Origin of the sequence: Rhodoferax saidenbachensis (genome assembly GCF_031457975.1) — a bacterium.
GTDB classification, from domain to species: domain Bacteria; phylum Pseudomonadota; class Gammaproteobacteria; order Burkholderiales; family Burkholderiaceae_C; genus Allorhodoferax; species Allorhodoferax saidenbachensis_A.
Genome location: NZ_JAVDXO010000005.1, coordinates 171884 through 225385, shown reverse-complemented (window position 1 = coordinate 225385; position 53502 = coordinate 171884). Strand labels below are relative to the sequence as shown.

Genomic DNA, 53502 nt, shown 5'->3' with positions numbered 1-53502 from the left:
GGAAACATGGTCTTGCTGAAGGTGCCCAGGTACAGCACCGGCGCATCGCCCGCCAGGCCCTGCATGCAGGACAGCGGCGGCCCGTCGTGTCGGAATTCGCTGTCGTAGTCGTCCTCAATGATCAGGGCCGCCGCGTTGCGCGCCTGGGCAATCAGCGCCATACGCCGCTCCAGGCTCAGCACACTGCCCACCGGGTACTGGTGCGAGGGGGTGACGTAGATCAGCTTGGGCCGGTGGCGTAGCCAGTCGCTGGCCAGCGGCGCCAGGCCTTCCTCGTCCACCGCAATGCCAATGGGCTTGAGCTGCGCCCCGCGGAACGCGGCCAGCGCGCCCTGGTAGCCGGGGTTCTCCATCCAGACCTTGTCGCCAGGGTCGGCAAATGCGCGGGCCACCAGGTCCAGGCTGCTCTGCGTGCCATCGGTGATGAACACTTGCCCACTGTCCACTAGCGCACCGCGCGCCACGCGCAGGTGGTCGGCAATGGCGGTGCGCAGCGCCAGCTCGCCGGCCGGGTCGGCATAGTTCAGCTGCGCGGGCTGCAGGGCGCGCCAGGCCCTATCCAGCAGGCGGCGCCACAGCGTGATGGGAAAGCTGCCCAGCGCCGGCACGCCCGGTGCAAACGCCACCGACATCTCCGACCCCGGCAACGTCGGCATTCCCTGCGAACGCCGTGACAAACCGGACCGCAGCGCCGGTGCTGCGGCCTTTGGTATCTGTACCGCCGCCAGCGACGCCACCACGGTGCCCCGCCGTGCAGGCAGCACAAACCCCTCGGTGGCCAGCTGGTCGTAGGCGTACAGCACGGTGTTGCGCGACACACCCAGCTCTAGCGCCAGCGCGCGGCTGGCCAGCAGGCGCGTGCCACTGGCCAGCGTGCCCTGGCGGATGGCGCTGCGCAGGCATTCGTGCAGCTGGCGCTGTTGCGGCCAGCGCGTGTGGGCGGCATCGGCCTGGAAACGGGTGAAGAGCAACTGGTAGTCCATCTGGGTGACTATCTGTGTGGTTCTAAAAAATAGTGCATCTATGGATCTTAATTTGGAACCACATTTGCCCTACATTCTGCGCTCGCTTCACCCTCCATCCCTTGAAAGGAACCCCGTGCCAGACACCGCCGCCCAGGCCCCCACCGACCGCACCCGTGTGCGCCGCATAGCCGAGAACGCGCACTATGACCGCGCCACCCTGCATGCCATCATCGACGCCGCCTACCTGTGCCACCTGGCCTTTGCGGACGAGAAGGGCACCCATTGCATCCCCATGGCCTGCTGGCGCGAGGGCGAGTACCTCTACATCCACGGCTCCAACGGCGGGCGCCTGCTCAAGCTGTTGCAAAAGGGCACGCAGGCCTGCGTCACCATCACCCACCTGGACGGTCTGGTGCTGGCGCGCTCGGCGTTCAACCATTCCATGAACTACCGCTCGGCCATGGTCTACGGCGTGTTTGAGCGCGTGGAAGACAAGCGCGCCGCGCTGGATGCCTTCATGCAGCACCTGGCCCCTGGCCGCCAGCACGAAGCCCGTCCCGGCAGCGACAAAGAATTTGCGGCCACCACCGTCATGCGCATCTCGCTGGACGAGGCCGCCTGCAAAGTGCGCAGTGGCGGCCCGGTGGACGACGAGGAAGACATGGCGCACCCGGCCTGGGCCGGCGTGCTGCCTTTCGTCGTCATGCATACGCCACCAGTTGTGGACCCGGTGTGCGGCATCGCCCCCCCGGCCTATGTGCAGGGGTGGACCCGCGGCGGATGACACAGGGCCCGGGGAATCCTCCATAATTTCCCATGCCCTTTTCTTCCACGCCCGAGCATCCGGTGTCTTTGACCCGGCTGCTGGGTCGCCATCCCACACTGGTGGGTGCCCTGTGCGGTTTTGCCCTGGCGCTGGCGCTGGCGGCGGCCGTGCTGTTGTTGGTGCTGCAGCTGCGGGTGCAGGAAATCGAGGCCGGTCACGCGCAGATCGTGCACACCATGCAGGTGGTGCAAACCGACATCCGCGAGGTACTGGACGAACTCAACCAGTCCTACAAGCCCGAGTGCTCGCCCGAGAACCTGAACCAGTTGCGCAGCCTGCTGTTCAGCCACCGCTACGCGCGCGACATCGGGCTGCTGGACCCCCAGCGCCAGCTGTTTTGCAACACCAGCATCGGCTTGCTGGCCGCCCCCCGGCCTGCAGGCACCGGTGGCATTGACGGTTCCATTGGCCGCTACTACCGCGGCAGCCTGCTGCAGCTCTCGCAGGGTGCCGTCGCCAGCACCGTGGTGGAGCGTGGCTTGTTTCAGGTGGCCATTCAACCCAACGCCACGCGCGATGTCTGGACCCAGCATGCCGACAGCGTGTGGGCTGGCGCGGGCAACCAGCGCACCCAGGTGTTCAAGGGCAAGCCAGAGGCGCTGACCCAAGCCATGGTGGCCGCCGATACGCCGCATTTGCAGCTGGACTGGGGCCGGGGCCTGGTGTTGGTCACCACCACCGAGCCCGGTGTCAGCCCCATCTCGGCCCAGTCGGCCATTGGCGTGTGGGCCTTGTTGCAGGCGAATCTGGCGCTGCTGGTGGTGGCGGGCTGTGTGAGCCTGTTGCTGGGCTTTTTGACCAGCGATGCGGTGCGGCGGCGCTGCCGGCACTACCAGTCCATGGAGTACCGCATCCACGACCTGTGCAACGCCGCCAATCTGGAGTGCCACTACCAGCCGATTCTGGAGCTCGCCACGGGCCGCATCGTGGGCTGCGAGGTGTTGGCCCGCCTGCGCGATAGGGCCACCCTGGTCTACCCCGACCAGTTCATCCCCGCACTGATGCGCCAGAAGCTGGCCTGGACGTTTGACGCCGCGGTCAGCGCCCATGCGCTGCGCGAGTTGGGCGCGCATCTGCCGGTGCAGCCGGGTAGCTTCAAGGTGGCATTGAACTTCTTTCCGCACAACCTGCAGCGCGACGTCATCCACAACCACCTGCAGACCCAACTGGAGGCCCTGCGGCGCAGCGACCTGCAGATCGAGCTGGAGGTGACCGAGTACAACTTTTCACCCGAGATCGTGCCGCACCTGCAACGCCTGAAGGCCGACGGCTACCTGATCGCGCTGGACGACTTTGGCACCGGTTATTCCAACCTGGGCATGGTGAAAAAAGTGGCGCCCGACTTCATCAAGATCGATAAGTCGTTTGTATTCGAGATGGAAGACGTCACGCTGCGCTCCAGCCTGATCCCCGAAATCATTGGCATTGCCAAAGCGGTGCACAGCCAGGTGATTGCCGAGGGCATTGAAACCGCCGCCCAAGCCGCGCAGCTGCGCGCACTGGGGGTGGAGTACGGCCAGGGGTATTTCTTTGCGCGGCCCATGCCGCTGACGCAGTTTCTGGCCTACCTGCAGTCTCACCGCAACGTACTGTAGGTGCCCTCAGCGTACGTCGCTGGCCCAGCAATTGTTCTCGGGGCGCAGGTCGTGGTGGACCCAGTATTCATTGCCTCCGGTCAGCTTGAACACACCGCCCAGGCTGGCCGCATTCACCACCCGGTAGCCCACGCCCAGTGCCTGCGCGCAGGCCGCATCGGCCGCGCTGCGCGTGGCAAATTGGTTGCCGCGAAAGTCTTCCGGGGTGGGGCTCACGTCCAGATGCCGGCTGTTGCCCTCGTCCACCGTGCGGCCACAGGCCAGGGGGCGCGGCGTGACACAGCTTTGCGGTTGCACACACTGATAACCACAGTGGTTCATGTCCGCCGGATTGGTTGGCACCACGACCACGCTGCCCATCGCCGTACCGGCGGGCAAGTCCACCCCCGAGGCACTCAACACGGGGGGAAGGTTTTGCAGCGCCTGCGTGTTGGCCTTCAGTTGTGCCGGGATGTCGGCCTCGGTCTTCAATACCTCGCCCCGGCAGAACCGGCCCACATGCAAGGGGGACGTGGCGCTCACGCAGTCGTAAAAAATACCGGTGGCCGAGCGCACCAGCGGCACAAAACGCAGCTGCACGGCGCGCCCGTCAACTTTGGCATCCAGCTCCACCAGCAGCGTGGTGTCGGGCTGCAGGGCCCAGCTTTTTATGCCACTGTTTTTGGGCACGGCTGGCAGCACCACGTCGCCGGGTATGGCCAATTTCTTGTGTTGCAAAAAATACTCGGCCAGGGGCCGCATCAGCACACCGCCGTTGTTGGCCGACCAGTCGGCATAGCGGTCCAGGTTGATGCGTGCCTTCTCCCCGCCCAGGCGCGACCAACTGAAGAAAATCAGCAGTGGCACGGCCACCGCCAACAGCAAGCCCCATCCGCGCATCCGGTTCATGGTGTGGCGCCTGGTCAGGCTTTGTTGAGCAAAGGGTGCAGCGTGCGGCACAGGGCAGACATGTCGGTCTCGCGGTCCAGGTTGGCGGTGTACAGAATGACCAGATGGGGCATGGATGGTTCTCGATGGTTTGTGGCCACCGATACTAAAGGCTGCTTGCTACCCTGTGCGATACCTAGTGTGCACTTGTTGCGGTGGCCGCCTCAATCGTCTTGGGCCGCAGCCCAACCCCCAGCACTGCCGCCGCCAACCCGCACCCCGCCCCCAGCAAAAACGCCAGTTGGTAGCCGCCGTTCAACGCCTCGGCCGCACTGGCGCCGGTACTGCGCAAAGTGTCGGTGCGGGCGTCGGCCAGGCTGGCCAGCACGGCCAAACCCAGAGCGCCGCCCATCATGAACGCGGTGTTCACCACGCCGGATGCCAGGCCCGATTGTTCGGGGCCCACATCGTCCATCGCCACCAATAGCAAGGGGTTGAGCGCCATGCCCGCGCCCAGGCCCAACAGCAACATGCCTGGAATGACATCGCGCCACATCTCGCCGTTCACCGGTGCCCGCGCAAACAGCGCCAACCCCACCGCCGCCAGCAGCAGGCCCAGGCACAGCGGCACACGGATGCCCCAGCGCATCACCATCTTGGCCGACAGCCCCAGCGAGAACATCGCCATGAGCAGGTTGGACGGTAGAAAGGCAAGCCCCACCTGCATGGCGCTGTAGTTCAGCACCAGCTGCATGTACAGCGCCGACACAAAGAACGAGGCAAACATGGCCGCTGCCCACAGTACGCCAATGCCGTTGGCGATTGACAGGTTGCGCAACTTGAACAGGCCCAGTGGCACCAGCGGCGCCTGCACGCGCGACTCGATGGTGCCGAAGGCCAGGAACAGCAGCACCGCGCCGCCCAGCATGCCCAGGGTTTGCAGTGTGGTCCAACCCACGGCGTTGCCATTCACGATGGCGTAGACGGCCAGCATCAGGGACAGCGTGACCGTCAGCGCGCCCGCCACATCCAGCCGCGGGCGCTGGGCCGGTGGGGTGTCTGGGGGCAGCAGCGCCAGGCTGGCCACGCAAATGGCCACCCCCACGGGCAGGTTCACCAGAAACACCCAGTGCCAGCTCAGGCTGCTGGTGAGCACACCGCCCAGCAGCACCCCCAGGCTGCCACCACCGGCGCACACAAAGCCATACACGCCCATGGCCTTGGCACGGTCTGCGGGCTCGGTAAACAGATTCATGATGAGAGACAGCGCCACCGCCGAGACCACCGCGCCGCCCACGCCCTGCACCGCGCGCGCGGCTACCAGCACCCCCTGGCCATGCGCCAGGCCACAGGCCAGCGACGCCAGCGTGAACAGCACAATGCCTGCGACAAACAGTTTGCGCTGCCCGTACAAATCCCCCAGCCGCCCGCCCAGCAGCATGAGGCCGCCAAAGGTCAGCATGTAGGCGTTCACCACCCACACCAGTGCCGTCTCGCTGAAGCGCAGGTCGGCCTGGATGGAGGGCAGGGCCACGTTCACGATGGTCGTGTCCAGCACGATCATCAGTTCGCCCAGGCACAGCAGCACCAAAGCCGACCAGCGCTTGTGAGCCAGCGGGTGCGCCGCGCTCACAGCGCGCGTCCGTCGTGGTGGTGTACAGGAATGTCGTACACGTCCACGCCCTCCAGGCACCGGATGTTGACTGCCGCCATCGCAGATCCGTCCGGCCCCACGCCTTCGCCAAACGGGTGCATGCCGCAAGTGGGGCAGAAGTAGTGCTGGATCACGTGCTTGTGGAAGGTGTAGCTGCGCATGGCCTCCGGGGCGGTGCGCAGGTGCAACTGGGTGCGTGGCACAAACCACATTAGCGTGCCCTTGCGCTGGCAGATGGAACAGTTGCAATCGGTGGCGCCCGTCAGTTCGCCCTCCACCTCAAATGCGATCTGCCCGCAGTGGCAGCTCCCTTGGTACATCTGGTTCATGCGTCTACCCTTGTCGTCCAGGCATCCCAGCGGTGCAGGTCGTTGATGAGGGGAAAGATCGCGTCGGGCGGCGCGCTGATGCGGACCGAGCGCTCCACATGGAAACGGTCCGGCTTGGTCGACGCATACACCAGCACGCCCAGGACGAGGACGGCAATGGCGAAAACAATGAGCATGGGTTCCCTCCTGTATTTCTGTCAGGGCGCAATCACCATCCAGCCCACGCCAAACTTGTCTTCCAGCATGCCAAAGGCGGGTGACCAAAAGGTCTTGCCCAATGGCATCTTGACGGTGCCACCCTGGGCCAGCGCATGGAATGTGCGTTCGGCCTCGGCGGCGTCGGCCACACCCAGCGACAGCGTAAACCCCTTGAAGCTGGTTTGCATATCGCTGTTACCGTCTGACACCATCAGGCTGGTATCGCCGATGCGCAGGTTGGCGTGCATGATTTTGTTCTCAAACCCGGGCGGAATGCTGCCAGGCGGTGGCGGATCAGGGGCCTCGTTCATGCGCATCTGGAAGGTCACCTCGGCGCCCAGCGCCTGCTGGTAGAAGGCAATGGCTTCCTCACAACGGCCATTGAAAAACACATAAGGTTCAACTTTCATGGGGATCTCCTGGGTGGTCAAACAGGGAGGCGGCATCAATTGTGTACGCTGTCCACAAAGAATAGCAAAGATAATGGACGCTGTCCACATGTGATTGCCATGCCTCCATCTGCCTCCCCCCCCGTCCGAGAAACCTACCGCCATGGCGACCTGCGCCGCGCCCTGCTGGACGCCGGCATCGCGCTGGCGCGTGAGGGTGGGCCCGCCGCCGTGGCCCTGCGCGAAGCCACACGCCGCGCGGGTGTGGCGCCCAATGCCGCCTACCGCCACTTCGCCAGCCAGCAGGTGCTGTTGCAGGCGGTGCGCGCGGCGGCCCTGCAGGCCGTGGCCAAGTCCATGGAAGACGAACTGGCCACACTGCCTGCCGACCTGTCTGCCGCCGACTACGCGCGTGCCAGCCTGCGCGCCGTGGGCACCGGCTACCTGCGCTTTGCGCAGACCGAGCCGGGCCTGTTCCGCACTGCGTTTGCGCCGTCCGACAAGCTCATCCAGGCCACGCCCGAGCTGCCCACGGCCGGCCCCAGTGGGCGCAACCCGTACGAGCTGCTGTGCGATGCGGTGGACTTGCTGGTGCGCGCCGGTGTCATGCCGCTGGCACGCCGCCCGGGGGCCGAGATTCTGGCCTGGTCTGCGGTGCATGGCCTGGCCATGCTGGTGGTGGACGGCCCGCTGGCCGCGCCCGTGGGCCCGTACTTTCCGCAGTTTGGTCAGCGCCTGCTGGATATGGTAGAAAAAGGCCTCTAGCCCCCGTCAACATTGCGCAAGCAGCTCCTGAATTTATAGCAATTCAGGCGTTGGCGGGCCACGCCATCATGGCAAGTTTCACCACCCGGTGCAGCGCTTTGCGCGGTGCGCCACTGGCCGCTTGCACCGCCAGGCCCTGGAACAGCGTCCCGATATAGCGGGCAAAGTCCGCCACATCCACCGCGGCTGCGAACTCGCCTTCTGCCTGGGCAAGCTTCAGCCGTTCGCGGATTCGGGTCTCCGTTGCTTTGCGGCGCAGCTGAAGCTCTTCGCGAACGGCCGTGCTGTCGGCGCTGCCCACCAAGCAGCCGTGCACCATCAAACAGCCGTGTGGCATGCCCGGCTGGGTCAGGCTGTCCACCAGCGCCAGCAATACCTTTTCAATCCCCACGCGCGCGCTCGGATCGGCCAACAGGTTGCCGGTGAACTCCGCTTGGCGCTCCCGGTAGCGGGCAAAGGCCGTGCGAAACATCTCCTCCTTGCTGCCAAAGGCGGCGTACAGGCTGGGCTTGTTCAGGCCGGTGGCCGCGGTCAGGGTGGCCATGGTCGTGCCCTCAAAACCGTGTTGCCAGAACGTCGCCATCACCTTGTCCAGCGTTGCGTCTGCATCAAACCCGCGCGGGCGTCCCATGGCCATAGTTCTGCTTTCAGTGTGCGATGGCCGTATTTTCATACCTTTCGGTAGCTAATCCCATTGGGTTGTGCCATATGCCACAATCTCTAATATAAATACCGATTGGTACAAAACTAGGAATCAGCATGCATCCATCTTCGCGCGTTGTCATTACCGGCATGGGCTTGGTCACTCCGTTGGGCTGCGGTGTCGAGGTGGTCTGGCAACGCCTCTTGGGCGGCTCCAGCGGGTTGCAGCGCCTGCCCGACGAGTTTTGCGCCGGGCTAGAGGCCCAGGTAGGGGCCCGCGTGCCCTCGTTGGCGGACGATGCCGAAGCGGGGCTGGACATCGACCGCGTGGTGCCCGCCAAAGACCGCAAGAAGATGGACCGCTTTATCGTGCTGGCGCTGGCCGCGGCCGAGCAGGCGCTGGCGCAGGCCGGTTGGCACCCCAACGACGCGCACGCGCAGGAGCGCACGGCCACGGTGATCGCGTCCGGCATTGGTGGCTTTCCCGCCATTGCGGACGCCGTGCGCACCACCGACCAGCGTGGCCCCCGGCGCCTGTCGCCCTTCACCGTGCCGTCTTTCTTGGCCAATATGGCGGCGGGCCATGTCTCCATCCGGCACGGATTCAAGGGCCCGATTGGCGCCCCTGTCACTGCGTGCGCTGCCAGTGTGCAGGCCCTGGGCGACGGTGCGCGCCTGATCCGCAGTGGCGAGGCCGATGTGGCTGTGTGCGGTGGCACCGAGGCCACCATCCACCTGGTCACCCAGGCCGGCTTCGCCGCGGCGCGCGCGTTGTCGACCGGTTATAGCGACCACCCGAGCCAGGCCTCCCGTCCGTTCGACGGCGCGCGAGATGGCTTCATCGTGGGCGAGGGTGCGGGCGTGTTGGTGTTGGAATCTTTAGAGCACGCTCTGCAGCGCGGTGCCACACCGCTGGCAGAGCTGGTGGGCTATGGCACCAGTGCCGACGCACACCATGTGACCTCCGGCCCGGAGGATGGCAGCGGCGCAGCGCGCGCCATGCAACTGGCCTTGCGCCAGGCGGGCCTGCAAGCCAGCCAGGTGCAACACGTCAACGCGCACGCCACCTCCACGCAGGTGGGCGATGCGGCCGAGCTGGCCGCGTTTCGCACCGTGTTTGCGGGCGCCAGCCCGGCCATTAGCGCCACCAAATCCGCTACGGGGCATCTGCTGGGTGCTGCGGGCGCGGTGGAAGCCATCTTCACCATCCTGGCCCTGCGCGACCAGATCGCGCCACCCACGCTCAACCTGCACACGCCAGACCCGTTGGCGGAGGGGCTGGATCTGGTGCGGCTGACGGCGCGCCCCATGGCGATGGACTACGCCTTGTCCAATGGCTTTGGTTTTGGGGGTGTGAACGCCAGCGTGGTGCTCAAGCGCTGGGCGGAAGGCGCGTAGGCCGCTATGGTGTAGCAGTAGCCATGCGCAGGCGGCGTGCGGCGTCTTCGGCGCGCGCATCGTCAATCTCGCGCAGCACGGCCTCCATGTCCACATCGGCGTTGGCGCGCTCGTAGTGGCCGGTCAGCGGGGTGTCATTGCTCAGCAGGCCGCCCTGGTACAGGCTCCAAATTTCGGGACCGTAGTCGGTCTTCAAGAGAGTCGGTTCAAACTGGCCAAAGAAGTCACGCAGGTTGGCTACATCGCGCAGCAACATGCGCTGGGCGTGGTTGTTGCCCGCGGCGTCCACCGCTTGCGGCAGGTCGATGATCACCGGGAAGTCCACGTCATCGGAGCTTGCCAGCAGGATGTTGAACTCCGACAAGTCCCCGTGCACCACGCCCGCACACAGCATGCGTACCACCTCCGCCACCAGCGTGGCGTGGTGTTGCAGCGCCTGCTCCGGCGTGAAGGCCACATCGTTCAGGCGCGGGGCGGCGTCACCGTTGGCATCGGTTACCAGCTCCATCAGCAGCACGCCATCGTGAAAATTGTAGGGCTGCGGCACGCGCACGCCCGCGGCGGCCAGGCGGTACAGCGCATCCACCTCGGCGCTTTGCCACGCCGCCTCCTGCTCCTGGCGGCCAAACTTGCTGCCCTTGGCCATGGCGCGGGCCGAGCGCGAGTTCTTTACCTTGCGGTTCTCGGTGTAGTCCACCGCCTGGCGGAAACTGCGGTTGTTGGCTTCTTTGTAGATCTTGGCGCACAGCGTTTGTTCGCCCGAGCGCACCACAAACACCATGGCCTCTTTGCCGCTCATGAGCTGGCGCACCACGGTGTCGATCAGGCCCTCTTCCAGGAGGGACTGCAGTCTGGGGGGAGCTTTCATGGCCTGCCGCGTTTAACGGCGGGGCAGCGACCAGCCCGCTCGCTGGTTGGCTTTGTTGTTCTCGTAGTCCCAGATGGAACCACAGCGGTCGCAGCGGTAGCGCGTCACGGTGACGTCGCGGCCATTGCGCTCTTCTTTGCGGTTCTCGCCCTGCACCAGTTCGGCGTGGCCGGGGGCGCGGCGCCAGTTGCGCTGAATGCCACGGCAGGGTTCGCACAGGGCAGCTTCGCGGGCCAGTTCTGCGGCTTTGTAGTTATCGGTCATGGGGGGATTGTCGCCGCTTCGGTCCCGCAAGGTGCCCGTGCTATGCTTATTCCATGTTGTGCAGCCCCCGCTTGACCCCCCTAAACGCCATGCCTGTGGCGCGGACCAGGGCTGCCAGCATGATTACCACCATTACAACCACGGCCGCCTGAGCGTCGTGCAGGTGGCCGTTCCGGCTGCCTCCTGGTGTATCTCCCCGAACAACCCAGCATAGGCAGCTGGGTTCGCAACTGTTCGGAGAGTTTTATGTACCAAGATCATCTCGCTAGTTTTGCTGTCAGCAGCCACACCCACGCGGCGCCCCCGCACGCCATTGCCCCTCTGCGCATTGGCATGCTGGGCTTGGGCACGGTGGGTGCCGGCACCTACACCGTCTTGCAGCGCAATGCCGAGGTGATTGCCGCCCGCAGTGGCCGGCGCATGGAACTGGTGATGGTTGCCGTGCGCAAGCTGGCGCGCGCCGCCAGCATCGTGGGCAGCACCGTGGCCCTGACCGATGACCCCTATGCCGTGGTGAACCACCCGGACATTGATGTGGTGGTGGAAGTGATGGGCGGCACCACACTGGCGCGTGAGCTGGTGCTGCGGGCCATTGCCAACGGCAAGCACGTGGTCACCGCCAACAAGGCCCTGCTGGCCGTGCATGGCAGCGAGATCTTTGCCGCGGCCCAGGCGCAGGGCGTGGTGGTGGCCTACGAGGGTGCGGTGGCCGTCAGCATCCCCATCATCAAGGCGCTGCGCGAGGGGCTGAGCGCCAACCGCATCGCATGGGTCGCCGGCATCATCAACGGCACCACCAACTACATCCTGTCCGAGATGAAGACCAAGGGCGCCAGCTTTGCCGATGCGTTGGCCGATGCCCAGGCCAAGGGCTATGCCGAGGCCGACCCTACCTTCGATGTGGAGGGCGTGGACGCCGCGCACAAGCTCACCCTGCTGGCGGCCAACGCCTTTGGCGTACCGCCCCAGTTCGACCAGGTGCATGTGGAAGGCATCACCCAGTTGGACGCGGTCGACATCGCCTTTGCCGAGCGCCTGGGCTACCGCGTCAAGCTGCTGGGCATTGCCAAGCGCCACTTGCACGGGTTGGAGCTGCGCGTGCACCCCACGCTGGTGGCTGCGGACCATTTGCTGGCGGACGTGAACGGCTCGATGAACGCGGTGATGGTGAAAAGCGATGCCGCCGGCCTCACGATGTACTACGGCGCCGGTGCGGGCTCGGAGCAAACGGCGTCTGCCGTGATTGCCGATTTGGTGGACCTGGCCCGCGTGATGGATGTGGCGCACCAGCACCGCGTGCCTGCGCTGGCGTTTCAGCACAGCGCCATTGCCGCGCTGCCTGTGGCCCCAATTGCCGACGTGGAAACCGCCTGGTACCTACGGCTGGACGTGGCCCGTGCCGCGCGCACCGTGCCGCAGGTCATGGCCGTGCTGGCGGACGCCGGTGTGCGCGTGCGCCTGCTGGAGCAGTTCGACCACGCGGATGACGCGGAGCTGAACGCCCTGGTGTTGCTGACGGACCCTGTGCAAGAGCGCGTGTTGCGCGCCGCCGTGGCGCAGCTGGAGGCGCTGCCCCATGTCATGGGCTTTGCCAGTACGCTGCGCATGGAGCGGCTAGCCTGAGTGCAGGGGTTTAAATCACCGCCAGTAACCGCTGCACCGCCATCTCCACAAACGCCGTCACCGCGCGCGGCACATGGCGGCGGCTGGGGTAGACCACAAACAGGCCGGCTGGCGCACTGGCCACACCGGGCAACACTTCCACCAGCGTGCCGCCGCGCAGGCTGTCCTGCAGCGCGTTGATGGGCAGCAGGCAAATGCCCAGGCCCGCCTGGGCCGCCTTGCGCTGGGCCTGGCCGGTGCTGGCGCCCAGGCGCCCGTGCACGGCCACCTGCACCGGGCCGTCGGGTCCGTTCAGGCGCCAGCTGCCGTGGCCGCCCGTGTGCGCGGGGCAGATGCAGTCGTGCGCCGCCAGGTCTTCCACCGTCTGTGGTGTGCCGCGCGCGGCCAGGTAGGCAGGGCTGGCCGCCAGCGCCAGGTAGCTGCTGGCCACCTTGCGCGCCACCAGGCTCGAGTCGGGCAACTCGCCGCTGCCGCGAAACGCCACGTCAATGCCCTCGCCCACCACATCGGCCATGCCGTCGCTCAGCACAAACTCCAGCTGTACGCCCGGGTGTGCAGCCAAAAATTCGGCCACCCAGTCCATCGCAAAGTAGTCGAAAAACCCCGAGGGTGCGGCCACCCGCACATGGCCCTTGGGTGTCTGGTCGTGGCCGGCCAGCGCGCTGGCGGCGTCCTGCAGGGTGGCAATCTGCGCCGCGCTCTGGTCAAACAGCGTGCGCCCTGCGTCGGTCAGCGTCAGCTTGCGGGTGGTGCGCTGCAGCAGCCGGGCCTGCAGGCTGTCTTCCAGCTGCGCCACCTGGCGGCTCAGCGTGGTGGGCGGCATGCCCAGGCGGCGCGCCGCCTCGGCAAAGCTACCGGCTTGCACCACCTGCACAAATAGCGCCATTTGGTTCAGGTCGAGCATGTTATTCCTAACGAAAACGGCATAGTGAATGCCAATTGTGGCATCTACACAAGTAATGCCGTAAACCCTAATCTACAGGTCTCGAATCAATCACCCGTATCAGGAGTTCACGATGGCACTGTCCACCACCACTAAAAACCGCGCCGTCTGGGGCGTTCGCATCTTGCTGGCTCTGGCGTTTGGCGCCGCTGCTGCGGCCAAGCTGGCTGGCGTGCCACTCATGGTCGCCAAATTTGAAGCCATGGGCTTTGGCCAGTGGTTTCGTTACTTCACCGGTGCGGTAGAGCTGATAGGGGTGGTGCTGATTTTGGTGCCGCGTACGGGCTTCTTTGGCGGCCTGTGGTTGGGCGGCACCATGGTGGGCGCAGTGGCCACACATGTGTTCCTGACGGGCGGATCGCCCGTGCCCGCCATGGTACTGGGCGCCTTGAGCGCGCTGGTGGTCTACCACCTGCGGCCTGCCAGTTTTCGCACGGCTTAAGTAAAAGGAGTTCCGTCATGTCTGAAGTTGCCACTTTCCAAATCCCCGTTGCCCAACGCCGCATCGTGCACCGTACCCGCGGTATCAGCCACGGCCCTATCACCCGGCTGGTCAGCCCGTCCGATCTGGGGCAGTTGCTCAAGCCATTTATTTTTCTGGACCACTTCGAACTGCCTGCCGGCGGCCAGCCGCCGCAATTTGGCATGCACCCGCACTCGGGCATTGCCACGCTCACGTACATGATGAGCGGCCAGACGGGTTATGAGGACACGACCGGCGAACAGGGTGCGCGCGGCGTGTTGCCCTCTGGTGGCGTGGAATGGATGATGGCCGGTGGCGGCGTGTGGCACACCGGCGCGCCTGAGAACACCGAGCGCGTGCTGGGTTTCCAGCTCTGGGTGGCTATGCCGCCCGAACTCGAACTGGCTGAGGCGCACAGCATCTACCTGGGCCCCGAGGGCGTGCCGCATGCAGGTCCGGCCCGCGTGCTGCTGGGCAGCTATGGCGGCCAGACCAGCCCCATCCCTGCGCCGTCCAACATGACCTACCTGGGTGTGCACCTCAAGGCCGGTGAGACCTGGCGCTTTGAGCCGCCCGTCGGCCACACCGTGGCCTGGGCTGCCGTGGGCGAAGGTGCATTGGCCGAACCCGCCGCGCTGCGCACCGGTGATCTGGCGGTGTTTGATGACGCCGGTGGTGCGATTGAGTTTGAAGCGCAGACGGATACCGCCTTTGTGCTCGGCTCGGGCATGCAACACCCGCACGAGCTGTTCATGGGGCCGTACTCGGTGCACACCAGCGAAGCTGCGCTGCACCGCGGTCAGGCCGGTATCCGCGAGCGCGCCCAACTGTTGCGCCAGCAGGGCCGTTTGTAAGGCTGGTGGGGTCTGGCGGGCGTTGAGATGCTGTGTAAAAATACAGTATTTCAACGCCAGCCCCAACCCGCCCGTGGACCTGTTTGACGACCTGCCCCTTGCTTCTGAGGACCTGCGCGCCGCCATCGCGCCAGGTGCCGTGCTGTTGCGTGGCTTGGGCCGGGCGGACGATGTGCAGATCCTTGCCGCGGTGGAATCCGTCATTGCCCAGTTGCCGCTGCGCCACCTGCAAACGCCGGGCGGGCACACCATGTCCATCCAGACCACCCGCTGCGGCAGCATGGGCTGGACCTCCGAGCCCAGCGGCTACCGCTATGCCGCTGCCAACCCCCACACCCGCCAGCCCTGGCCCGCCATGCCGCAGTGCCTGATGGACTTTGCGGTGCGCGCCGCCTTGGATGCCGGCTACCCCGACTTTGTGCCCGACTCCTGCCTGATCAACCAGTACCTGCCCGGCAACAAACTCGGCCTGCACCAAGACCGCGACGAGCGCGACCTACGCGCACCCGTGGTGTCCCTCTCCCTGGGCCTGCCCGCCACCTTCCTGTTTGGTGGCCTGCAGCGCACTGGCAAAACCCAACGCTTTCGCCTGGCCCACGGCGACGTGGTGGTCTGGGGTGGCCCGTCGCGCCTGGCTTTCCATGGCGTGCTGCCCGTGGCCGACGGCGACCACCCGCTGGTGGGGCGCCGGCGGGTGAATGTGACGTTTCGCAAGGTGGGTTAGGGCGTGCGGTGAATAGAGGGTTTATTCGACGCATATGGCCGAACTGGGGCTGGACATTGGCGCCTTGGCACCCAGTGACCGGCATGTGGAGGGCGTGGTGGAAGTGGTGCTAGACGCCACGGGCCATTTTGACCAAACCCTGAGCGCCGCCCGCCAGCACACTGCCCACGCACACCCAGGCCTTTTTGGAATGGTTCAACGCGGCCTACGAGTTATGTACCAAATAGGCCCCTAGCCCCCGTCAAATATGCGCAAGCAGCTCCTAAAAAGATAGTGTGTCGACTGTGCATACACTGCTGGCTGTCAACACAATATCCAAAGGGAGGAAGCATGAAACGGTATGCAGCTTGGGCATTGGCCTGCTTGGTCATGGCGTCGGCAAATGCGGGTGACACCAAGAAGTTTGACTTTGTGCCTGAGCCGGGTAGCAACGGAACTGCCAGCCCGGCGGGGTGTTCGTTCAGCGAGTTGCAGCTGCCAGAGAAACTGGCCGTGTTCGCCACGGGTGCTTACGGCGGCAAACCTGCAGGCTTCCAGATCGACCAGAGCGGACACGAAGCCACACGCTTCGACATCGCCGTGAACAGCCCGGACAAACCGGTGGTACTCATGCTGGGCGCCTACGAGCCTTCAGTGTGGAACATTGGTTGGTCGCAAGGCACTCAGATTCTGGCGGTGCTGGTGAGCGGCTACCACCGTCAGGCGGTCGCTGGTCTTCCCAAGTCCACGCCGATCATCAACAGCTCCTACGACAACAAAGGGGCTTGCGGCTATTTCTACGTGTCTGACAGCACCATGGGCGCTCTCAACCCTATGTCGAAGCGCGTCTTTGGTCGCCCGGTGAGCATGGTGTTCCCGGTTGTTAACGGCAAGGTCGTGGTGGGGGAGCCGCTGGCCGCAGGCACCGCGTTGCGCACGTCGTCTGACACCACCATCGCCTCCCTGCGTGACCCCTCTGCGCCCATGGCCGGGCCGGCGGGGCTTGAAGACGCGGTGCGCAAAGGCCTGCTGCGCCCGGCCAGTGCCGCCGATGCCCAGGCCTGGGCCAACGCTGTGGCCAAGAATACGCCCGACAGCGACCTGCCCCCGGTGGCTGGCCAGGGCAAGACCGCTCCTCGTGCGCCCACCTTCTATGGGGGCTATGTGGTGCTCAAAGCCTTCACCTTCCCCGCTGGCTTGTACGGAGCCAATTCGTCCACCTTCTTTGTGCCCAAAGGCATACCCGCGCCACAGGGCAACCCAGGCCACTCCACCGTGTTCGACTTCAACACCCTTGCCTGCGGTGGGGTGGGATGCAATCACTAGATGAGCGACCGAAGCGCCTGTAGCCGCGCATGCGCCTCTCCGTCCCACAGCGGCGGCAGCTGGTTCTTGGCGCGCAGGTAGTGCAGGCTGAACACATCCAGCCAGGCCTCCAGTGCCTGCGCAGCGCGTGGCTCTCCCGCCAGCTCCAGGCACAGGGCGCCTACCTCGCTGGTGCAAAAGTGGTCGTCGCGGCGGCTGCGGCGCAGGCGGTAGCGCGAGATCTGGTCGGGCTGCAGGCTCAGCACCGGAAAGCGGTCCAGATAGGGGCTCTTGCGAAACATCTTGCGCGCCTCGGGCCAGGTGGCGTCCAGCAAGATGAACAAAGGCCGTTTGCCCGGCGCATGCGCTGCCGCTGGGGGCAACGTGTTCACCACCCGCCCCTCGGTCACAAACTCGCCGGGGAACACCACATACGGCTGCCACTGCGGATCGGCCAGCAGCGTGAGCAGCGCAGGGTCTACCTCGGTGCGTGCCCAGCCAAAGGCCCAGGTGTCGGCCACCACATCGGCAATCAGCCAGCCCGTGTTGCTGGGCTTGATGGGTTCAATGTCTGCCATCAGCAGGCACACGCCCACGTGCGTGGGCACCTGCGGGCGCAGCGCGCAGATGCAGTGGGCGGGCGCCACGCGGCAGTCCGGGCAGCGCTCGGCCTTCATGCCGCCGCGTGCCAGAAACGGCTTCACACTGCGCGCCAGGCGGGCGGCGCGCAAGCGGGAGACGGCGTGGGGAGTGCGGGTCATGTTGAACAAAACGCCTTCCGTTGCAGTCGCAATGCGTCGCGATCGATGCTGGCCCGCAGGAGCTCCATGTCTGCCGCACACACGCCCTGGTGCAGAAAGTGGGTGTGCCATTGGTCTACGGTGCGCGCAACGTCAGCCACGAGAGCGTGGGCACGGTTGGCGCTGATGCCGAACTCGTTGTGCTCCGATAGCGCGTTGTCCAGTGTGGATTCGGTACCCTGCGCGCCCACCGCCATGGCCTGGTAGCCCAGGTTCTGCAAGCTGGGCACCACATCAAACGCCGGGGCCAGTTCGTAATAGCCGTCAAAACCCAGGCGCAGGCAATGGTTGCGCTCATGGTCGTCCGTGTTGTCCATCAGGATGTTGAACACCATGCGCTTGAACAGCTCCTCGCGCATGGCGGCCTGACGGTCCGGGTGGCCCAGCCGCAGCAGAACCATGGCCAGTGCGCTGTAGCTCTCGGGCAGGCGCGCTGCGCGCAGCACGGTGTGGGCAGATAGGCAATGCAGCCGCAGGCCGCCCTGCCGGTCAAAGCGCTGGATCGTCAATGCATGGCGTGCTTTGCCGTGGCGCGGCGCCAGCGGCAACAGCCCCGTAGACGCCACAGTAATACCTGCCATCACGGCCAATGTCATGGTGGCGTGCTCGATGCTGGGCGTGTCAACTGGATCATCCAGCTCACTGAACTTCACCACACAGGGTCCGTCGGGCATTTGCAGCAGGGCCTTGGGCCGCGCGCCGCCCAAGGTCACGCCGGGCTGCACCAGGCGCTGGATGTGTGGCGTGATGGGCGCCTGCTGCTGAACGTCTTCCACGGCCTGAGCCAGTGGGGCCAGATCGCTGAGTTGCGGGTAAGGGCCTATGCGGCGCGGAATGTACTGCTCTGCAGAGACCGAGATACCCAGCGCCCCAAAACGATCGTCCCCTGCGAACAGCAGCATCTCCAGCACCGAGAGCCGGGCAGGCCGCTCGATGTGCCGGATGATGCGTTCGCCCCAGCGGTCGGGCCTTGCATCGTCCAGCGCGCCCGGCACGCTGTTGCGCTCGCCCACGCTGAAGTCTTGCCCCGCAATCAGCGGCAGGTCTTCGCTCAGCGGGAAGTTCCACCACTCGGGTGCATAGGTAAACACCGCACAGTCGGGCACCAGCGGCGACAGCCGCAGCTCGCCCACCAGCGCGGGGCTGGCAGGGTTGACCAGTGCCCACACATAGAGCTGGTCTTGCGGCCGGTAGCTGCCGGGCTGGATATCGTGGGTGTTCATTTGGGCTTACCCAGTCCTTGTGCTGCGATCAACGCGGCCAGTCCGGATGCGGCTTGCGTAGCGCCTGCAGCGCCAATACCCGTGACCCTGGTTCGCGCCACCTCTGCAGTGGTGTTTGCGCTCCCTGCTTTAGGGGGGCGGATGCGCACAATCTCGCGCTCCAGCGCCGCGTGGTCCTGCTGCGGGGCGATCAGGTCGGCCAGCGGGGCAGATGGGTTGATCAGCCATATGCACATCACATACGAAGCCATGGCCACCGACGGGTCGCCGCGCTCGATGCGCGCCATGGTGGGTTGCGACACCCCCAGCCGCTTGGCCCACTGCGCCTGCGTTTCCTTGCGCCGCTTGCGCGCAATGACGATGTTTTGCGCCAGCAGTTCGATCTGCTGAACAACGGCCTGGGGGTAGTCAGACGGTTTGGTGTTTTGTACTGGCATTCATAGATGTTAGCAAAATCTTTAATTTACTCAAATCTATGAATTTATTATTCACAAAAATTCATAGAAATATGTAAAAGCAATAAAAAAGAATATCTATAAATGAAGTTCACGACAACGGCTTGGGCACAAACCCAATCGTCAGCCCCTCGTCCGTCACGGTGATGCTGCCGGGCTGCATGCCCAGGCCGTCGGGCAGGGCCAGGTCTTGCGGGCGCATGCGGTGCAGCACCACCTCCAGCAGCGTGCGCTCGGCCAGTGCGGGGCCGTAGACGTTGATGAGCGCCATCGCCGCGGGCGGCAGGGTGGGGAACTGCAGGCGATTCAGGCGCAGCTGGTGCGCGCGCACCGTGCGGTCGGTCGCCTCGTAGCGCAGCGCAAACTCCACGTCCAGTGTGCCCTGGTGGCTGCGGTTCAGCGCCGGGCCAGCGGCCTCTACCACCGCCTCGGCACCCAGCCGGTTTTGCGCGGGCAACAGGCGCAGCGTAGGCACTTGCACATCCAGATTCAGCAGCCCCGGTACCGGGTAACGCAGCGGAAAGCGCTGCCCCACCGCCGCCTGCAGTGCCGCAGCCGACACCTTGTAGCTGGGCTGCTTGGGGGGCTGGTCTTCGGCCTCGGGCTCAGGCTCCGCCCAGGCCAAACGGGGCAGCGGCAGGCACAGCAGGGTGGGCAGAAACCAGCGGCGTTGCATATCAGTTCTCAGGTTGTGTGGCGGCCAGCACCTTCAAAAACTCCGCGTCCTTCCAGTACTTCTCAAAGTCCGTGTCCGCCATGAACTGCGATGGTGGCTTGCCCAGGCGGCGGGCGGCGGTGATGCTTTCAAGCATGTGAGGTTTGTCGCCGGCCACGGCGTAGTGGCAGGCCAGGTTGTACATCAGCGTGCCGTTGGTCTGCTTGGCCGGGTCAAACTTGGGGCCTATCAGCGTGGCCATCACCGCGGGCACCAGGTCCTTGTCTTGCGGCAGCAGCTGGCTGTAGATGGCCAGCGTCTGGCTGGCGATGACGGTGATGTTGTAGGGCTGGCCGGGGTCTTTGCTGTAGTGGCCAATGTGCGGGTGCACCTCTTTCAGGTAGTGCCGCACCAGCATGCCTGCCGCCTGGAAGTCTTTCTGCCCGTTGTAGTCGTTGATCAGCTCGGCATAGGCCGCTGTCACGTTGGGCGCCAGCGCCTCGGCGTGTTCCTTGTCTTGGGCAAAGGTCTGCGCCTGCTTCAAGAAGGCGGGCAGCCCCGCAGCACCGGGCACCTTGGCTGCGGCCGTGGCGGTTTGCAGCACACCGCGCAGCGCGTGGTCCGATACCTTCTCCACCGGCGGCTTCATCACATAGGCAAAGCGCGCCTTGGTCAATGGCAGCGCGGTGCTGCCACTCTTCAGCACCACCTGCATGCCGTCCATGGGGCCGCTGATATCGGGCACCTTCACCACCAGCTCCAGCGGCGTGGTCTGTACCTTGTTGGTGCGCAGCGTGTTGAAGGCGATGGTGGTTTCTTCTGTGTCCAGCGTCACGCGCAGCACCGTGGTTTCTTCGTCGTATGACTTGTCCCACTGCACCACCAGCGCCGTGGGCACCTGGCGCAGGCTGGGCCACAGCGCCACCACGTCCACCGTGGGGCCCTGGTCGGCAAAGTGTTTGAACTTGGGCGTGCGCAGCCAGTAGTGCGCGGGTGGGGTGGCGGGTGTCTGCCCGGCAAACTCCACCATGCCGGTGACCGCCGCACCATTGGCCTTGGGCCCCTCAAACACCGGGCGCCATTCGGGCATCAGCCCCTGCGCGGCGGCCGGCTGGCCCGTGCCCTTGGGGCGCACCACATACAGGCCAATGTCTTTCTCGTAAAAGGGCAGCAGCGCCGATTCGCCCGAACGGCTCATGTACGTGCGCATGTGCTGCGTAAACCAGGGGCTGGCGCCCGGCACTGTGGGCGCGGGGTCCCACCAGCGCATATCGGCAAAGCGGTAACCGTTCTCGTTGGCCACAAAGGCCTTGAACTTGATCACCTCCTTGCCCACATGCAGCTGCGTGTACGCATCGCCAAACCAATAGCGCCCCGGCAGGCTGCCTGGCACGCCCCAGGCCTTCAGTGCCAAGCCTATGGTGGCGCCAAACAGCTGCCCGCCAATGCCTTCTTCCAGGTGGTACTTGCGCCGGTCAAAGTCCACCACGGTGGCGCGCGGGGGTGGGCTGTCGTCGTAGCCCTGGAACTGCTCGGGCTCCACCTCTTGCCAGGCCTGGGGCCGGGTCTTGTACTCATTCAGGCAGGTGGCCTTCCAGCGCAGCGCCTCGGCCGAGTGCGTGCGCTGGTTGCAGTAGTCGTCCACCTGCTCGCGGTGCGCGGTGATGTCCATGATCTGCGCCTTGCCCGCCTTCCAGATATAGGCCCAGGCGGTGGTGTCGGTGTTGCCAAACTCCACCACATCGGCCTTGTTCAGCGTGGCGCGCAGCGCGGCCGGGCTCAGCGCGTTGCCGTTCAGCGCCGGGCCATAGGCCTTGCGCTGGCGGTCGCCGGTGAATACCCAGTCGATGTAATACAGCGGCGTGAACGCCACGCCCGAGGTGAACAGGTCGGAAGGCTCGCGCAGCGAATCCTGCAACTCCCCCTGCGCGCTGAACTTCCACAGGTAGCCCCCGGCCGCCGCCACTACCTGCCGCGTGCGCGGAATGGCGAACAGCCCATCCACATGGCCGCGCAGCACCATGCGCGCCTCCTGCGTGGCCGATGCGGCCGTGTTCTCGTACAAGTGGGGGTAGTCGCCCGGGGGCTTGGCGCCGAGCATGGTGCTAAAGAAGGTGAACATCACAAAAGCGCCAAGGGCGCGGGCAGTAGGGGTGTGCATAGGGCGATCAAAAGTCAGTCCGGTTGGGTGGAAGCTGCCAGGTCTTGCCCCATTCAGCCTCCGTGCCCCAGGGTTTCAAGGTAGGGTCGCATCACGTTGGCCACCCGGCAAATCTTGGCAAACCGCCACAGGTCATTGGCGGTGGTCTTGTTGGCGCCCAGTGCTTCCTTCAGCGCTTCGATGGCCACATCCAGCCCAATCTTGTTGCGGTGCTTAAAGCAGTCTGCAATGGTTTTGGCTACGCCATACACCCGCAGCTCCACCTGGTCGGCACGAATCACCTCTATGCCCTGGGCATACGCCTCGCCCGAAAACTGCACCATCTTCATCGGTGGGTAGTCCATCTTGGGCGCGTGGCTGCCCTGTGGCATGGCGATCCACACCTGGCGCGGCAGCTGCGTGGTGAGTTCATGAATCTGCAGTGCCGTGAGCAAGCAAAACACCGCCTGCGGCACCTTGACCGCAATGGTGGCCAGGCTTTCGTGTTCGGCAGCTTGCGCATCTGGCAGCCGGTAGACGCCGCGCCCCACGCGCTCCAGCTGGCCGCTGGCCGTCAGCCGCGAGAGCACCACCCGTGCAATGCCCAGCTCCTGCAGATGGCTGGCGCGCAGCAGGCCCCGCTGGCTGGCTAGCGCCAGTACGCGCTGGGTTTGGGTGTCGTCGGCTTGCATGGAATCCGGAGTATGTTCCGTTTATGCGTTAATTTCAAGTAAACAGAGATTTTATGGAACATATAAGCCGCTAGCCCCCGTGGAATATGCGCAAGCAGCTATTAAATATGTAGCGTCAGGCCTTAGGCGGGCGGTGCAACGCGCAAATCTTGTTGCCGTCGGGGTCGCGCAGGTAGGCCAGGTACAGCTTGCCCACGCCGTTGTCGCGCCAGCCTGGGGGTTCTTCGCAGGTGGTGCCGCCGTTGGCCACGCCCGCGGCGTGAAAGGCATCGGCCTGCTCTGGCGATTCCATCTTGAAGCCTACGGTGCTGCCATTGCCATAGGTGGCTGGCTCGCCGTTCAGCGGCTCGGTGATGCCAAAGCTGCCCGCCGGGCTGCGGTAAAAGTAGCGGCCGCAAATACCGTTGTGGTTGGCAATGCCGGGGCCCAGGCCCAGCGTGCCCAAGAGCGCGTCGTAAAACTTCTTGGAAACCTCAAGATCGCTCACACCGAGCATCACGTGGCTGAACATGCCTGTCTCCTCTTTTGAATCGTGGGGATAGTATGCCAATCCCCACCGCGCCAGCCACCGCTCGCTCAACCCTTGAGCGCAGGCTGCTCCCAGCCCGGCACGTTCACCGCGTAGCGCGTGGCCTTGCCCACGCCTTCCACGCGCAGCAAGCCATTGGCCAACAGATCAGCCAGGTCGCGGGTGGCGGTGGCTTTGGATGTGCCAGTGATCTTGGCGTATTTGTCCGTGGTCATGCCGCCCAAGAAGCCCCCGCCAGAATCCACGTGGCCGGCCTCCAGCAGGCGCTCCAGCACCTTGCGCTGGCGTTCATTGGTTTGGCACTGCGCCGCCCGCAGCCGGAACTGCGCCTTGTCCGTAGCGTCCCGCACCACGGCTTGGCTGGCAATGCAGGCGCGGTTAAACGCCTGCACAAACCACAGCACCCAAGGCGTTGCATCAATCGCGCTGGCTTCGGGTGCTATGCCGCGCAGACGCTGTGCATGGTTCAGCGCGTCGTAATACGCGGCATGGGTTTTGAGCATCTGGTGCGCCATGCCATACACCCGCACCAGCGCCGGGCTGGCCTGTGCGTCTTGCGCTTGCATGTCTTGCGCCAGCGCCATGTCCGCCAAGGCGCGGCCCAGGCGACCGTTGCCGTCCTCAAATGGGTGGATGGACTCAAACCACAGGTGCACCAGCGCCGCCCGCGCAATGCCGTTCACCGCAGTGGCACCCGTAGCAGGGCGCGTGCTTTCAAACCACGCCAAAAAACGCTCCATCTCTGCAAGCACCTGCGCAGAGGGCGGCGCCTCGTAATGCACCACCTCGCGCTCCAGCGCTCCGCTGACAATCTGCATGGCACCGGCGTGGCTGCGCACGCGCCCCACGGCAATGCGCGCGATGCCCGACGTGCCCCCCGGAAACAGCGCCGACTGCCAGCGGCACAGCCGGTCCAAGTCCAGCGCCGCGCCATGGTTGGCCAGCGCGTCCCCCATCACCTGCACCAAGCCTTCCACCGACCGGTCAGAGCCCGGCGCATCCGCCAATTGAAGCCGGTGCGCCACCGATGAGCGCAGGGACTCCAGATTGAGCTGCTCGCCCTCAATGGCGGCAGTGGCCAGCGCCTCTTGCACCCACAGCTCGCGCTGCACCGCGTTGGCCTGCTCCAGCCCAATGGCACTCAGCAGCCCCAACAAGCGGCCTTGCTCCAGCCGCGCCTGGTCTAGCGCTGGGGCCACTGCCGCCGCATCAAAGGTGAGCTTCGGCCAAGCGGAGTGCTGCCAGATGTAGCGGGGATGGGCGGCGGCGGTGGGCATGAGGCGTATTTTGAACGATACGGCTCAAAAAGTGAGGTGTATTTGCGCAAATACGGCTCAACCAAGGAAAAATAGGCTTGCCTCAGCCCATTGGCGTACACAGCTCCACCAAAAAGCCGTTGCTGTCGGCCACATACGCAATCGTCTGGCCCCAGGGCATCACCTCCTGCGGGTTCTTTCCCAGCTGTTGCATGAGCCGGTGATACGCTGTGTGCCCGTGTGTGCCTGGACACACAATGAAGCACCGGCCCCCAATTTCTACCAAGAGAATCTGCAATGAAAACACTATTTGCCTCACTGCTGCTCAGCAGCCTTGCCCTGGCCGCCAGCGCCGAAACCGTGGGCGCTGTCAGCACCACCTTCAAACTGCTCAGCCCCAACGACAAGGTGGTGGTGGACGTGTTTGACGACCCGGCGGTGAACGGTGTGGCCTGCTATTTGTCGCACGCCAAAACCGGCGGCTACGCCGGTGCCTTGGGCTTGGCAGAAGACACGGCAGACGCCGCCGTGGCCTGCCGCCAGGTGGGCCCCATCAGCTTCAAAGAGAAGATCGACAAGCAAGACGAAGTCTTCAAGGCCAGCGCCTCCTTCCTCTTCAAGCACGTGCGCGTGGTGCGCATGGTGGACGTGAAGCGCAATACCCTGGTCTATCTGGTGTACTCCGACAAAATCATCGACGGCAGCCCCAAAAACAACGTGACCGCGGTGGCCGTGCCGGCGGAGCAGCCGATACCGGTGAAGTAAATGTGTGTGGCCATCAATATCTATTCAATGAATGGATTAAATGATTGATTTAAAAAGAGATTTAAGAAAATAAATCTATTCATATAATCATTCATGGCCACCACCCCAGACCTCTCCGCCAGCATCTTGCAAGCCCTACGCCGCCAGGGCGGGGCGCTGAGCAGCGCCGAGCTGCAAACGGCGCTGGGGGTGAGCCAGCCCACCGTGTCGCGCGCGCTGGCCCCGCTGATTCAGGCGGGCGAGGTGCAAAAGGTGGGCGCCGCCCGCAAGCAGCGCTACGTGCTGCCGCGCACCGTGCGCGACGTGGGCCGCAGCGTGCCGGTCATGCGCATTAACGCGCAGGGCCAGCCCAGCCCGTTTGGCCGCATGGTGCCGTTAGCCAGCGGCGCCGTGTGGGTGGATGAAGAAGACGGCCTCTCCAAGCGCTTTGACGGCCTGCCCTGGTTTCTGGACGACATGCGCCCGCAGGGCTTTATGGGCCGCACCTTTGCCAGCGCCCACCCCGAGCTGCAACTGGGCAACGACCCCCGCTTCTGGAGCGATGACGACGTGCTGCGCGCCCTGGCCCTGTGCGGCGACGACCTGCCCGGCAACCTGGTGGTGGGCGAGGCGGCGTTTGCGCGCTTTCACAGCCTGCCCCAGCGCGCCAGCCGCGTGGCGTCCATCGCCGACTACCCGGCCCTGGCTGATGCGGCCATGCAGGGCAGCATCGGCGGCTCGTCTGCAGGGGGCGAGCAGCCCAAGTTCTGCACCATCGTCGGCCGCAGCGCAGATGCATCGGGGGATGCGCCCCGCCATGTGCTGGTCAAGTTCTCGCCCGCAGGCGATGCCCCCACCGACCAGCGCACCCGCGACCTGCTGGTCTGCGAACACCTGGCCCTGCAAACGCTGGTCGGTGCCGGCATTGCCGCCGCCACCAGCCGCATCAGCACAGGCGCGGGCCGCGTGTTTTTGGAAGTGGAGCGCTTTGACCGCACGCCCATCAACGCCGCCAACCCACTGGGCCTGGGGCGCATCGGCATGGTGTCGCTCATGGTGTACGACGCCGAGTACGTAGGCGCCATGGACAACTGGGCCGCCACCGCCAACCGCATGCAAGAGCGCGGGCTGCTGCGCCCTGCCGATGCGCGCACCCTGCGGCTGCTGGAGGCCTTTGGGGAGCTGATTGCCAACACCGACCGGCACTACGGCAACATCTCCTTGCTGCTGGACGATGACGACTGGGCCCTGGCCCCCGCCTACGACATGCTGCCCATGCTCTACGCCCCCGTGGGCGGCGAGCTCGTGCCCCGCAACTTTGCAGCCCGCCCCCTGCAGCCCACCGCCGCCACCCTGCCCGAGTGGCCGCAGGCGCTGGCCCTGGCCCGCAGCTTCTGGGCGGCCGCCAGTGCCGATGCGCGCATATCCGCCGGCTTTAGGCAGATAGCTGCGGAAAATTTAAGCCATATCGGCCGCTAGCCTAGGTGGAATATGCCCTAGTAGCTATGAAAATAGTAGCAAGTCGCGAGCGGCGGGGATGCGTTGGTAGCGGATGGGGCTGGTTTTGAGTCGGCTCGCAAATGCTCAAGAGCTTGGCTGAACGCCTGATTGCCGAATTTGGCAGCGGCTTCTCAGTCACCAACCTCAAACTCATGCGCCAGTTCTATGCACTGCACGCCCAAAGAATTGGTCAGACAGCGTCTGGCTTATTCGAGACTGCGGACGCAGCCGCCAATTGTCCAGACAGCGTCTGAACAATCTGATTACCCAAAGACGCGAGCATGCTGATGTGCAGCACGTAGATTTTGGGGCGATCCCATATTGAAGCCAATGGTGCTGCTATTGCCAACGCAGTCGGGCTAATAATCACCAACCAAAAATCCAAGCAACTTCAGGGAGTACAAAAATGCAAGACACCAACCACCTCGACATCAATTTGGGCACCCAGCAACCCAGCGGATTGGGGGGCTGGTTGATACTGCCCAGCATGGGCCTGCTGGTGAGCCCGCTGCTCATGGCGAAATCAGTCTATGACGCCTACTCCCCCCTCATGAGTACGCAAACCCTGGCGCTGCTCGCCAATACACAACTGCCCAGCCATAACCCCAGACTGCTCCCCGTGGTGGGGTTGGAACTACTCGTCAACATTGCCTTCATCCTTTTCACGCTGACAATCATTCCCAAGTTTTTCAAAAAACAGGCCAGCGTCCCCACACTTATGGCGATTTGGTACGCAGTCCCAGTTGCCATACATGTCGTTGACATCGTCCTGACCGACTTCGCCGTCTCAAAAACTAGCGTAGACGCCCAACTGACGAGTGATGCCGTCAAAGCCGTCTTGATAGCTGCCGTCTGGATCCCCTACTTCATGCGATCCATACGGGTGAAGAACACCTTTGGACAGAATGCGTTTGGCAAAACATCCACTACTGCAAACAGCGCATCCGCACCGGCGTAAATGTCATCAACCAGCCCAAATCCTTTTGAGCCAAAAATAGGTTTTATAAGAGAAATTAGCCGCTAGCCCCCGTGGAATATGCGCGAGCAGCTATCAATTCATGAGCACCAAGGCACACCACACGTTTGAAACCCCCGAGCAGCTCCACGCCTGGCTGCGGGCCAACCACGCCAGCGAGTCTGAGCTGTGGGTGCGCATCTTCAAAAAAGCCACCGGCCAGCCCAGCGTGACGTGGGACGACTGCGTGCTGGCCGCCATCGCATGGGGCTGGATCGACGGGGTGCGCAACGCGCTGGACGACACCTCGTTTCTGCAACGCCTGACCCCACGCCGCGCGCGCTCCAACTGGTCGCAGAAAAACGTGCAGCACGCCGAGCGGCTGATAGCGCAAGGGAGCATGCAGCCCCCAGGCTTGGCGCATGTAGAGGCCGCGCGCAGCGACGGGCGCTGGGCCACCGCCTACGCCGGCAGCGCCACCATGGTGATGCCCGAAGACTTTTTGGCGGCCCTGCAACAAGACCCCGCTGCCCAGGCGTTCTACGCCACCCTGAAGCGGCAGCAGCTGTTCACCATCTACTACCGGCTCACCAGCGCCAAGCGGGCGGAAACGCGGGAGAAGCGGATGGTGGAGATATTGGCGAAGTTGGGGCGGGGGGAAAGCCCTTGACGTCGGCGGAACAAAAGACGCTTACGTTTCGCACATTTAGTTTGCAGTAGCTTTACCCGGGCAGGGTCATCACCTGCGCTGCGGCTGGCGTTGTACAGGGGCTTGAGGCAACTCGCCCCCACGACAAGGAACATCGCCATGAAATTCTCAACGATAGGCTGCATTGCAGTCGTGTGCACTGCGGCTTTTCTGGGAGGCTGTGTGGTCGCCCCCGTCGCTGTTGAACCCGCTTATGCAGCACCCCCCGGCGTGGTTTACGTCGCACCCACCTATGCCATGCCTGGGCCAGGCTATGCATGGGCGTACCACAGCCACTTCGGTTGGGGCTGGCGCCACCCCAGCTACGGCTGGCATCGCGGCTGGCGATAAGTTGCCGGGGCGTTTGGGGGTAATTGGCCTCTAGCCCCCGTGGAATATGCGCTGGCGGCTATTAATTTGTGAGCGACAAGGTACGCCACACGTTTGAAACGCCCGAGCAGCTCCATGCCTAGCTGTGGAAAAGCCACGTCAGCGAGACTGAGCTGTGCGTGCGCATCTTCAAAAAGGCACCGGCAAGCCCAGCGTGACCCGGGACGACTGCGTAGTGGCCGCCATCGCCGTGCGCGCTGACGGGCGCTGGGCCACCGCCTACGCCGGCAGCGCCACCATGGTGATCCCCGAAGACTTTTTGGCGGCGCTGCCACAAGACCCTGCGGCCCAGGCTTTCTACGCAACGCTGAAGCGGCAGCAGCTGTTCACCATTTACTACCGGCTTACCAGCGCCAAGCGCCCCGAAACCCGGCAGAAGCGTATGGCAGAGCTATTGGCAAAGTTGGCGCGTTGCGAGAGTCCTTGAAATTTGCCGCCAGCGAGAGGGACGCGCAAACGCTGGTTCTTGAGCCAAATTGGCTTGCAGCTCTCGTTGAATGTGCGCAAGAAGTTATTAAATAAGTAGCGTCAAGCCTTCGGTGGACGAATCCAACTTGAATCCTATGGAGCTGCCATTGTCGTGGGTAGCTGCCCGTCATTCAGCGGCTGAGTGATACCGAAACTACTCGCGGGGCTGCGGTAGAAGTGGCACTGCACCACGCCATTGTGGTCGATGATGCTGAGCGTCGCGTCGTAAGACTTTCTAGTAACTTCAAGGTCGCCGACATCTTGCATGACATGGCTGATCATGGTGTTTCTTTTTGTCGAATGCCTAGCTGCAATGTGTGGCCATTGTCACTGCGCGATATGCAATGTTGTGGCCGGGTGCGATCAGAACTGCACGGCACGCGATCACCGGTCTGCAAGACTGCTGTGTAAGCACAAAGAGTGGAAGATCGACGACCACTAGATAGTTTGCAATCGATCCACGCCGAGCTCATTTTTTTATCGAACCCACGGCCTGCGTAATATCGCCTTACAGGGCAGCATGAAATCGATACTGACGCCCACGTTCGTTTAGTGGTGCTAAGTAATTTAGTGCAGATTTGTCGCCAAGCCCTGTTGCTCTTAATGCCGCATAGAGTTGGTAAAACTCACTATTTAGATCACAAGCGAAAATGCCTGGATCATCAGATCCTAGCGAAACCATAATCTCGGGGTCATTGGCTATGAAGAATCCTGGGACTCTCATCCAACGCAGCGAATGATGCTCGGTATAGCTGTGATATTGGCTGATTCGAACGTTGCTGGACGGCAACGTTTCTATGACTACGCCTCTTTCACTTACCTTTGTCATTAACGATTGCTGAATTTTTATGAAGGTCGCTGAATTGAGGTGAGCGGCATCTACTTCCATAGTCTCTTCACCGCGAATCCAAAGCCCTTTGTCGCTAAGCCAATTCCAAAGTCGAACAACGTCTTGCTGATTGGTACTGATCGCAACGTGAACCAGCCGTGCTTCTTCCATCCAGATGTCACTGTGAGTTGCTGTTTCCCATCGCCACGAGGTCTCCTGCGCCTCCATAACATAGTGCGGATTGAGGTATCTGAAATTCATAGCGCGCTCCAACGCAGCGCAGCTGATGTCCGATCCAAAAATGTATCCTGCCAAGTCGGCAAGCTCGCACTCGATACGGTATGCCTCTGTAGTAGCATTTTCTGCATGCCTTAAGAGCCGCCATGTTGAAAGCAAGTCCAACATCCAGTCGGCCTTCTTTACGATCAGCTTTTCCGGCATGCGCTCAATCCACAATTGAGGAGAGATGCCCATGGCTGTACCGTGGCCGATTCGATCTCCGGAACGGAGGTCGAGGAGTTCCAGCGCATCCAGAATTTGACGCAAACCTGTTAGCAAATGAGGAAAATCTTCCCCTGCGTGATAGCTGCGTCTGGTTAGACCTGCGCGTTGGCAAATACGATAATAAGTTGCGAACACCTCGGGTGGAGTAAATAGCTCATTGCCAGCAGCATCAATCCCACACACCCATTTATGTAGAGCAGGCCATCGGCGTAGTGTTTCCAACAAAACATTCGTACGAAGTTCTAAGTCGCGATGTAGTTTATAAAAACGATAAGGCCCAGCCTTGCCTAGTGGATATGGACACCAAGACTTCTTGATGAAGTGGAAAACCAACGTTAAGCGATGATGCTGCCTAGAGTAGCGTGGGGTGAAGTCGGCGCTGGAGTCCAGTTGCGCGAGGAGACTGCTGAGAGATGCTGCCTTCGTACTAGAGGAATCTTTTGCAGAATAGGTTACGAGGTAGGTTAAATATCCGCTCAAAACCGCCTGAAGTAGTTTGCAGTTATCTTCGACCGTAGTTTTTGGCGCTATTCGACCTTCTAGGTAACCCAAACGACTGAAACTGTTCTCATGGCCATGCATGGCCGAAAATCGCTGAAAGAATTTTTCTTCTGTCGGTTCTCGCAATTTAGTAAACGTCATTTTTTGAAATTGATCGAACCCGAATTGCTCCTCGCTCTGAACCAGCAGACGGTAATACTGATTCTGTAATACCAAATAGCAATGCAGCATCCTATCTAGAGTCGAGCTACGTGCATCTTTCAATCGATTTAAAAGCACCGCCATCCAATCGATTTCATGATCAAGACAAGTGTCGTCGGAAAGTTGCCATCTACTATCACTGAGCGGTGGTGGAAATGGTGCTTTTCCTGACTCCAAATCACTGTAACCGGTTGGTAAATCTGCATCTGGGTCAATGTCATTAATCGCCGCTGCAATTAGCCATTGTCGCAATTGGGCGGCAACCCTTAGGCGTCTAAACAACTCAGCAGGATTAAGCGTCGGATCAACGGCATGGGCAAGCTCTCGAGTCTTGATTGCATCGTAGTCGCTCCCAATCTTCCATAGCTTTTCGAAGTCCTTCGTTTCTGTATGAGGACTACGCAACGCACGCAGCCAGCAGATCTCAGCGTGAGTACTCCCATTCAGGTGCAGGTGAGATTCGTGCAAACCCTCTCTCTCGATATAGTCCTCAATGATTGCATCTTGTGGGCTTAGCAACGGAGATGCCCGTCGAATAAGAGGCTGCGCTGGATACTCCCATTTTTCTAAGCCGTCCGTCATTCGCGCAATAACAGACGCTTGGATTGCTAGGCCACTAATGCGACTGAGAACAGTCTGATGCCAAGGTCCAAATTTTTCCAGTCGAACACTGAGTTTCCCATGTCTTGACTCCAAGAATTCGTCGGCCAGTGCATCTAAGACGGTAGTAGTCCATAACAACTTAGTTTGGCGCTCACCAATCTGTCTGGGATTGATAAGCCATAGCCAACTTTGGCCGAATACATGATCTGGGTATCTCGCTGCCCATGGCATATACGTGAGATAAACAGATTCACGCAATGCGTCTTCATCTAAAGCTCGGTTGAACTGAGTTGTCTTGATTAGCCCAAGTACTCTGTGGCTTGATAGCATCGTTGCACTGATGAGGCCATGAACGGTGCATGGACGTTCAGCCGTTGGGTTGTTCATTCAATTGCTTCCGAAGCTGGTGACTGTCCTGTTGCTTTCCCTTTCGGCCGGATGGTCTTTTTCTTGGATGCAGTTGATCCTATCGTTGCTGTTTGATCTGTGTTTAATTGCGAGTCTGTATCGAGGGTTCCTCCACTAGACTGGATTTTCTTGCCTACTGGCGTTGGTGAGCTCCCGGCAATTCGCACTTGCTCAATTAGTCCCCAAGTTTTTGGGTCGCACAACGAGTCTTCACTCAACCCAAATTGTTTAAGTTTTTCCAGCATGTGACCATAAACTTTGCTTCGACCACTGCGGCGCTGTGCCTGCAATAGACCGACGAACAATGGACAACTCGCTATCAGAAAAGTTAACGGCAAGTTGGCATCGGAGACTAAGTCGCTCTCAAATTTCTTCGCTACAACGACGGGTGCACTATTCGGATTCGTTCGCTCAACTTTCTTTGCGGGCACACTTTCGGCAGGTCGGCTATCAAGTAGGTGATGATCAAGCTCTTCTATAAGAAGTGCATTTACTATGCATAGCGCAAAAAGCTCCATCAAAGAGGCTGCCCCGATTTCCCCCCTTCGACTTTCGGAGACTTTTTCAAGGCTAAAGTAAATTCTCGTCCATACCTTTCCAATTAAAACTGCCGACGGTTTCAATTTGAGTCGCAATTCGCGTGTTTTTAGCAGCCATCTGGCTATGCTTTCACAAAGCGAAGTCAAAGAGTCTCCCGATTCAGTTTCCAGAGCACCTGCGTCGCTTGACTCATCAAACTCAGAGCCAGAATCTCCACCTTCCCAGTTTGGTCTGGATATTGTTGGAGTCTTCAACACCTTGGCTAACACTTCGCGAACGCGTTGAGGTAGTGAGTCAGGGTTATTGCTTATGTCTATTTGAAATAACCGATCCATCAACCCAAAAATGTTAAAGATGGAGGAGAATGTTCCAACGCCTTGACCAGAGGCATCAATAAGACTGAAGGCGAATGTTGGTGTCCTGTTAATTTGTGCAATGCATTCCTCAATTGCCTTCTTTGCACTCAATTCGGTTACGTTATCTCTCTTCTCCTTATTCAAACCAATTACACCGAAATAGACTACTGGTCGCTTAGGATTTGCTACGTAAGGTGCAGCAAGCACTGCGGTTGCATGCCAGGCCCAATTGAGTGCATCTTCTTTTCGACCAATGCCGATGTACTTTTTGTATTGCGCACGCAAAGTATTTTCTTTGATAGTCTCTTTTTCTATGTCCTTATTTTTACGATGCAGCACTTGGTTATAGACCGCCACACTTCCGGGACCACCAAACAGGTATTGAATAAATGCGCTTGGATTGTTTACACAAAAAGCGGCGACATCTGCTGAAAGTGTGGCGAAGCAGTTTCTCAACGCAGCGTCACTTGGCTGTGGACGCAAATAGGCCCCTGTATCAAGCTCGCCATCGCGTACTGTCAACTCAAATACCGCTTCTATTAGAGTGGGAAGCTCACGCGCACCCAATGCATCAACGTCGATGCCAAATTTATAGAGACTCCCAAGAGCCATGGCTCTTAGGCTCTCCCCCAGTGCCTCTGACAACGTACTGTCCCAATTCGAGTTGTCGCGACCTATTTCATCCGAAGAAGAAATATGCTTCGCACATCGAGACAAGACCTGAAGAACTGAACGCAGAGGTTGTTTAAGTAAAAACTCATAAAAAAGTACGATGTCCTTCCGGTCCTGAAGTCTCAACCCTCGGCGAATGAGTTCAAAAATCGCGCTCTCTATGCTTCTGGCGTTGCCCTTCCAGTCATCGCAGCTAAGTTCAAATCGCGGCATTTCCACATTAGCATCTGACCGGGGAAGAAGATTCCAAAGTGGACGGAGTTGAACTCTGCGTCGAATCGGAAAGAGCTTGAGCAAGTACTGATCCTCGAGATGGTCAACCATCTTGGTCCGCTGCGCATTGCGTTCACTATCCATTTCGCTGCGGCTAGCGCCCAGATCTTTGAAGAAGTTGTCACGAACCAATTGGGAATACAGCTCCATGTCGCCTGTGATCAGTACAACAAGTTTTGGTGTATCCAGGTACTTACGTATGCACTCCAATACTGTGTGAGCGTTTACAGCATTGGTGTCTGCGTCATCAAAAGCCAGAACAAGCGCTTCTACGTTCAAAATCTGGCAAGCGGCATCAACAAGTTTGTGAAGATTGTTTCTCAACTCGGTGCCGTGAGCTGCACGTTCTAGTCCCCAATCCAGATATAGCTCTGGGTCTAGATCTTTAAGCTGATCATTATCTGTGGCAAAGAGACTCAAGCCTCCTGCCATCCTTTTGAAATGAGTCCGAAATTCTCTAACGCGATCTTCCTCGTTCAAACATCGCTTGGCCGAGTCCTGTATCAAGCGTTTCAGATCTTTCAAAATTGGTAGCAAAATTACTTCGCTGCCCTCTATACGGCTAGGATCAATGTATGAAAGCTTTCCCAACTTGAGCGCACTGTCATCGGATAACGCGCTGTGTGCGGCTTGTAAAAACGTAGACTTCCCGGCGCCGCGCGTTCCGTCGATGAAATAGGCCAATCCGCTGCCCAATGGAAAGTTTTGTGCTGGTGGAAAACTTTTGGCTCGAGTCAAGTCTCGTGCTATTTCCGTTTTAAGTTTGTTGTAGCACTCCTGCTGAATGAGTTCACCTGAGCCAATATGCCGACTTGCATCGCTTTGATCAAGATTGATTTTGATCTTGTTCATCGATCCGATGTTGAGTAATTTTTCTGTGCTCATATATCTCCACTAAATAAGTTGGTTGTCTGAAAGAGTTTTCCTCCCCTCCGTCCCAAGGCTTCTCTCAAGTTGAGGGTATTCCAGTTGCAAGCGTGCGCTATCTTGAATCGCGTGTTTTATGGGTCTCTACGATGCATTGGATAGGCGATTTCCAAACCCGCCATCTCCACTCATCGTGAGAACCAACCTATGCGTCGCCCGCGTAGCCGCCACATAAAACACTCGCGCCGCTTCCTGCTCATCCTCCCCCGCCGCAGGCATATGCCCCACGCCGGGTAGCGCCACTACGGGAAACTCCAGGCCCTTGCTGACCTTCATGGTCATGATCTGGATGGCATTGGCGCGGGGGTTGAAGTCGCCCGCGCGCTTGCGCACGTTGAAGGGCAGCTTGCGTTGCTCCAGTGCCTTGGCGCACAGGTCCATGGTGAAGTAGTCGTGGCACAGGATGGCCATGTCGCCCCAGGCGTGGCCTTCTTGGTGGGCGTTGCCCATTTCATCGGCAATGGCAAAGGCTTCGTCGCGCAGGCTGGGCAGGCGGATGATGAGCGGGGCCTCGCCATCGCGCCCGCAGCTGATGGGCTTGAGCAGCGGGATGCCGTCATCGTCTTTGTCTTCCGCGGTCAGCAGGTCGGCCGCTACCAAGCTGGCGGTTTGCAATATCTGTTTGGTGTTGCGGTAGTTGATCTTCAGGATGGTGGTGCGGCCCTGCGCCTGGATGCCCACGCTCTTGAAGCTGAACTGTTTGTTGCGCGCGCGTTCGTAAATGCTTTGCGCATCGTCGTACAGCACCAGCAGGCTGTTGGTGTTCGGGTCCACCATTTGCGTCACCAGCTTCAGCCACTCGGGCGCGAAGTCGTGGCCTTCGTCAATCATCACCGCCTGGTACTGGCCGCTGGGGATTTGTTGGCGGTCCACGGCGGTAATCACGCGGTGCACCATGTCGTCCATCATGGCGGACACCTGCATTCGGCTGTCGGGCAGTGTTTGTCCATAGGCCACCAGTTGGTCGCGGCACCACCTATGAAAGTGGCGCACATGCACCCGGCCGCCCAGGCCCTTGGTGGTCATCACGCTGTGCAGCTTCACGCCCAGCGGCTCGTTAAAGCAGAGGATGAGAATGGGCTTGCTGCTGGCCGTGCTGGCCTGGGCTAGGTACTCCGCGCGGTAGCCCAAGATCATCGTCTTCCCCGAACCCGCCACGCCGTGGATGACGCGATGGCCTTCGCCCAGGCTGCGGGCCAGCTGCTCTTGCTGGATGTCCATCACCCGCATGATGTCGGGCAGGTCGGTGTCTGCATCGTTGTCGTCAAACAGCGCGCCCTGTTGCACGCGCACCTCGGGGAACATGATCCAGCGCACGCGGTCCAGCTGCGGCAGGCTCATCACGCCGCGCATCATGAAGGGGAACATGTCCCACAGCCGACTTTGCAGCGCCTCGGCGTCCACGCCTTCCAGCATCTCGTCTTTGCAGAGCACGCGGTGGGGCTCGATGGCGTGCTGCAGCTCGGCGTCTTCAAACTGCTTGCGGGTGATCTCGGTAAACACCACGCCGTAGCTCCAGGGGAAGGCCAGCTTGCCCGCGTGCGGGCCGTCGGGCTGCACCAGTTGGGCGTCGCGCTCCAGCGCTTTCACCACCTGGTGGGCGTATTGGCGCGCTTGCTCCAGCGGGTTGATCACCGTTTTGGGAATACCGTCGGGAATGATTTCCCAGTTTTGCTTGTCGGCCTGCTGGATGGTGCTGAGCTTCCAGTCCTTCACCTCCAGCACCAGAATTCCGCGGCGCGGGTGCACCACGCAAAAGTCCGGGTGGGTGTTGCGCGGGCCCATGGGCACGTCGTACCAAAGCAGGTAGTCGTCGTCGAGCTTGGCCTCCAGCCGTTCGGCTAGCCTGCGTTCGCCGCTGGTCATACGCGAAACGCACGAACCCAATGAAGGAATAAGCGTTGCCATTCCGGTTCACCCTCCCTGAGTGACTTGTATCTTTATGTAACCATAATGCCCGCAAAGTTGGCATGCGGCTAGGGGGTTTTGGCGGGTGTGGGTTTTTTACAAAAGAAATCGGCCCCTAGCCCCCGTGGAATGTGCGCCAACAGCTATCAAAACCATAGTAAGCAAGCTGGGCCAACCCAGCTGCCAGACGGAGTGAACAAGAACCATGCGTGAACGCGACGCTTTTCCCCAAGCCCTGCCCGGCGCCCCGCCCCCTGTGGCCAGCGGTGCGTTGGTGCGCGCCGACACGCTGGCGCTGCTGTTCGCGCAGTCGTTCTACGCCCCGCTCCAGAGCCTGGCGATTGGAGGCATCCTGTGCTGGACGCTGTGGGGGCGGGTGACTCCCATCAAATTGCTCACCTGGCTGGGGGTGCTGGCGGCCGCTACGGTGATGCGGCTGGCGCTGTACCTACTGTATTTCCGCGCCAAGCCGAAGGGGCAGGCGCTGCTGGCGTGGGAGCTGCCCTATGTGGTGACGCTGATGCTCTCTTTGCTGACCTGGGGTTTTGGCGTACTGTGGCTGATGCCGCCGGACGATGCTGCGGGGCAGTTCGCAATTCTGTTTATTCTGGTGGTGGTGGTGTGTGGCAGCATGGCAATCTATTCCGCGCACCGGGGCGTGACGCTCAGCGCCATGGTGGTGATGCTGGCGCCCAGCACGGTATGGCTGCTTTTTCAGCCTGGCCACATGGCGCTGGGCCTGGCGGTGTCGGCCACCACGCTGATGCTGGGGGCGCTGCGCAGTACCAAGGTGCTGTCTGACACCATGCAAAGCCAGCTGCGGCTGAGCTACGAGCTCAAGCAGGCCAACGCGATAGCCGACCGCATGGCCCGCACGGACGAGCTGACGGGCATTGCCAACCGCCGCTCGTTCATGGAGCTGGGCGAGCAAACCACGCGCCTGTGCCAGCGCCAGGCCAAGTCGCTAAGTGCGCTGCTGATCGATGCGGACCGTTTCAAGGAAATCAACGACACCCACGGCCACAGCGCGGGCGATGCGGTGCTGCAGCACCTGAGTGCGCTGCTGGTGCAGCAGTTTCGTGCGGCCGATGTGTGTGCCCGCATTGGCGGCGAAGAGTTTGCCGTGCTGCTGGCCGACACCGATGCCGCAGCGGCCACCGCCGTGGCCGAAAAGCTGCGCCAGGCCGTGGCCAGCACCCCCGTGCCCTGGCGTGGGCAGACGCTGCAGCTCACCGTGAGTGTGGGGGTGGCCACGCACAGCGGCAACCTGGACACGCTGCTGCACATGGCCGACACCGCCATGTACGAGGCCAAGGCCAGCGGCCGCAACCGCGTGGTCTGCCACCTAGACGCCTGAGGCCCCAGCCGCCTGGCCGGGAGGTGGCCTGTCATAGCGCATGGCTATACTTTGTCCAAAACTAAGTCGTTGGACGAATGAACTATTTCCTGCGTCTCGTTGTTTACGTGTTCGCGAGCTGCTTTGCACAGGTGGCACTAGCCTGTTCATTCAGCATTGTTTATAGCGATCAGGCGTCGCCACCCTATTACCTGGGAGACGGCGAGGCGATTCCCGCCAATCCCGGCATTACAGTGGAGCTGCTCACGCAGGCGGCGGCCAAGATGGGTTGCAAGATCGATTGGAAACGCCTGCCCAACCGCCGTGCCCTGCGTGAGCTGGAAAGCGGCGCGGTCCAGGCGATGATGCTGCTGTCGTACAGCCCCGAGCGTGCGGCCTACGCCGTCTACCCCATGCTGGGCGACGCGCCTGACCCGGCCTACAGCCTGGCCACGCTGAGCCACAGCGTGTATGTCAAAACCGGCTCCACCTTCAAATGGGAAAACCGGCAGTTCAGCCCGGCGCAGGCACTGGTGGGTGTGAATGCGGGATATTCGGCGGCGGACGAGGTTCGCAAACTGGGCCTCAGTGTGGAGGAGGCGACCAGCACGACCAACAACCTGCAGAAGCTGCTGATGGGACGTATTGCCGCCTATGTGGGGCAGGACCTGCAGGTGGACTTGGTCATCGAGGACAAACACCTGACGGGTGTGCAAAAGCTGCCGGTGCCGTTTTCGTCCAAAGACTACTACCTGCCGTTCTCCAAACAGTTCTTCGACAAATCCTCCGCCAGCGCCATCCAGCTGTGGAAGCACATTGCCGAAGTGCGCAAAGCCCAGGGCAAAGCACTGGCCAAGAAATACCTGGACCTGTACTAGCGCTTAGCCGTAGGCCAGCGCAGGGCGCTCGTCGGCGCCGCCCAGCTTGAAGGTGGACACCACGTGCACCAGGTCGTGCGCCTGGCTCTTGAGGCTGCTGGCCGCAGCGGCCATTTGCTCCACCAGCGCGGCGTTTTGCTGGGTGGCCTGGTCCATCTGCGTGACGGCATCGCCCACCTGACTGACACCGGCTGATTGCTCGCTGCTGGCGGCGCTGATCTCGCCCATGATGTCGGTCACGCGGCGGATGCTGGCCACCACCTCGGTCATGGTCGCACCGGCTTTGTCCACCAGTGCGCTGCCTTGTTCCACTCGCTCCACGCTGGTGTTGATCAGGGTCTTGATCTCCTTGGCAGCCTCGGCGCTGCGGCCGGCCAGGCTGCGCACCTCGCTGGCCACCACGGCAAAGCCGCGACCCTGCTCGCCTGCGCGGGCCGCTTCCACAGCCGCATTCAGCGCCAGGATGTTGGTCTGGAAGGCAATGCCGTCGATGACGCTGATGATGTCGCTGATCTTGCGGCTGCTCTCGTTGATGCCCTTCATCGTTTCCACCACCTGGCCCACTACGGCACCACCCTGCATGGCTATGGTGGACGCGCTGCTGGCCAGCTGGTTGGCCTGGCGGGCGTTGTCGGCATTGGCTTTCACGGTGGAGGACAGCTCTTCCATGCTGGCGGCCGTCTCTTCCAGCGCGCTGGCTTGTTGTTCGGTGCGGGCGCTCAGGTCGTGGTTGCCTTGGGCAATTTCGGAACTGGCGGTGGCCACGCCCTCGGAGCCCTGGCGCACGCGGCTCACCACGCTGCGCAGGCCGTTTTTCATGCTGTCCATGGCGCGCAGCAGCTGGGCCAACTCATCTCCACCGCTGGTGTTCACCTGCACGGTCAGGTCGCCCGCGGCCACAGCCTCGGCCAGGGTGACGCCCTGGGCCAGGGGCCGGGTGATGCTGCGCGTGATGGTGAAGGCCAGCACGATGGACACCACCACGGCCAGCGCAATGGTGCCGGTGACGGTGATGCGTGCATTGCGGGCCACCACCTGGGCGCTGGCCCAGCCCTCGGCCGCTATCTTGGAGTTGTCGTCGTTGATGGCGGTGATGTCGGCCAGCGCGGCGTTGAAGGCCACGGCGCTTTCTTTCTTGTACATCTCGATGGCGGGGGCCTTCCCGTCGGGGCCGCTGCGGATGGACGCGAGAATCTTCTCGTTGATGGCCAGCCAGGCGGCGCGGTGTTCTTGGAACTTGGCCATGGCCTGCTTCTCGGCGTCCGAGTCCATCAGCGCCAGCATCTTGGTCTCCAGCTCGGCCACCTTCTTTTTGCCGGTGGCCACGCGGGCTTCCTGGTCGTCAATTTCTTTGGGGGTTTCGGAGATCATCAGCCGGGCTTCGGCGCGGCGAATGTCGTTGATGTAGCCGCGCACCGCAGAGCTGACCTCTACGCCCGGCAAAAAGTTGGTGGCCAGGTCTTCGGTGTTTTTGGTCACCTTGCCCAGCTGCATGAGGGCCACCACGCCCAGGATGATGGTGAGAAGGGCGGCGACCACAAACGCAATGCTGAGTTTGACGCCGATTTTGATATTGGCCAGGGGCATGTTCAACTCCGATCAACTGGTGACAGACAGTGGGAGAAATGATACGGCAACGATATTTGCATGGTTTGCCTGCTTTGCGCAAACAGAAACTGCGCCCTTGGCCCCGCCGGTCGGCTACGGTTGGGAGCCAATTAGGTCCCTAGCCCCCGTGGAATATGCGCAAATAGCTATCAAAATCATAGTGGTTGTACGGCGTTTGCAACATGGCGCACCCCAGTGCGATACTTTGTCGGCGCGCAACTGTGTTTCGAAATTGGAGAATAGGTGTGACACACCCTGCAATGGTCCTGTCCATGCTGCGGGCTCTCTTGAGGCGTCTATTGGCTGTGTGCCTGCTGTTGCCCGTCTGCCAGTGCGGGGTGCAAGCCCTTGCCGCTGAACCCGCCGGCCCCTTGATCCTGGGGCTCGCCGCGGATCCCGCCACCTATGCCAACCGCTGGTCCAAGCTGGTTTTTCAGGAAGCATTTCGGCGTCTGGGGGTTGCGGTCCAGATCGTCAACTACCCCCTGGCGCGCCGCACCATGATGATGGATGCGGGAGAAATCGACATCGATGGGGGCCGTGTGCATGCCTACGGGGAAGCGCATCCCAACCTGGTTCGCGTGGAGGAGCCCTTTGTTGAATACAGCTTTGGCCTGTATACGGCCAATCCGGTGTTGCGCCTGCATTCGCTGGACGACATGCGCAAGTTCGATTGGCAGGTGGAATATCGGCGCGGGATCTTGTTTTGCGAGACGATATTGAAACCCTTGCTTCCTGTGGACCGGCTGTCGGACATCTCCAACGAAGAGCAGGGGATCAACAAGCTGTTGGCGGGGCGCACCGATCTGTATTGCGATCTGGATTACCCGGTGCGCGATGTATTGAGCGCACCGGGCTTCACGGGCGCGGCGCGGGTTCGCAGGGTCTTGGGCCTGGGCAGTATCCCGATCTACCTGTATATGCAGCGCAGGCATGCAGAGTTGGCGCAGCGTCTGGCGGAGACGTTCAAAAAGATGAAAGCCGAAGGGCTCATAGAGGCCTACCAGGCACGGGTGGCAGACGAGATGGGGCGGCCGCGATAAATGCTTGACAGCCCGCGCCCCTGGCCCGGCTGCTACACCATGCGCAGTACCACCTTGCCTTTGACCCGCCCGCTCTCCACATACGCCAGGGCCTCGGCGGCCGATTTGAAAGGAAAAACACGGTCCACCACTGGGCGCAGCACGCCGGCGTCGATCAGCGTGGCAATCTCGCGCAGCTGTTCGCCCTGGGCCCGCATGAACAAGAAGGAGTAGTCGACGCCGCGGCGGCGCGCCCGGCGGCGGATGCCGTAGCTCAGCAAGCGCATGACTTGCTGCAGGCCCCAGTTCAGGCCGGCCTCCTGTGCAAAGCGCAGGTCGGGTGGGCCCGAGATGGAGATGAGTTGGCCGCCTGGCTTCATCACAGTCAGGGATTTGCGCAGGGTTTGCGCGTCCAGGCTGTTGAGCACCACGTCGTAGTCCCGCAGCCGGGCTTCAAAGTCTTCCTGTTTGTAGTCGATGACGACGTCCGCCCCCAGTTGCTTCACCAGCGCGACATTGGCGGTGCTGGTGGTGGTGGCCACCTGCGCGCCCAAGTGCTTGGCGAGCTGGATGGCGAGGGTGCCCACGCCGCCCGAGCCTGCGTGGATGAAGACCTTTTGCCCGGGGCGCACCTGAGCCCGCTCCACCAGGGCCTGCCACGCGGTCAGCGCCACCAGGGGCAGGGAGGCGGCTTCCTCCATGCTGAGGGTCTTCGGTTTGAGCGCAATGTCGTCTTCGTGCACCGCAATGCGCTCGGCAAAGCTGCCAATGCGTTGCGCCGCAGGGCGCCCGTACACCGCGTCGCCCACCTGGAAACGCCGCACCTGGCTGCCCACCCGCAGCACCACGCCTGCAAATTCATTGCCCAGAATGAGGGGCAGCGCATACGGCAGCAGAAGTTTGAATTCGCCATCCCGGATCTTGGAGTCCAGCGGGTTGACGCCTGCCGCGTGTACCTGGACCAGGACGTCATGGTCGTGCAGCGTGGGTTCGGGCATGTCGCCCAGCTGCCCACTGCCCTTGCCGTAACGATCAACAATGAATGCTTGCATGGTGTGCTCCTGTGGGTGCGCTAGGGGCGCCTTAACCCGCTTGCCCCAAGTAGACACCAGGCTGGGCCGAAAGTCCCTGCTTCACGCCGCGGCTCAGCTCGTCGGCCAGCACTTCGTCTTGGCCTGCTTCCAGCGCGGCCAGGGTTTGGCGGGCCACGTCCAGCGGGGCGGCCTTGGGGCCGGGGGTGCCGCTGGCCATGTCGGTGTCCATAAAGCCCACATGCACGCCCACCACCTGTGTGCCCTGCGCATGCAGCTCGCCACGCAGCCCGTTGGTCAGCGACCAGGCGGCCGACTTGGACACGCTGTAGGTGGCCGCACCGGCAATGTTGAGCCAGCTGAGCACGGACAGCACGTTGACGATGGCGCCGCCGCCATTCGCCTTCAGGATGGGGGCAAACGCCTGGCTGAGCGCCAGGGGGCCAAAGACGTTGGTTTCCAGCTCGGCGCGCGCGGCGTCGGCGCTGCCGGCCGCCAGCAAGGGTGAGCCGCGGCTGATGCCGGCGTTGTTGATGAGCAGCGTCACGTCGGTGGCCAGTGCGGCGGCCGCGGCAATGTCGGCGGCGTTCGTCACGTCCAGTTGGATGGGCGTCACGCCCTGCAGGGTGATGCTGGCGGGGTCTCGCGCGGCGGCGTAAATCTTGGCGGCGCCAGCGGCCAGGAGCGCGTTGACAAAGGCCTGGCCCAGGCCACGGTTGGCGCCGGTGACGAGAACAACAGAGTTTTTGATTTGCATGGTGGATTCCTTGGGTTGGTTTTTTAAATGACGATCGTCATGATTGAATTATATGTCAATCATCATTTAAAATAGCAAGACCTAACGGAGAAAGACCATGAAAGTCACAAGGGAACAAGCCAACCAGAACCGCGACCGCGTGCTCGAAGTGGCGGGCCGTCTGTTCCGCGAACGCGGGTTTGACGGCATTGGCGTGGCTGATTTGATGAAGAGCGCGGGGCTGACGCACGGTGGTTTTTATGGCCAGTTCGCGTCCAAGGAAGAGCTGATGGCCGAGGCTTGCGAGCGCACTTTTGACAAGGCGGCAGACTTCTGGGCCCAGTTGGCCGAGCGTGCGGAGGGCAACCCGTTGGCCGCGGTGATGCAGGCCTACCTGAGTAAGCAGCACCGCGACAACCCCGGCGAAGGCTGCGTGATGGCCGCGTTGGGCGCCGACGCCGCGCGCCAGGGTCCCAGCCTGCGCCAGGCGGTGACGGGTGGTACCCGCAAGGTGCTCGACCTGTTCACCAACCTGGCACCGGGCCGCGCCAAGGCGCTGAAGCGCGAGCGCGCCGTGCTGGCCTACGCCAGCATGGTGGGCGCGCTCATCCTGGCGCGCGCGGTGGACGATGAGGCGCTGTCGGACGAGATATTGCAGACGGTGGTTGCGTCGTTGCCAGGCTGAGCGCGGCCCAAACCGCTTGACACCCGCCGCCCACGCGCAATACTGGGCACCAGTTGCGTGTTGCACGCAGCGGAGACAAAAACATGACACGTTGGACGCTCTGGGTGGTCGCTGCACTGGCGTTGGTGGGCGGCCCGGTGGCGGCGCAAAAACTGCGCGTGGCCTATTCCGACATCGAGGCCGCGCCGTACCAGATGGGCAACGGGTCCCGCATGGCCGACCCGCCCGGCGCCATCGTGGAGCTGGTCAACCTGGTGGCCAAAGAGATGGGGCTGGAGGTGGAGTACGAACGCGCGCCCCAGTTGCGCAGCTTTCGGCGCCTGCAAAACGGTGACATCGACGCGGCGTTTGCCTACTCCTATGCCGCCGACCGCCTGCCCTATGGCCGCTACCCCATGAAAGATGGCAAGCCCAACGAAGGCGCGCGGGTGTTCAGCCAGTCGTATGTGTTCTACCGGCTCAAGGGCTCGCCCTTCAGCTGGGACGGGCGCACGGTGTCGGGCCTGGGTGAGGGCACCATTGGGTTCAACTCCACGTTTTCCATAGGCGCCGAGCTGGTCCGCTGGGGCCTGAAGACCGAAGACGTCAAGACCACGGAGCAGAATTTTCAGAAACTGGTGATGGGGCGTATCGCGGCGTATGCCATGCAAGAGCAGGCGGCCGACAGCTACCTGGGCGCGCACCCCATGCACGATGTGGAGAAGAATCGATTCCGCTGGAGACCAAGGCCTACTACCTGCTGCTGAGCCACCAGTTTGTGGCCCAAGACCCGGAGCGGGCCGAACGCATCTGGGCCAGGCTGGCCAAGCTGCGGCAAGACAAGATGCCCGAGCTGCTGCGCAAATACGCCGTGCAGCCGTAACCGGGCGAGAGAGGGTCAGCCCAGGCCCAGCTGGCTTTTCACCACGGCCAGCACCGTGCCGCCTGCGGCCTTGGCGGCGTCTTTGGCAAAGCTCAGCGCAATGTCCTTGAATAGCTTTTTGCGCGCGGCGGCGTCTTTGGTGTCCTTGGCCTTGTCGTAGCCCGCGCGGAAAGCGGCCAGCTCTTTCTTGCCAAACAGCGACTCCAGCACCTGGAACAGCCCGTCGGCCGAGACGCGGATGATCTCGGTGCTAAAGGGGTGGTCAAAGATGTGCTGGTAGATCTTCAGCTGGCCCTGCAGCCAGTTTTTGGCCAGCGTGTCTTCGATGATGAGGCAGATCTTGTCGCCCTGCGGCTCCAGCGACGCATTGGCCAGCGCCGCCAGCAGACGCCCGGCGGCCTGGTCTTCCACGCGGCCGCCAAACTTCAACGCGGCTTCGTAGCGCAGCTTCTTCACTTTGGCCACGGGCGTCTTCAGGCGCTCGCTCACGGTCTGGTTGTTCAGCCGTGCCAGCGGGCCCGAGCCGTCCAGCCCGTGCTGATCTAGCAGGTGCATCACCAGCGCGTCAATGTCGGCCTTGGGCATGGAGCCCAGGCCGAGTTGCAAGTAGTGGTTGAGAAACTCGGTTTCAAACGTGGCCATGGCGATGCGGTCCAGGGGTGGGGGAGCGCAAACTCTATCAGATTGGCCTCTAGCCCCCGTAGTTATTGCGCCAGTAGCTATACAAAACATAGCGTTACATTTGTCTGGTATTGAAGTGGTACTATCAATAAAAACCACCCTTGCCCATGCCCGCCCTTCCTGCATCCTCCACCCCGCCGCCGGACGGCTCGCCGCTGTATCTGCAGTTGGCGCGCCAGCTGGAGAGCGACATCCGCGCGGGCACCTACCGGGTGGACCAGGCGCTGCCGTCAGAGCGGGTGCTGTCCGAGTCACTGGGTGTGTCGCGCATCACGGCGCGCAAAGCGATTGACGTGCTGGTGGACCAGGGCCTGGTGCTGCGCCGCCACGGCTCGGGCAACTTCATTGCGCCGCGGCTGGAGCAGCCGCTCTCCAAGCTGGCCAGTTTTTCGGAAGAGCTGCGCCAGCGCGGCTACCTGCCCAGCAGCAACTGGATCACGCGGGAGGTGGCCATTGCCAGCGTGGCCGAGCGTGAGGCCCTGGGCTTGGCACGCGGCGCCCGCGTGGCGCGGCTGGAGCGCCTGCGCCTGGCCGATGGCGTGCCCATGGCCTACGAGCGCAGCACCGTGCTGCTGAGTGCCTGCCCGCGCCCGCAGGACCTGGACGGCTCGCTCTACCTGCACTTGGCGCGCAGCGGGCTGGCGCCGGTGCGCGCGGTGCAGCACATCCGTGCCGTGAATGCCGAGGCCACCATGGCCTTGCCGCTGGGCATCGCCATTGGTGCGGCCCTGCTGTGGGTGAGCCGCACCGCCTATTTGCCCGATGGCGTGGCCGTGGAGCATACCCAGTCGTACTGCCGCAGCGACTACTACGACTTTGTGGCCGAACTGAAAACTTAAGGACACCGCCATGACCGCATTGCAGAGCCGCATCGAAGGCCACATCCTTACGCCCACGGGCTTTGTGTTGGGCGTACTCACACTGGATGCGCAGGGTCGCATTGCCGATATCAGTGGCACGCCCGTGGCCACGGCGGCGGTGCGCGACAGCGGCGCGCCCATTGTGCTGCCCGGCTTCATCGACCTGCATGTGCACGGTGGCGCGGGCCACGACATCATGGAGGGCGGCGACGCAGCCTTGCACGTGGCCACGCTGCACGCGCGCCACGGTACTACGTCGCTGCTGGCCACCACCATGACCGCGCCGCAGAGCGACCTGGACGCCGCCTTTGCCGCCATGGGGCCGCTGTGCAAACAGCGCGCGCCCAACGCCGCCCGCGTGCTGGGCGTGCACCTCGAAGGCCCCTACATCAGCGAGGCCCGGCTGGGCGCGCAGCCGCCGTTTGCACGCCCCGCCAGCTTTGACGAAATCCACCGCCTGCACGCCATGGCGCCCATCCGCCTGATCACGCTGGCACCCGAGGTGGGTGGCAACCATGCGCTGATTGCGCAGCTGGTGGCCGAGGGCTTCAAGGTGCAGCTGGGCCACACCACGGGCAGCTACGAGCAGGGCGTGGCCGCCATGCGCTGCGGTGCCACGGGATTCACGCACCTCTTCAACGCCATGTCGGCCCTGCACCACCGCGAGCCCGGCATGGTGGGCGCCGCGCTGGCGCACGCCGAGTTTGCTGAGGTCATCCCCGACCTGCTGCACGTGCACCCCGGTGCCATCCACACCGCACTGCGCGCCATTCCCAAGCTGTACTGCGTGACCGACTCCACGTCTGCCGCGGGCATGCCCGATGGCGACTACAAGCTGGGCCGCCACACGGTGACCAAGTGCATGGGCGGCGTGCGCCTGGCCGATGGCACGCTGGCCGGCTCGGTGCTCAGCATGGACCAGGCGCTGCGCAACCTGGTGGACACACTGGGGCTGGACCTGGCCGACGCGTCACGCCGCGTCTCCACCTATGCGGCTGACCACATGGGCTTGCAGGACCGTGGCCGTTTGGCAGCAGGCGCTTGGGGCGATGTGGTGGTACTGAACCGCGACCTGGCGTTGCAGGCGGTGCTGGTGGAAGGCCACGCGGTGCGGTTGAACTAGGAGCTGCGAAACACATGGTCCCACAGGCTGGTGGTCACGCCGAAATGCCGCGAATGGCCAAACTGGTGGTGTAACCCATGCAGCTGCTTTCGGCGCTTCATCCATTTGCTCGAAGAACGCCAGTGGTGGGCTGCATGGTGTGTCACAGAGTAGGTGATGTATCCCAGCAGCACACCCAGTGTGAGCGCGCTGGCAATCCAAAGGTTTGTCAACCACCAGGCGGGCAAAAACGCCAGCACCACAAACAGGGTGAGCGTCACAAAAGTTGGCGTGCCGATGTAGGCGCGGGGATGGAGGTGGTGCAGCTCATGCATCGCCCGAAACGGTGGCACCTGGTGCAGCACAAAGCGGTGCACGCCATACTCAATCAGGGTCCAGTACGCCAGCCCGCCCAATGCCCAGGCCACGAGCTCCCACCGCAATGCATGGGGCGCCGCAATACCCAGAAATGCCGCCAGCACTGCCACGCACGCGCAATAGATTACAAAGTCTGCAAAGTACGTGAATCGGCTATGTTCAATCGAAAACAGAGGCATAGGTCATTCTGGGAGGCCCCTGCCGACAGGGTCTGTGCGTTGCAACACATGGCAACTCCGCAAGAAATGTCTGCTCGGTGTTTTTAGACTGGCCCGGTGTTCCACCCTACCGGAGTCTCCCAATGAAAACCGAGCAACTGTCCCAGGCCATCCACGTCGTCGGCATCGAGCTGCGCACCACCAATCTGGAGGCCATGCAGACCATCCCCCCGCACTGGCAGCGCTTTGGCCAGGAGGAGGTGCTGGCCCACATTCCCGCCAAGCTGAACGCGGATGTGTATGCGGTCTACACGCACTTTGAAAATGCGGGCCTCAACAACACGGGCCTGTATTCGCTGGTGATTGGCGCCCCCGTACCGGCCAGTGCCGAGGTGCCTGCGGGTATGGTGCGGGTGGTCATTCCTGCGTCCCAACGCGCGGTGTTTGAGGTGGAGCCTGCCCGCTTTGATTTGGTGGGAGCCAAGTGGATGGAGATTTGGGGCCACACCGAGTTGGCAAAAACCTTCATTGCGGAGTACGAGCGCTACAGTGCCGATGGCAAGATTGCCATTTCCATCGGATTGCAATAACGAAAGCGCCGTACCCGCATGAACCGCAGCCACAGCTGGACCGACTACCAGGATCGCCTGAGCCGCGTGACCGCCTACATCCACGACCATCTGGCCGAGGATCTGGGCCTGGACCAGTTGGCGGAGGTGGCCCACCTGTCGCCCTACCACTGGCACCGCGTGTACCACGCACTGAATGGCGAAACCATTGCCGCCACCATACGCCGGCTGCGGCTGCACCGTGCATCTGGCTATCTGGCCAACACACAACTGCTAGTGGCGCAGGTGGCACGCAAGTGCGGCTACCCCAATGTGCAGTCGTTCACGCGTGCGTTTGGCGCCGCCTATGGCATGGGCCCCACGCAGTACCGCGCGCAGGGTGGTCATGTGGTGTTTCGCCAGGGGCTGGCGCAGGCTGCAGCGGCGGGTTACGCAGTGGACATTCGTTTTGTACCCGCCGTGCCCGAGGCGCAGCTGCGGTCCTGGGCGGGCTTGTCGGTGCCCGCGGATGCCAGCGCTGCCGCGCCGCTACAGCCGATGACGCTGGGCGGTTGCACCTGCGCCGTGCTGCGCCACCGCGGCCCCTACGCCACCATGGGTGCGGCCTACCAGTGGTTGTATGGGCAATGGCTGGTGCAGTCGGGCCACGCCGCGCTGGACCAGCCGGTATTTGAGGAATACCTGAACAACCCGCGCGACACGGCGCCGGCCGATTTGCTGACTGACATCTATTTGCCGTTGCAGGACTCAGCCTGAGGCTTAAGCGTCTTCCTGCGCAATCGCCGCCAGCAGCACCGTTACCACCAGCCCACCTTCCGCATGGTTGTGCAGGCGTATCTCGCCGCCATGCGCCTGGAAGATGTTGCGCGCAATGCCCAGGCCCAGGCCCGTGCCGGTGCGGTTTTGCTGTTGGCCGTGGGAAAGGCGCACATGGGGCTCAAACGCGGCGGACATGCTGGCCTGCGCAATGCCGGGCCCGAAGTCGCGCACCTCCACCAGTGCGCGTGTGCCCTGGCGGCTCAGGCGCACCTGCACGCGTTCGCCATACAGCACGGCGTTGTCCAGCAGGTTGCTGAAGGCGCGCTCCAAGGCGAGGGGCTTGCCCTGCACGCTGATGGGCTCGGCGGTACATTCAATCGATGCATCTGGATGGATGGGACGCTGTGCCAGCCGGGCCAGCAGTGTGTCCAGCCGCACGGGCATCAGGTTTTCGTGGATGTCGGTGTCCTTCACGCTTTGCAGCGCGGCTTTCACCATCACGTCCAGGTCGTCCAGGTCTTCGTGGAATTCGGCGCGCAGGGTTTCGTCGTCCAGCAGCTCGGTGCGCAGCTTGAGCCGCATGATGGGCGTCTTGAGGCCGTGCGAAATACCGAGGAACAACCGTTCGCGGTCCACCAGATAGCCCTGGATGCGGGCCTGCATTTCGTTGAAGGCACGGGCGGTGCGGCGCAGCTCGGCGGTGCCGGTCTCGGGCACGCTCTCGGGCGCGGTGTCGCTGCCAAAGGCGTTGGCGGCCGAGGCGATCTTGTTCAGCGGACGAATGAGCCCGCGCACCAGCAGCACGCTGAGCACCAGCACGGTGGCCAGGGTGACCAGCTGCAGCGCAATGCGGTCGGTGGTCAGCGGGTTGGCGTTGTCCAGAAAGTAGGGGTCGGGCATGGGCGCGGCCAGGTACAGCCAGCGCCCGGGCTCAAATTCGGCCTGGATGACGAGCACCGGTGCTGGCCGCGGGCGCAGCAGCAGTGTGGCCTCGACCCACGATTCGGGCAGGTCGCTGACCATGCGGCCGTCGTCCGACACCTGCAGGTTGTCGGGCCAGGCAAAGGCTACGTCCGGCGCCTGCGTGGCGTGCAGGTTGCGCACCAGGTCGTCACGCACCACATCCACCACAGCGTCCACCAGCGCGTTGTTCTTCAGCGGGGTGATGGGCACGCGGGCCTTGTTCACGTTCACAAAGAAGCGCGTACCGCCCATGGTGCGCAGTTGCTCGATGAGGATGGGGCGGAACTGCGGCGGCAGGTCGCGGAAGAAGCGCAGCGCGCCGGCCGCGTTGAGCGCTAGGTGTTTGCCGGCGCCCAGCGCCTCGGTGCGTGCGCTTTCGCGCAGCTGGCGCGCCCACAACAGCGTGCCTACCAGTTGCGCACTGATGACGCCCAAGGCCATGACCACCACGATGCGGCCCAGCAGGCTGTCGGGCAGGTAGCGGCGCGTCCAGCGGCGTCGGTCAGCTGTCGCCATGCTGGGTCACGTCGGCCGAGAACACATAGCCGCTGCCGCGCACGGTCTTGATGAGCACGGGCTGCTTGCCATCGTCATGCAGGCGCTGGCGCAGGCGGCTGATCTGCACGTCCAGCGAGCGGTCCAGCGGGCCCAGGTCGCGGCCACGGGTTTGTTCCATCAGGCGGCTGCGGTCCAGTGTTTCGCCTGCGTGCTCGGCAAAGAAGCGCAGCAGGTTGAAGTCCATGCTGGTCAGCACTACGGGCTCGCCCTGCGGGTCGGTCAGCACGCGCTCCACTACGTCCATGCTGAAGCCCGCAAAGCGCAGCGTACGCACCGGCGCGCCGGGAGCGCCCAGCTGCATGCGGCGGTGGATGGCCTTGATGCGGGCCAGCAGCTCGCGCGGGTTGTAGGGCTTGGCGATGTAGTCGTCGGCGCCCAGCTCCAGGCCGACGATGCGGTCGGTGTCATCCGCACTGGCGGTCAGCATGATGATAGGCACGGGCGACTGGCTGCGTACGCTGCGGCACAGCGTGAAGCCGTCGGTGTCGGGCAGCATCACATCGAGGATGACCAGGCTCAGCTCGTCCTTGAAGCGCTCGAACTCGGCGTTGAAGCTGGCGCCGTCGTGCGCCACACGCACCTCGTACTGGTGTTTCTCCAGGTAGGTCTTGAGCAGGTTGCGGGTTTTTTGGTCGTCGTCAACGACAAGCAGGGTGCGGTTCATGGCGTGTCGTGGGTGTTAGCGTTCGGCGCTGGGTGCGCGGATCACGGCGGCCAGGCGGCGCTGGGCCTCTTGCGGCTCCATGCGCGTGTCGGTCAGGTAGCGCCACAGGGTTTGCGCCACAGCGTCCTTGATGGCTTCGTCGGCCGCCATGCGGTGCGCCAGGCTGGGCACGCGCGCACTGCGCGGGGCGGCAAAGGTCTCCCACGAATCGCGCGCGCAACCGTCCAGCTGGGTCACGTCAATATCGCGGCGCACGGGTACGGCGCCCTTGAAGCGGTTGTAGGCCATTTGCGCGGGAATGCCGGTGACCACTTCGGCCATCTTTTCTTGCGCGGCTTCGCGCGGGCGGGCGCTGACCAGCATGGCCAGCGTGTCGATGCTGTAGAGGTGCATGCCTTCGGTGCCAGGTACCACCACGCAGCCAAAGTCCCTGGAGGGGCTGGCGCCCCAGGCCATGAGTTCGCCCTTGGCCCAGTCGCCCATGATCATCATGCCGGCGTTGTCGGCCAGCAGCTCGCGTGCGCTTTCGGTCCAGGCGCGCTCCACCGGGGCGTCACTGGCCAGGGTGCGCAGCCAGCGCAGGCGCTGCAGGGCGCGCTCTACGCGCGGGTCCATCCAGGCGCTGCTCTTGCGCTGCACGATGAGTTCGCGGTAGAGCGCCGGGCCGGCGTCGCCCAGCAGCAGGGTTTCGAACACGGTGGCCATTTGCCAGGGCTCGTCGCTCCAGGCCAGCGGGCGCACGCCCTGGGCCTGCAGCTTGCGCGCAATGATTTCGAACTCGGCCCAGGTGCGTGGCGGCGTGAGGCCCAGCTTGTTGAACACCTTGCGGTTGTAGAGCAGGGTGTTGATGCGCTGGATGCCCAGCGGCGCGGCAATCACATCGCCCTTGTAGGTGATCAGGTCCAGCACGGTGGGGAACAGCACCTGCGACCAGCGCTGGCGCTGGGCCACGGCGTTGAGGGGCATGACCAGGCCAATGTCGGCCCAGTCGGTGAGCGTGGTGCCGATGAGCTGGGCCACGTCGGGTGGGTCGCCCAGCAGCACGCGGCTTTTGAGCACCTTGACCGCTGCCATGCCGCCGCCGCCGGGAATGGCCGCGTCTTTCCACTGCACTCCGGCGGTGGCCAGGTGGGCGCTGAGCTGGTCGGCCGCGCGGCGTTCGCTGGCCGAGGTCCACCAGTGCAGTACGTCCAGCGGCACGCTGGGGCTTTGCGCGTGGCTGGGCAACGCGGCCCCTAGCCATAGCGACAGACCCCAAACGACCCAGGTGAAAGCTTTCATTTCCTGTCGATTTGTAATGTTATGTATGCGCGCCGCCGCCAAGCCTGCCAGCCCTGGCCCGTGAGGGCTGCTGGCGCGTAATAAAGCGTAAGGCGAAGCGGCAGTGCATGGAGAAAATTCTGAATGAAATCAACGACTTAACTGTGTAATGCCGCCCTGCTCCGGCGGTTTGATATTACAGGGATCACAGCATAACCTCCGGGCCACTGATCGCGCTTGCCACAGGGCAGTGACGGCAGTTTTCATTCACCAAAGTCCAGGAGAACCGACCCCATGTCCCATACCCTTCGCCTTGCCGCCGCTGCGGCAGCGCTGGTTTGCAGCAGTTTGGCCAGTGCAGGCACCCTCACCATCGAGAGCTGGCGCGTTGACGACAAAGGCCTGTGGGAAGACGTGCTGTTGCCCGCCTTCTACAAAGCCAACCCCGGCATCACCGTGAAGTTCAGCCCCACGTCGCCCCCCGAGTACAACTCCGCACTCAATGCCCGCCTGACCGCTGGCAC

Annotated in this window: 56 protein-coding genes (2 of these 56 only partly in view); 26 read left to right on the top strand and 30 right to left on the bottom strand. The window is 62.7% G+C overall.

Annotated features, from left to right (window positions below; all coding sequences use genetic code 11):
- Positions 1-983, bottom strand: partial view of a MocR-like pyridoxine biosynthesis transcription factor PdxR gene (gene pdxR / locus J2X15_RS12845; protein ID WP_310343460.1) — the 5' portion only. It extends 469 nt beyond the left edge of the window; the window shows 983 of its 1452 coding nt (coding positions 1-983); its start codon is at positions 981-983; its stop codon lies off the left edge, out of view.
- A gap of 115 nt (positions 984-1098) precedes the next feature.
- Here pdxR and J2X15_RS12840 point away from each other — a divergent pair, with 115 nt between their 5' ends.
- Positions 1099-1749, top strand: coding sequence for a pyridoxamine 5'-phosphate oxidase family protein (locus J2X15_RS12840; protein WP_310343459.1), 651 nt, complete (start codon positions 1099-1101; stop codon positions 1747-1749).
- Positions 1750-1781: 32 nt separating this feature from the next.
- Positions 1782-3386 (top strand): EAL domain-containing protein, encoded by a 1605-nt coding sequence (locus tag J2X15_RS12835; RefSeq protein ID WP_310343458.1) that lies wholly within the window; start codon positions 1782-1784, stop codon positions 3384-3386.
- Positions 3387-3392: 6 nt separating this feature from the next.
- Here the strand turns inward: J2X15_RS12835 and J2X15_RS12830 are convergent, their stop codons facing one another.
- From J2X15_RS12830 to J2X15_RS12805, 5 genes are all read right to left on the bottom strand, one after another.
- On the bottom strand, positions 3393-4274 hold the full coding sequence (locus tag J2X15_RS12830; RefSeq protein ID WP_310343457.1) for a hypothetical protein: 882 nt from the start codon (positions 4272-4274) through the stop codon (positions 3393-3395).
- Positions 4275-4449: 175 nt separating this feature from the next.
- Positions 4450-5886, bottom strand: a complete 1437-nt coding sequence (locus J2X15_RS12820; protein ID WP_310343454.1) for a DHA2 family efflux MFS transporter permease subunit — start codon at positions 5884-5886, stop codon at positions 4450-4452.
- Complete coding sequence (locus J2X15_RS12815) at positions 5883-6236, bottom strand: GFA family protein (RefSeq protein ID WP_310343452.1); 354 nt, start codon at positions 6234-6236, stop codon at positions 5883-5885. Before J2X15_RS12815 ends, J2X15_RS12820 begins: the two co-directional genes overlap by 4 nt.
- Positions 6233-6412: a hypothetical protein gene (locus J2X15_RS12810; protein ID WP_310343450.1), complete on the bottom strand. Its 180-nt coding sequence runs from the start codon at positions 6410-6412 to the stop codon at positions 6233-6235. The genes J2X15_RS12815 and J2X15_RS12810 overlap by 4 nt, the downstream gene beginning before the upstream one ends.
- A gap of 21 nt (positions 6413-6433) precedes the next feature.
- On the bottom strand, positions 6434-6844 hold the full coding sequence (locus tag J2X15_RS12805) for a VOC family protein (protein WP_310343448.1): 411 nt from the start codon (positions 6842-6844) through the stop codon (positions 6434-6436).
- A gap of 99 nt (positions 6845-6943) precedes the next feature.
- On the opposite strand from J2X15_RS12805, the gene J2X15_RS12800 reads away from it, so the two are divergent.
- Entirely contained in the window at positions 6944-7588 is a 645-nt protein-coding gene (locus J2X15_RS12800) for a TetR/AcrR family transcriptional regulator (protein ID WP_310343447.1), read from the top strand.
- 43 nt (positions 7589-7631) lie between these two features.
- Here J2X15_RS12800 and J2X15_RS12795 read toward each other — a convergent pair whose 3' ends face one another.
- Complete coding sequence (locus tag J2X15_RS12795) at positions 7632-8225, bottom strand: TetR/AcrR family transcriptional regulator (RefSeq protein ID WP_310343446.1); 594 nt, start codon at positions 8223-8225, stop codon at positions 7632-7634.
- Between the two features lie 122 nt (positions 8226-8347).
- Between J2X15_RS12795 and fabF the strand changes: the two genes are divergently transcribed.
- Positions 8348-9628, top strand: coding sequence for a beta-ketoacyl-ACP synthase II (gene fabF / locus J2X15_RS12790; protein WP_310343444.1), 1281 nt, complete (start codon positions 8348-8350; stop codon positions 9626-9628).
- 4 nt (positions 9629-9632) lie between these two features.
- Here the strand turns inward: fabF and J2X15_RS12785 are convergent, their stop codons facing one another.
- Both J2X15_RS12785 and J2X15_RS12780 read right to left on the bottom strand, forming a co-directional pair.
- Positions 9633-10496, bottom strand: a complete 864-nt coding sequence (locus tag J2X15_RS12785; protein ID WP_310343442.1) for a PA4780 family RIO1-like protein kinase — start codon at positions 10494-10496, stop codon at positions 9633-9635.
- Positions 10497-10508: 12 nt separating this feature from the next.
- The gene (locus J2X15_RS12780; protein ID WP_310343440.1) at positions 10509-10760 is read right to left on the bottom strand and encodes a hypothetical protein; all 252 of its coding nucleotides are present in this window, start codon (positions 10758-10760) and stop codon (positions 10509-10511) included.
- Positions 10761-11072: 312 nt separating this feature from the next.
- Here J2X15_RS12780 and J2X15_RS12775 point away from each other — a divergent pair, with 312 nt between their 5' ends.
- Positions 11073-12383: a homoserine dehydrogenase gene (locus J2X15_RS12775; RefSeq protein ID WP_310343606.1), complete on the top strand. Its 1311-nt coding sequence runs from the start codon at positions 11073-11075 to the stop codon at positions 12381-12383.
- Positions 12384-12393: 10 nt separating this feature from the next.
- Here J2X15_RS12775 and J2X15_RS12770 read toward each other — a convergent pair whose 3' ends face one another.
- Entirely contained in the window at positions 12394-13287 is an 894-nt protein-coding gene (locus J2X15_RS12770) for a LysR family transcriptional regulator (protein ID WP_310343438.1), read from the bottom strand.
- Positions 13288-13399: 112 nt separating this feature from the next.
- Here J2X15_RS12770 and J2X15_RS12765 point away from each other — a divergent pair, with 112 nt between their 5' ends.
- The 4 genes from J2X15_RS12765 to J2X15_RS12750 all read left to right on the top strand — a co-directional run bounded on the left by J2X15_RS12765 (position 13400) and on the right by J2X15_RS12750 (position 16672).
- Positions 13400-13768, top strand: a complete 369-nt coding sequence (locus tag J2X15_RS12765; RefSeq protein ID WP_310343436.1) for a DoxX family protein — start codon at positions 13400-13402, stop codon at positions 13766-13768.
- Positions 13769-13785: 17 nt separating this feature from the next.
- Positions 13786-14643 (top strand): pirin family protein, encoded by an 858-nt coding sequence (locus J2X15_RS12760; protein ID WP_310343434.1) that lies wholly within the window; start codon positions 13786-13788, stop codon positions 14641-14643.
- 73 nt (positions 14644-14716) lie between these two features.
- Positions 14717-15367, top strand: coding sequence for a DNA oxidative demethylase AlkB (alkB, locus tag J2X15_RS12755; protein ID WP_310343432.1), 651 nt, complete (start codon positions 14717-14719; stop codon positions 15365-15367).
- Positions 15368-15697: 330 nt separating this feature from the next.
- The gene (locus J2X15_RS12750; protein WP_310343430.1) at positions 15698-16672 is read left to right on the top strand and encodes a hypothetical protein; all 975 of its coding nucleotides are present in this window, start codon (positions 15698-15700) and stop codon (positions 16670-16672) included.
- Here the strand turns inward: J2X15_RS12750 and J2X15_RS12745 are convergent.
- The 8 genes from J2X15_RS12745 to J2X15_RS12710 form a co-directional block, all read right to left on the bottom strand.
- Entirely contained in the window at positions 16669-17412 is a 744-nt protein-coding gene (locus tag J2X15_RS12745; RefSeq protein ID WP_310343428.1) for a tRNA-uridine aminocarboxypropyltransferase, read from the bottom strand. The two genes, J2X15_RS12750 and J2X15_RS12745, sit on opposite strands and share 4 nt — an antisense overlap.
- A complete protein-coding gene (locus tag J2X15_RS12740; protein ID WP_310343426.1) occupies positions 17409-18674 on the bottom strand; it encodes a type II toxin-antitoxin system HipA family toxin in 1266 nt (421 codons plus the stop codon). Before J2X15_RS12740 ends, J2X15_RS12745 begins: the two co-directional genes overlap by 4 nt.
- Positions 18671-19111: a helix-turn-helix transcriptional regulator gene (locus J2X15_RS12735; protein ID WP_310343424.1), complete on the bottom strand. Its 441-nt coding sequence runs from the start codon at positions 19109-19111 to the stop codon at positions 18671-18673. The genes J2X15_RS12740 and J2X15_RS12735 overlap by 4 nt, the downstream gene beginning before the upstream one ends.
- A 109-nt stretch (positions 19112-19220) precedes the next feature.
- Positions 19221-19805 carry a DUF1439 domain-containing protein gene (locus tag J2X15_RS12730; RefSeq protein ID WP_310343422.1) on the bottom strand — a complete coding sequence of 195 codons (585 nt, stop codon included), beginning with the start codon at positions 19803-19805 and terminating at the stop codon, positions 19221-19223.
- 1 nt (position 19806) lies between these two features.
- Entirely contained in the window at positions 19807-21945 is a 2139-nt protein-coding gene (locus J2X15_RS12725; protein WP_310343419.1) for a TPR end-of-group domain-containing protein, read from the bottom strand.
- Positions 21946-21998: 53 nt separating this feature from the next.
- Positions 21999-22616 carry a type IV toxin-antitoxin system AbiEi family antitoxin domain-containing protein gene (locus tag J2X15_RS12720; RefSeq protein ID WP_310343418.1) on the bottom strand — a complete coding sequence of 206 codons (618 nt, stop codon included), beginning with the start codon at positions 22614-22616 and terminating at the stop codon, positions 21999-22001.
- Positions 22617-22731: 115 nt separating this feature from the next.
- Positions 22732-23127: a VOC family protein gene (locus J2X15_RS12715; protein WP_310343416.1), complete on the bottom strand. Its 396-nt coding sequence runs from the start codon at positions 23125-23127 to the stop codon at positions 22732-22734.
- 65 nt (positions 23128-23192) lie between these two features.
- Positions 23193-24422 carry a Fic family protein gene (locus J2X15_RS12710; RefSeq protein WP_310343414.1) on the bottom strand — a complete coding sequence of 410 codons (1230 nt, stop codon included), beginning with the start codon at positions 24420-24422 and terminating at the stop codon, positions 23193-23195.
- Between the two features lie 276 nt (positions 24423-24698).
- Between J2X15_RS12710 and J2X15_RS12705 the strand changes: the two genes are divergently transcribed.
- The 7 genes from J2X15_RS12705 to J2X15_RS12675 all read left to right on the top strand — a co-directional run bounded on the left by J2X15_RS12705 (position 24699) and on the right by J2X15_RS12675 (position 29105).
- Positions 24699-25166 carry a CreA family protein gene (locus tag J2X15_RS12705; RefSeq protein ID WP_310343413.1) on the top strand — a complete coding sequence of 156 codons (468 nt, stop codon included), beginning with the start codon at positions 24699-24701 and terminating at the stop codon, positions 25164-25166.
- 93 nt (positions 25167-25259) lie between these two features.
- Positions 25260-26624: a type II toxin-antitoxin system HipA family toxin YjjJ gene (gene yjjJ / locus J2X15_RS12700; protein WP_310343411.1), complete on the top strand. Its 1365-nt coding sequence runs from the start codon at positions 25260-25262 to the stop codon at positions 26622-26624.
- Positions 26625-26725: 101 nt separating this feature from the next.
- Positions 26726-26899 (top strand): DUF1016 N-terminal domain-containing protein, encoded by a 174-nt coding sequence (locus J2X15_RS12695; RefSeq protein ID WP_310343410.1) that lies wholly within the window; start codon positions 26726-26728, stop codon positions 26897-26899.
- A 152-nt stretch (positions 26900-27051) separates the two neighbouring features.
- Positions 27052-27603, top strand: a complete 552-nt coding sequence (locus tag J2X15_RS12690) for a DUF2569 domain-containing protein (RefSeq protein ID WP_310343408.1) — start codon at positions 27052-27054, stop codon at positions 27601-27603.
- Positions 27604-27703: 100 nt separating this feature from the next.
- Positions 27704-28270, top strand: coding sequence for a YdeI/OmpD-associated family protein (locus J2X15_RS12685; protein WP_310343405.1), 567 nt, complete (start codon positions 27704-27706; stop codon positions 28268-28270).
- Between the two features lie 138 nt (positions 28271-28408).
- Positions 28409-28639: a hypothetical protein gene (locus J2X15_RS12680; RefSeq protein ID WP_310343403.1), complete on the top strand. Its 231-nt coding sequence runs from the start codon at positions 28409-28411 to the stop codon at positions 28637-28639.
- Positions 28640-28793: 154 nt separating this feature from the next.
- A complete protein-coding gene (locus J2X15_RS12675; RefSeq protein ID WP_310343401.1) occupies positions 28794-29105 on the top strand; it encodes a YdeI/OmpD-associated family protein in 312 nt (103 codons plus the stop codon).
- Between the two features lie 134 nt (positions 29106-29239).
- On the opposite strand, the gene J2X15_RS12670 is transcribed toward J2X15_RS12675, so the two are convergent.
- From J2X15_RS12670 to J2X15_RS12655, 4 genes are all read right to left on the bottom strand, one after another.
- Complete coding sequence (locus J2X15_RS12670) at positions 29240-29428, bottom strand: VOC family protein (protein ID WP_310343400.1); 189 nt, start codon at positions 29426-29428, stop codon at positions 29240-29242.
- 226 nt (positions 29429-29654) lie between these two features.
- Positions 29655-32171 (bottom strand): hypothetical protein, encoded by a 2517-nt coding sequence (locus tag J2X15_RS12665; protein WP_310343398.1) that lies wholly within the window; start codon positions 32169-32171, stop codon positions 29655-29657.
- Positions 32168-34918 carry a hypothetical protein gene (locus J2X15_RS12660; RefSeq protein ID WP_310343396.1) on the bottom strand — a complete coding sequence of 917 codons (2751 nt, stop codon included), beginning with the start codon at positions 34916-34918 and terminating at the stop codon, positions 32168-32170. The genes J2X15_RS12665 and J2X15_RS12660 overlap by 4 nt, the downstream gene beginning before the upstream one ends.
- A 126-nt stretch (positions 34919-35044) precedes the next feature.
- Positions 35045-36868: a DEAD/DEAH box helicase gene (locus tag J2X15_RS12655; protein WP_310343394.1), complete on the bottom strand. Its 1824-nt coding sequence runs from the start codon at positions 36866-36868 to the stop codon at positions 35045-35047.
- A 205-nt stretch (positions 36869-37073) separates the two neighbouring features.
- Here J2X15_RS12655 and J2X15_RS12650 point away from each other — a divergent pair, with 205 nt between their 5' ends.
- On the top strand, positions 37074-38225 hold the full coding sequence (locus tag J2X15_RS12650; protein ID WP_310343391.1) for a GGDEF domain-containing protein: 1152 nt from the start codon (positions 37074-37076) through the stop codon (positions 38223-38225).
- Between the two features lie 77 nt (positions 38226-38302).
- Complete coding sequence (locus J2X15_RS12645; RefSeq protein WP_310343389.1) at positions 38303-39082, top strand: substrate-binding periplasmic protein; 780 nt, start codon at positions 38303-38305, stop codon at positions 39080-39082.
- A 3-nt stretch (positions 39083-39085) separates the two neighbouring features.
- On the opposite strand, the gene J2X15_RS12640 is transcribed toward J2X15_RS12645, so the two are convergent.
- A complete protein-coding gene (locus J2X15_RS12640; protein WP_310343388.1) occupies positions 39086-40669 on the bottom strand; it encodes a methyl-accepting chemotaxis protein in 1584 nt (527 codons plus the stop codon).
- 281 nt (positions 40670-40950) lie between these two features.
- Here J2X15_RS12640 and J2X15_RS12635 point away from each other — a divergent pair, with 281 nt between their 5' ends.
- Entirely contained in the window at positions 40951-41733 is a 783-nt protein-coding gene (locus J2X15_RS12635) for a substrate-binding periplasmic protein (protein WP_310343387.1), read from the top strand.
- Positions 41734-41765: 32 nt separating this feature from the next.
- Here the strand turns inward: J2X15_RS12635 and J2X15_RS12630 are convergent, their stop codons facing one another.
- A complete protein-coding gene (locus J2X15_RS12630) occupies positions 41766-42764 on the bottom strand; it encodes an NADP-dependent oxidoreductase (protein WP_310343385.1) in 999 nt (332 codons plus the stop codon).
- 31 nt (positions 42765-42795) lie between these two features.
- Positions 42796-43500, bottom strand: a complete 705-nt coding sequence (locus J2X15_RS12625; RefSeq protein ID WP_310343383.1) for an SDR family oxidoreductase — start codon at positions 43498-43500, stop codon at positions 42796-42798.
- Between the two features lie 97 nt (positions 43501-43597).
- On the opposite strand from J2X15_RS12625, the gene J2X15_RS12620 reads away from it, so the two are divergent.
- Both J2X15_RS12620 and J2X15_RS12615 read left to right on the top strand, forming a co-directional pair.
- Positions 43598-44164, top strand: coding sequence for a TetR/AcrR family transcriptional regulator (locus J2X15_RS12620; protein WP_310343381.1), 567 nt, complete (start codon positions 43598-43600; stop codon positions 44162-44164).
- Positions 44165-44247: 83 nt separating this feature from the next.
- Positions 44248-44910 carry a substrate-binding periplasmic protein gene (locus J2X15_RS12615; protein WP_310343379.1) on the top strand — a complete coding sequence of 221 codons (663 nt, stop codon included), beginning with the start codon at positions 44248-44250 and terminating at the stop codon, positions 44908-44910.
- A 131-nt stretch (positions 44911-45041) separates the two neighbouring features.
- On the opposite strand, the gene J2X15_RS12610 is transcribed toward J2X15_RS12615, so the two are convergent.
- Positions 45042-45668, bottom strand: a complete 627-nt coding sequence (locus J2X15_RS12610) for a hypothetical protein (protein WP_310343377.1) — start codon at positions 45666-45668, stop codon at positions 45042-45044.
- Positions 45669-45814: 146 nt separating this feature from the next.
- On the opposite strand from J2X15_RS12610, the gene J2X15_RS12605 reads away from it, so the two are divergent.
- Both J2X15_RS12605 and nagA read left to right on the top strand, forming a co-directional pair.
- The gene (locus tag J2X15_RS12605; RefSeq protein WP_310343376.1) at positions 45815-46546 is read left to right on the top strand and encodes a GntR family transcriptional regulator; all 732 of its coding nucleotides are present in this window, start codon (positions 45815-45817) and stop codon (positions 46544-46546) included.
- Positions 46547-46565: 19 nt separating this feature from the next.
- Entirely contained in the window at positions 46566-47690 is a 1125-nt protein-coding gene (gene nagA, locus J2X15_RS12600) for an N-acetylglucosamine-6-phosphate deacetylase (protein WP_310343603.1), read from the top strand.
- On the opposite strand, the gene J2X15_RS12595 is transcribed toward nagA, so the two are convergent.
- Positions 47687-48226, bottom strand: a complete 540-nt coding sequence (locus J2X15_RS12595; RefSeq protein ID WP_310343374.1) for a sterol desaturase family protein — start codon at positions 48224-48226, stop codon at positions 47687-47689. The two genes, nagA and J2X15_RS12595, sit on opposite strands and share 4 nt — an antisense overlap.
- Before the next feature lie 122 nt (positions 48227-48348).
- Between J2X15_RS12595 and J2X15_RS12590 the strand changes: the two genes are divergently transcribed.
- Together J2X15_RS12590 and J2X15_RS12585 are read left to right on the top strand one after the other, a co-directional pair.
- Positions 48349-48795: a GyrI-like domain-containing protein gene (locus J2X15_RS12590; RefSeq protein ID WP_310343372.1), complete on the top strand. Its 447-nt coding sequence runs from the start codon at positions 48349-48351 to the stop codon at positions 48793-48795.
- Positions 48796-48813: 18 nt separating this feature from the next.
- Complete coding sequence (locus J2X15_RS12585) at positions 48814-49530, top strand: AraC family transcriptional regulator (RefSeq protein ID WP_310343370.1); 717 nt, start codon at positions 48814-48816, stop codon at positions 49528-49530.
- A gap of 3 nt (positions 49531-49533) precedes the next feature.
- Here J2X15_RS12585 and J2X15_RS12580 read toward each other — a convergent pair whose 3' ends face one another.
- The 3 genes from J2X15_RS12580 to J2X15_RS12570 are packed head-to-tail and all read right to left on the bottom strand — an operon-like array spanning position 49534 to position 52999.
- Entirely contained in the window at positions 49534-51012 is a 1479-nt protein-coding gene (locus tag J2X15_RS12580; RefSeq protein WP_310343368.1) for an ATP-binding protein, read from the bottom strand.
- A complete protein-coding gene (locus J2X15_RS12575; RefSeq protein WP_310343366.1) occupies positions 50999-51718 on the bottom strand; it encodes a response regulator in 720 nt (239 codons plus the stop codon). Before J2X15_RS12575 ends, J2X15_RS12580 begins: the two co-directional genes overlap by 14 nt.
- 15 nt (positions 51719-51733) lie before the next feature.
- Complete coding sequence (locus J2X15_RS12570) at positions 51734-52999, bottom strand: ABC transporter substrate-binding protein (RefSeq protein ID WP_310343365.1); 1266 nt, start codon at positions 52997-52999, stop codon at positions 51734-51736.
- A 273-nt stretch (positions 53000-53272) separates the two neighbouring features.
- On the opposite strand from J2X15_RS12570, the gene J2X15_RS12565 reads away from it, so the two are divergent.
- Positions 53273-53502 carry the 5' end (the start) of an ABC transporter substrate-binding protein gene (locus J2X15_RS12565; protein ID WP_310343363.1) on the top strand. It continues 1018 nt past the right edge of the window, so only the first 230 of its 1248 coding nucleotides appear in the window; the start codon lies at positions 53273-53275; the stop codon falls past the right edge of the window.

What these genes read in the sequence shown, in the direction of transcription:
- J2X15_RS12835 (WP_310343458.1), top strand. Translation starts at nt 1,782, where the DNA reads ATGCCCTTTTCTTCCACGCCCGAGCATCCGGTGTCTTTGACCCGGCTG.
- J2X15_RS12830 (WP_310343457.1), bottom strand. Translation starts at nt 4,274, where the DNA reads ATGAACCGGATGCGCGGATGGGGCTTGCTGTTGGCGGTGGCCGTGCCA.
- J2X15_RS12815 (WP_310343452.1), bottom strand. Translation starts at nt 6,236, where the DNA reads ATGAACCAGATGTACCAAGGGAGCTGCCACTGCGGGCAGATCGCATTT.
- J2X15_RS12810 (WP_310343450.1), bottom strand. Translation starts at nt 6,412, where the DNA reads ATGCTCATTGTTTTCGCCATTGCCGTCCTCGTCCTGGGCGTGCTGGTG.
- J2X15_RS12805 (WP_310343448.1), bottom strand. Translation starts at nt 6,844, where the DNA reads ATGAAAGTTGAACCTTATGTGTTTTTCAATGGCCGTTGTGAGGAAGCC.
- J2X15_RS12800 (WP_310343447.1), top strand. Translation starts at nt 6,944, where the DNA reads ATGCCTCCATCTGCCTCCCCCCCCGTCCGAGAAACCTACCGCCATGGC.
- J2X15_RS12795 (WP_310343446.1), bottom strand. Translation starts at nt 8,225, where the DNA reads ATGGCCATGGGACGCCCGCGCGGGTTTGATGCAGACGCAACGCTGGAC.
- fabF (WP_310343444.1), top strand. Translation starts at nt 8,348, where the DNA reads ATGCATCCATCTTCGCGCGTTGTCATTACCGGCATGGGCTTGGTCACT.
- J2X15_RS12785 (WP_310343442.1), bottom strand. Translation starts at nt 10,496, where the DNA reads ATGAAAGCTCCCCCCAGACTGCAGTCCCTCCTGGAAGAGGGCCTGATC.
- J2X15_RS12780 (WP_310343440.1), bottom strand. Translation starts at nt 10,760, where the DNA reads ATGACCGATAACTACAAAGCCGCAGAACTGGCCCGCGAAGCTGCCCTG.
- J2X15_RS12770 (WP_310343438.1), bottom strand. Translation starts at nt 13,287, where the DNA reads ATGCTCGACCTGAACCAAATGGCGCTATTTGTGCAGGTGGTGCAAGCC.
- J2X15_RS12765 (WP_310343436.1), top strand. Translation starts at nt 13,400, where the DNA reads ATGGCACTGTCCACCACCACTAAAAACCGCGCCGTCTGGGGCGTTCGC.
- J2X15_RS12760 (WP_310343434.1), top strand. Translation starts at nt 13,786, where the DNA reads ATGTCTGAAGTTGCCACTTTCCAAATCCCCGTTGCCCAACGCCGCATC.
- J2X15_RS12750 (WP_310343430.1), top strand. Translation starts at nt 15,698, where the DNA reads ATGAAACGGTATGCAGCTTGGGCATTGGCCTGCTTGGTCATGGCGTCG.
- J2X15_RS12745 (WP_310343428.1), bottom strand. Translation starts at nt 17,412, where the DNA reads ATGACCCGCACTCCCCACGCCGTCTCCCGCTTGCGCGCCGCCCGCCTG.
- J2X15_RS12740 (WP_310343426.1), bottom strand. Translation starts at nt 18,674, where the DNA reads ATGAACACCCACGATATCCAGCCCGGCAGCTACCGGCCGCAAGACCAG.
- J2X15_RS12735 (WP_310343424.1), bottom strand. Translation starts at nt 19,111, where the DNA reads ATGCCAGTACAAAACACCAAACCGTCTGACTACCCCCAGGCCGTTGTT.
- J2X15_RS12730 (WP_310343422.1), bottom strand. Translation starts at nt 19,805, where the DNA reads ATGCAACGCCGCTGGTTTCTGCCCACCCTGCTGTGCCTGCCGCTGCCC.
- J2X15_RS12725 (WP_310343419.1), bottom strand. Translation starts at nt 21,945, where the DNA reads ATGCACACCCCTACTGCCCGCGCCCTTGGCGCTTTTGTGATGTTCACC.
- J2X15_RS12720 (WP_310343418.1), bottom strand. Translation starts at nt 22,616, where the DNA reads ATGCAAGCCGACGACACCCAAACCCAGCGCGTACTGGCGCTAGCCAGC.
- J2X15_RS12715 (WP_310343416.1), bottom strand. Translation starts at nt 23,127, where the DNA reads ATGTTCAGCCACGTGATGCTCGGTGTGAGCGATCTTGAGGTTTCCAAG.
- J2X15_RS12710 (WP_310343414.1), bottom strand. Translation starts at nt 24,422, where the DNA reads ATGCCCACCGCCGCCGCCCATCCCCGCTACATCTGGCAGCACTCCGCT.
- J2X15_RS12705 (WP_310343413.1), top strand. Translation starts at nt 24,699, where the DNA reads ATGAAAACACTATTTGCCTCACTGCTGCTCAGCAGCCTTGCCCTGGCC.
- yjjJ (WP_310343411.1), top strand. Translation starts at nt 25,260, where the DNA reads ATGGCCACCACCCCAGACCTCTCCGCCAGCATCTTGCAAGCCCTACGC.
- J2X15_RS12695 (WP_310343410.1), top strand. Translation starts at nt 26,726, where the DNA reads ATGCTCAAGAGCTTGGCTGAACGCCTGATTGCCGAATTTGGCAGCGGC.
- J2X15_RS12690 (WP_310343408.1), top strand. Translation starts at nt 27,052, where the DNA reads ATGCAAGACACCAACCACCTCGACATCAATTTGGGCACCCAGCAACCC.
- J2X15_RS12685 (WP_310343405.1), top strand. Translation starts at nt 27,704, where the DNA reads ATGAGCACCAAGGCACACCACACGTTTGAAACCCCCGAGCAGCTCCAC.
- J2X15_RS12680 (WP_310343403.1), top strand. Translation starts at nt 28,409, where the DNA reads ATGAAATTCTCAACGATAGGCTGCATTGCAGTCGTGTGCACTGCGGCT.
- J2X15_RS12670 (WP_310343400.1), bottom strand. Translation starts at nt 29,428, where the DNA reads ATGATCAGCCATGTCATGCAAGATGTCGGCGACCTTGAAGTTACTAGA.
- J2X15_RS12665 (WP_310343398.1), bottom strand. Translation starts at nt 32,171, where the DNA reads ATGAACAACCCAACGGCTGAACGTCCATGCACCGTTCATGGCCTCATC.
- J2X15_RS12660 (WP_310343396.1), bottom strand. Translation starts at nt 34,918, where the DNA reads ATGAGCACAGAAAAATTACTCAACATCGGATCGATGAACAAGATCAAA.
- J2X15_RS12655 (WP_310343394.1), bottom strand. Translation starts at nt 36,868, where the DNA reads ATGGCAACGCTTATTCCTTCATTGGGTTCGTGCGTTTCGCGTATGACC.
- J2X15_RS12650 (WP_310343391.1), top strand. Translation starts at nt 37,074, where the DNA reads ATGCGTGAACGCGACGCTTTTCCCCAAGCCCTGCCCGGCGCCCCGCCC.
- J2X15_RS12645 (WP_310343389.1), top strand. Translation starts at nt 38,303, where the DNA reads ATGAACTATTTCCTGCGTCTCGTTGTTTACGTGTTCGCGAGCTGCTTT.
- J2X15_RS12640 (WP_310343388.1), bottom strand. Translation starts at nt 40,669, where the DNA reads ATGCCCCTGGCCAATATCAAAATCGGCGTCAAACTCAGCATTGCGTTT.
- J2X15_RS12635 (WP_310343387.1), top strand. Translation starts at nt 40,951, where the DNA reads ATGGTCCTGTCCATGCTGCGGGCTCTCTTGAGGCGTCTATTGGCTGTG.
- J2X15_RS12630 (WP_310343385.1), bottom strand. Translation starts at nt 42,764, where the DNA reads ATGCAAGCATTCATTGTTGATCGTTACGGCAAGGGCAGTGGGCAGCTG.
- J2X15_RS12625 (WP_310343383.1), bottom strand. Translation starts at nt 43,500, where the DNA reads ATGCAAATCAAAAACTCTGTTGTTCTCGTCACCGGCGCCAACCGTGGC.
- J2X15_RS12620 (WP_310343381.1), top strand. Translation starts at nt 43,598, where the DNA reads ATGAAAGTCACAAGGGAACAAGCCAACCAGAACCGCGACCGCGTGCTC.
- J2X15_RS12615 (WP_310343379.1), top strand. Translation starts at nt 44,248, where the DNA reads ATGACACGTTGGACGCTCTGGGTGGTCGCTGCACTGGCGTTGGTGGGC.
- J2X15_RS12610 (WP_310343377.1), bottom strand. Translation starts at nt 45,668, where the DNA reads ATGGCCACGTTTGAAACCGAGTTTCTCAACCACTACTTGCAACTCGGC.
- J2X15_RS12605 (WP_310343376.1), top strand. Translation starts at nt 45,815, where the DNA reads ATGCCCGCCCTTCCTGCATCCTCCACCCCGCCGCCGGACGGCTCGCCG.
- J2X15_RS12595 (WP_310343374.1), bottom strand. Translation starts at nt 48,226, where the DNA reads ATGCCTCTGTTTTCGATTGAACATAGCCGATTCACGTACTTTGCAGAC.
- J2X15_RS12590 (WP_310343372.1), top strand. Translation starts at nt 48,349, where the DNA reads ATGAAAACCGAGCAACTGTCCCAGGCCATCCACGTCGTCGGCATCGAG.
- J2X15_RS12585 (WP_310343370.1), top strand. Translation starts at nt 48,814, where the DNA reads ATGAACCGCAGCCACAGCTGGACCGACTACCAGGATCGCCTGAGCCGC.
- J2X15_RS12580 (WP_310343368.1), bottom strand. Translation starts at nt 51,012, where the DNA reads ATGGCGACAGCTGACCGACGCCGCTGGACGCGCCGCTACCTGCCCGAC.
- J2X15_RS12575 (WP_310343366.1), bottom strand. Translation starts at nt 51,718, where the DNA reads ATGAACCGCACCCTGCTTGTCGTTGACGACGACCAAAAAACCCGCAAC.
- J2X15_RS12570 (WP_310343365.1), bottom strand. Translation starts at nt 52,999, where the DNA reads ATGAAAGCTTTCACCTGGGTCGTTTGGGGTCTGTCGCTATGGCTAGGG.